Source organism: Enterobacter sp. 302C9 (assembly GCF_034106085.1).
Lineage (GTDB): Bacteria > Pseudomonadota > Gammaproteobacteria > Enterobacterales > Enterobacteriaceae > Enterobacter > Enterobacter asburiae_B.
On sequence record NZ_JAWNBW010000007.1, the window covers coordinates 168,376 to 213,722 of the forward strand.

Sequence of the window (45,347 nt, forward strand, 5' to 3'; positions counted from 1 at the left end):
GCATCAGCTGATCCGGTCGGGTCAGGTTGTTGGACTGGCTGTCCAGCAGCGAGGCAACAATCATCAGCGCCAGGGAGGTGATAATCGGCCACGCCAGTTTGGTCGGCTTAATCGTGAGGCAGCTGGTGACAATCCCGCAGACGATCCCGGCGAAAATGGACCACGCCAGGTGGGTCATCTGCTCGTTCTGTAACCCGACGTACTGCAGCCAGCCGATGACCCCGGTGTTTTGCTCTGCCAGCACGATACGGATCAGCAGCATGATGAGCCCCAGACGGACGATGCTGCCGCTCGACAGCCAGCGGGTGTTCAGCAGCGGGTTGGCGCGGTTATGTTCAAAGACGATGGCGGCCACAATTAATACAAGCGACAGCGCCAGCGACCAGCCGATCCAGGGCGCCTCGAACCACCAGTCAAGGCGGCCCAACGAGAGCACGGCGCAGAGCAGGGCCATTCCGGGGGCCATTAAAAAGAAGGTGATGAAGTCTTTTTTCTCAAAAACCTTGCGCCTGTCGCCCGGGGGCAGTTTTAAGGCTATCACGCAGGCCAGGGAGATCAGCGCCAGCCCGAGCTCGAAGAAATAGAGCCCGCGCCACTCGTCCAGCTGCAGCAGTTCAGTGGAAAACAGGCGGGCCAGAGGAATGGCGAGCGACGACCCGGTAATCCCGATGGTGAGCGCCTTCAGGCGGTGCTTCGCAGGCCAGGCCTGGATCTGATAGTAAATCCCCAGCGAGCTGAGCGCGGCGGCCACCATCCCGTGCGCGGCGCGCACCATCAGCGCCGAGCTGAGATCGTTAACGAACAGGTGGAAAAAGGTCACCAGCACGTACAGCACCAGAAAACCTTCCGTGAAGGCGCGCAGACCGTACTGCTGGCGGAACTTGACCAGCAGCAGGTTGATAGAGATGTTGGTCATGACGTAGACCGCGGGAAGCCAGGCGATTTCGGTCGACCAGGCCCCGAAGGTCCCCTGCAGGTTTTGCAGGTTGGCGGTCACCACCGCATTTCCCAGCGCTCCCGTCAGGCACACCAGCAGGCCAACGACGCCGTAGGCAATGCGTTTTGGCGTACTGTGCTCGGGTGTGGAAGGCGAACCCAGCAGGGCGGGTTTCTCATGTGGCTGCCACTCGCGAGGAGCATAAGGGTCGCGTTCGGGCAGGCGCATAACGTCGTTTACCTTAGAAATAATTGAATAATTAGCGGGCTAGCGATTCTACGTCTGCCGCAAATGATAATTCAAGTGAATATGATTTACGCATGTTAATCAAATGTAGAAGGGAAGTTTAAGGAAAAAGAGCGGCCCGATGTCGCCATTGTGTTGAGAACCTGAAGTCGCTACCCTGAAGGGATAGAGAGAAGGAGTTCATCATGGAACAGCCCCATTTTCCCATCCTGCCGGATGCCACGCTGGCGGCCATCAATACTGTCGGTGAATGGCTGGCGCAGGACGACCTGAGCGACAGCCGCCAGCCCCCGGACGTCGATGCGGTGATCCTGGCAGGAAACGCGGTGATCCCGACCATTGAGGCGGCCTGCCGTATTGCCGCGCAGAGAGACATCCCGCTCCTGATTAGCGGCGGTATTGGTCATTCAACCGCGTTTCTATATGCCGCTATCGGCAGTCATCCGCGTTATCACACCTTGCCCGTCGAAGGGCGGGCGGAAGCGAGCATTCTTGCCGACATTGCGCGGGAGTTCTGGCAGATCCCCGAGACGCGCCTGTGGGTTGAAGATCGCTCCACCAACTGCGGTGAGAACGCGCGTTTTAGCTGGAACATGCTGAAACAGCATCAGCGAGCGACCGGGCGGGTGCTGGTGGTACAGGACCCGACGATGCAGCGCCGTACGATGGCAACGTTTGCCCGCGTGTGTCGGGATGAGCCCGTGTCACCGCAGTGGATAAGCCATCCCGGGTTTACGCCAACGCTGCACAATGGCAAAGAGGGAGTTGAGTTTAGTGCAGGCAATAGCGGACTGTGGCCCGTTGACCGCTACCTGTCACTGGTTCTGGGGGAGCTGCCGCGTTTGTATGATGACGTTAACGGCTATGGTCCGGCCGGGCGGGATTTTATCGCGCACGTTGAATTCCCGGATGCTGTGATTGCCGCATGGGAACAGTTACAGCAGGACCCGGTTCTCGCGGATGCGTTGTCCAGGCGCTCGATTTAAGGGTGTAATCAGAAGCGATAACAACCGCTTCAGAATAACCTTTGGCTTACAGCAATGTCCTGGTCCGGCTGTATATCGCCGGGAGCCCGGGTTGCCAGGGTGGCGGCGATTGAGCCACCCTGGCACGTTCACCGGTTATGTCGTTAAAGAGTAGCAAGGAACATAAAGTGAACGGAATGACCACCACACCCGTATGTTCCCCTCACCCTAACCCTCTCCCACAGGGAGAGGGGATGCTTCACTGCTCATATTAGCCCTGAATAAAGGCATAGAATCACAGCGCCGCAAACTTATCCAGCGTCCGCACCAGCTGCGTCACGAAACCGTACTCGTTGTCATACCAGGCTACCGCTTTCACCAGCTGCAGCTCTCCCGCTTCTGACACCTCCGTCTGCGTGGCGTCAAACACCGAACCATAATGCGAGCCAATCACATCGGACGACACAATCTCTTCGTCGGTATACCCGAACGATTTATTGCCCTGCGTCGCCTTTTTCAGCGCGGCGTTGATCTCCTCAACGGTCACTTTCTTGCCCAGAATCGCCACCAGCTCGGTGACTGAACCCGTCTTTACCGGCACGCGCTGCGCGTGGCCCTTCAGCTTGCCGCTGAGCGCAGGGATCACCAGACCGATGGCCTTTGCCGCACCGGTGGTGTGGGGAATGATATTCTCTGCCGCCGCCCGCGAGGCGCGAAGGTCTTTCCCGCGCGGGCCATCCACCAGCGCCTGCGTACCGGTATAGGCATGGATGGTGGTCATGGTGCCCACTTTTATTTCAAACGCATCGTTCAGGGCTTTTGCCAGCGGGGCGAGGCAGTTGGTGGTGCAGGATGCGACGGAAATAATGGTGTCACTGGCGTCAATGGTGTCGTCATTCACGCTGTAGACGATGGTTTTCATCTCGCCCGCAGGCGCAGAGATCAGCACTTTCTTCGCGCCGGCGTCCAGGTGCGCCCGTGATTTCTCTTCAGAGGTATAAAAGCCGGTGCACTCCACGACGATATCCACGCCTGCGGCTTTCCACGGAATGTGCTTCGCCTCTTTTTCGGCGTACACCGCAATGGTTTTACCGTCGACAATCAGCGCATCCTCGGTGAAATCGACGCTCCACGGGAAGCCACCGTAGTTGGAATCATGCCTGAGCAGGTAGGCCAGCACTTTCGGTGAGGTGAGGTCGTTGATGGCGACGACGGTATTGCTGTCCTGGGTTTCAAGAAGGCGGCGCAGTACAAGGCGCCCAATGCGTCCAAAGCCGTTAATGCCAATTTTACTCATGGTGTTCTCCTGTAAACGTGTCGATGCGACAGTTTGAACTCATCCAGGCTTAGACCATCACGGGCAGGGCGGCAATTGAAGATGCTTCATGCGGGAGGAAGTATTTGAAAAACCATACAGAAAAGTTAATGAATTTTTAAGGAAAGGAGATTATGTTGGCGCGGTAACTGTTTTTAATCGGGAAATCACATGCGCACTAAATATACAAGCCTGCAAATCGGCATCCACTGGCTGGTGTTTCTGTTAATCATCGTCGCCTACTGCGCCATGGAGTTCAAAGGTTTCTTCCCGCGCACCGCGCGTCCAGCGATCAATATGATCCACGTCTCGTGCGGTATCAGTATCCTGGTGCTGATGGTGACGCGTCTGCTGGTTCGCCTGAAATTCCGCGCGCCTCCGATTCAGCCGAAGCCAAAAGCGATGGTGACGGGGATGTCCCATCTGGGGCACCTGGTGGTGTATCTGCTGTTTATTGCGCTGCCGCTGATTGGCATTGTGATGATGTACAACCGGGGCAGCGACTGGTTTGCGTTCGGCCTGGCGATGCCGCATGCGGCGGAGTCCAATTTCGACCTGGTTGATATGTTGAAAGAGTGGCACGAGACGCTGGCGAACCTGGGCTACTTTGTGATTGGCCTGCACGCGGCGGCGGCGCTGATGCATCACTATTTCTGGAAAGATAATACTCTTCTGCGCATGATGCCGAAAAAGCGTCAGTAGTGCTGAAACATTGTCGCCACCTTTCTTGCCCGGCGGCGCTTCGCTTGCACGGGCCTACAAACGGCTCTGAATCGTAGGCCGGGTAAGCGCAGCGCCACCCGGCTTGTTTTTTTAACCCAGCAGCGCACGCTCTTCGGCAGTTAACGCCAGCGCCTGCGTTGATCCCGTCTCCGACGACTTCACCGCCGCTTCCAGCACGGCCATGACCGCCAGTGCCTCAACAGGGTGGACAGGATTGGTGATTTTCCCGAGCAGCGCATCACGTACGTTGACGTAATACTGGCGCTGATCGCCTTTCGGGGTTGGGATCGTCTGCGGTGCGCCGTCGGCCCCAAAGAACACCATGCTGTCGCCGTCTTCGCCCCAGGTTTCACTGCCGGGGATCACTCCTGCGAGCAGCTGCGCTTCCTGCTGGTCGATTCTGGCTTTCACCACGCTGCCCTTGTCCCCGTGGACGGTAAAGCGCGCCGTACCGCCAGCAACCAGCATGCTGGCGTGCAGAATGACCTTATGCTCCGGGTAGTTTAAGACCACGTGCGCCCAGTCGTTAATTTCTGCGCCGTCGCGCAGCGTCGCGATATTCCCCTGAACCGACTCCGGCAGGCCAAAGAGCTGAAGCGTCTGGTCAATCAGGTGAGGGCCCAGATCAAACCACAGACCGCTCCCGGGGACATTCTGCTCGCGCCAGCGCACGCGCACTTCCGGGCGGAAGCGGTCGATGTGCGATTCCAGGTGTTTAACCTTGCCGAGCGTGCCTTGTTCAATAATCTGCTTAATGCCGAGGAAATCGCTGTCCCAGCGGCGGTTGTGGAAGACGGAGAGCAGCAGCTGCTTTTCATCCGCCAGCGCAATCAGGTCGCGGGCTTCCTGCATGTCGAGGGTAAAAGGCTTGTCCACGACCACGTGTTTCCCCGCGTTCAGGGCCAGCGTCGCCAGCGGGGCGTGCGTGGCGTTGGGGGAGGCAATCACCACCAGATCGATATCAGGATGCTGAATGGCCTCTTCCGGTGTCGCTACCACCTGTACGTCCGGCAGATCGCGTTTAACCTTCTCTTCATCACGAGAAGAGACCACGGCCAGCTTAATCCCGTCCACCGACTGGATCAGCGGGGCATGGAAGGTTTTACCGACAAATCCATACCCGATCAGCGCAATGTTGATTGTTTGAACTTTACTCATGACCTTCTCCACGTTAATTGGCGCACACCGTAACCTGCAGTGCGCTATAGTCCCCAAGCTCAGGCCAGGGACGATCTAAAAAGAGTTGTTGAATGCTGGATAACCCGGAAACCAGATACGGCTCGCAGCGGTTAATTTTCAGATGGTCGGCGACAATCCAGTGCGCATGGCTTGCGTCCAGCATCGCGCGTTTCACCTCGGCATCCGCTTCTTTACCGGCGCTCAAACCGAGTTCGGCATGAATGGCGCACGCCCCAAGAATGGCGATATCTGCCCGATACCGGGACAGCAAGGACAGCGTGGCGCTGCCGGCAAACAGTCGCTGCTTGTGGTCCCATTTCCCGCCGAGCAGGATCAGCTCAACGTCTTCCCGGTCGCTAAAATGCTGGGCGATATCCAGCGAGGGGGTAATAACGGTGAGCGGCCCCTGAAGAAAGGTGGCGACGGCCATCACCGTGCTTCCGGCATCCAGAAACAGGGTGGAGCCCGGTGGAACCTGCTGTGCGACCTGTTTACCCAGGCGCTGTTTGGTCTCCGGCAGCAGCGTATTGCGGCCCTGACGGTTCATGGCGGAGAGGTTGAGCGCGATGGCGCCGCCGTGGTTCTTCTGCGCAAGGCCCTGGTTTTCCAGGTCGGTCAGATCCCGACGAATGGTATCCGCCGAAACCTGCAGCTTTTCAGCCAGGTCGGTGATGCTGGCCTGGCCTTGCTCGCTGAGGATATCCAGGACGTAGCGTTGACGAGCGGTTTTGTGCATGGGGTACATTCCTGCAAAATGTCGCAATAGTTTGCATAATACAGCATTTTGACGCAGAGAGAAGGGGAATGTCCTCAGGACGATGTGCGGCGGCGTGATAATTCAGATAGGTGATTATTAAAATTTTATTAAGCAGGTATAAGGAAGCCGTTTTGAATGTTAATCACAATGTTATTGTTATGTTTTATTTAACGATTTGGGTTATGTAACCAGCGCATCGCCATTGGGTGGTGTTAAATGCTGTTTAATGGAAATTATGCAGTGTTTAATTGCTTTAATTAGTTTTTTAAAAGTTTTTAATTTTAAATATATCCCTTTGGCTACGTAAACTGACACTTCTTTGAAAATCTTTGTGTCTGACTCGCGCTGAAATTAACGCAAAAATGTGCACGGAGGGAATTAAGAATTTTCCTTAGATAACAGAGAGTTTATATGTTTCATCTGAAAGGATACTTTTAGAGTTTTGTCCAGAAACCCCATATTTTTTCTTGCTTGTAACACCACATTAACATTGTGGCTGTAGTGGGCTATAACACATTTTGTTATGCTGCTAACCAGTTTAAGAAATAAGTAAATTCTTAATTGAAATAAGATGCGGGCAGATCTCATCTCCGATGGAAATGGGTATGGGGAGTATTACCTGAAATTCAGCAAGGTAGCTAAATAAGATATTTGTCTAATTATCTGTACCTCTTTTTGGGTATTTGCTTGAGTATCACTCAGAGTCAGGGAGATAACATGACGATATTACGAAAGCCTATGTTACGCCGATTTACAGCAGCACTGGCATTCATTTCATTAGCCATAAATATGGCTTTCGCCAATAGTAATCAGGTGGGTATTGCCCCGGTGGCAACCACAACCTTAAAAGAAAGTATTCTTTTTGCGATCGATCGCGATCCGTCAATTAGCCAGCAGGCCGCGCAATTAGGTATTGGCCAGGCACAAATAGATGAAGCGCGCAGCGGCTGGATGCCGCAAATATCGTTGAACGGAAGTACGGGGCACAGCCAGACCACCGATTCCAGCGGGTCGCTGAAGAATTCAGCCGCCTGGGGGCTGAGCCTGACGCAGCTGCTGTACGATTTTGGCAAGACCAATAACAGCATCAGCCAGTCCTCCGCCCAGCGCGATAGCTACCGCTATCAGCTGATGGGCACGCTTTCGGACGTGGCGGAAAAAACGGCGCTGAGCTACGTCGAGGTCAAACGCTATTCCGATCTGCTGCAGGCGGCAATAGATAACGTGCAGGCGCTCAAGAACGTCGAGCAGCTGGCAAAGCTTCGCGCAGACGCGGGCGTGAGTTCGACCTCCGATGAGCTTCAGACCCGCACGCGCATTGCCGGCATGCAGGCGACGGTCGCGCAGTATCGCGCCGCCTTAAACAGCGCGCGCGCCAGGCTTGCGGTATTAACCGGCATGCAGGCAGAGGCCTATTCGCCGGTGCCCGCGAATCTTGCCGTGGAGCCGGACTCGCTCAACCGCATCGATTATTCCCTGATACCGGCGGTGATGGCCGCGCAGAACATGGAACGCTCGGCTCAGTATGGCGTGGAAACGGCGAAGTCCCAGCACTGGCCTACGCTAAGCCTGAAGGGGGGGCGCACCCGTTATGAATCGGACAACCGTTCCTACTGGGACGACCAGATACAGCTCAATATCGACGCGCCGCTGTATCAGGGGGGCGCGGTTTCCGCGCGCGTTCGACAGGCGGAAGGCGCACGGGCCATGGCCTCCTCTCAGGTCGATCAGGCGCGTTTCGATGTCCTGCAAAAGGCCTCCGTCGCGCAGGCTGACTGGACCGGCGCGCGGGGACGAATGGAGGCGGGGAAGCAACAGCTGGAAAATGCGCTGCGGGCCCGCGATGTTTATAAAAATGAATACACCCTGAGCAAGCGGAGCATTAACGATCTGCTCAGCGTTGAGCAGGATGTCTGGCAGGCCACCTCAGCGAAAATAATCGCCGAGTATGACGGCTGGAGTTCGGCAATTAATTATGCTTCCGCGGTTGATAATTTAATGCCGCTTATTGGAATAGAGAAAAACGCTGCCGCAAAATTACCCGACTTGAGTTAATAAAAGACGCGCAGTGTTGCGCAAAGTAAGACTGAAAATAATGGGTGTTTTTTCCCAGGGATAGCTACATCCGTCTGGTGGACATATCCACAGGAATCCGTACACCTGCAAGGAGAAGAATATGAGTAACATGAAAGTTGTTGATGTCATCATTCGCAAAACGGCGGAGAAAACGAAATTAACCGGCGAAGGAAATCTGTCGGTCTCTATTTCATCGCCGAGCGTGATTGAAATCCAGGGCTCTGCTCAGGATGTGGCGCGTTATGTCCGCCAGGGTAAAGATCTCCTCATTTATATGAAAGATGGCAGCGTTATTCGCTGCAATAACTATTTTGTCGAAGATCCAGAAACGCATAATCAGTCAGAGCTGGTGTTCAACGACCGTCAGGAACTGACGCATATTTCTTTTGCCGATGCCGGGGAAGCGTCAGGCGTTGCGGTGACCGAGTTAACCGCGCAGGCCACACCGATTAGCAGCATTCAACCTTTCCTCGAGCAGGAAAGTGTTTTAAGCGACGCGCCGTGGGGCTGGATTGCGGGAGCGGCGTTAGGCGGCGGTGCCATCGGGGCACTGCTGGCAAACGGCGGTGACGGCGAAACTAAAACAAAAGTCATTGATAATACGAAAGAAGTTGAAAGCGCGACGCCGACCTTCTTGCTGTCGGATAAAGCGGGTGACAAGCAGGGCGTGCTGAGCGCAAACGAGATCACGGACGACAGCAACCCAACTTTTAGCGGCACCGGTCAGCCGGGCGCGACCATCCAGATCAAAGACAGCAGCGGCAGCACCATTGCCAGCGCCATGGTCGGTAAAGACGGCACCTGGACGGTAATATTACCGACCCAGACGGACGGGGAACACACCTGGTCCGTCGTGCAGATCGACGGCAGTAAAACCACCTCTGCGGGCAGTATCACCGTGACGGTCTCTACCGCCGACGCCGCCATTACGCTGGCCACCACGGCGGGCGATAACGTGCTGAACGCCAGCGAGCAATCCGCGGGCTTTACGCTTTCCGGTGCCAGCAAAAACCTGGCGCAGGGTACCGCACTCACCGTGACGCTGAACGGCAAAACCTACGCGACTGAAGTCGGGGCAGACGGCGGGTGGAGTGTTAACGTGCCTGCAGCGGACGCGCAGGCGCTGGGCGACGGTACCTGGACGGTTAGCGTGAGCGGTAAAGACGCGGCGGGTAACACCGTCAGCGGAAGCCAGACGATTGGGGTGGATACCACCGCGCCAACCCTTTCTGTCGATACCCTCGCGCAGGACAACATCATTAATGCGGCTGAGCACAATCAGCCGCTGACCCTGACCGGTAAAACGAATGCGGAAGCCGGTCAGATCGTCACGGTCACGCTGAACGGTAAAAACTATAACGCCACGGTGGGCAGTGACGGCACCTGGTCCGTCACGCTTGATGTGAACGACGTGCAGGCGCTGAGTGAGGGTAATCACACCCTGACGGTTAACGTTAGCGACAAAGCGGGCAACGGCTCGTCCGTGACGGCAGATTTCACGGTGGATACCGCCGCGCCGATCGTCACCATCCATACCGTGGCGGGCGACGATATCCTCAATATCAGCGAGCAGGGCCAGGCGCACATTATTTCCGGCCTGGCGAGCGGTGCCGCCGCGGGCGATGTGGTCACCGTGACGCTTGGCGGCCAGACATTCACCGGCGTGGTGCTGGCGGACGGCAGCTGGAGCGTGGGCGTTCCGGCGTCCGTGCTGGGCGCGCTGGGTGAAGGCAACCACACGCTTTCGGTTTCCGTCACTGACGCGGCAGGCAACACCGGCAGCGCCACGCACGGCATTACGCTGAGCGGACACCCGCCGGAATTTACGATTGACGCCATCAGCCAGGATAACGTCCTGAATGCCCAGGAGGCGATGCAGCCGCTGAGCCTGACCGGCACCAGCAACCTGCCGGACGGCTCCACCGTCACCGTGACGCTGAACAACGTCAGCTATCAGGCCACCGTCGAAAACGGTATCTGGGCTGTCCAGGTGCCGGTTTCCGACGTCCTGAATCTGGCGAACACGCTTTATACCGTCAGCGTCAGCGGGACCGACAGCGTGGGTAACAGCGGTTCTGCCGAGGCGAATCTGCTGGTGGATACCGTTCTTCCGCAGGTCATTATCAATACGTTTGCGGGCGACAACCTGGTCAATAACGCCGAAGCGGGCGTCGATCAAACCCTCAGCGGTCGCGTTACCGGCGCGGCGGCGGGCGATACCGTCTCCATCACCGCAGGCGGCAAGAGCTACACCGCAACGGTTGGCAGCGACCTGACCTGGAGCGTGAAAATCCCGTCAGCGGATCTTCAGGCGTTCGGCGACGGGGATTTGACCTTCACCGCGTCCGTCACCAACGGGCACGGCAATACCGGCACCGGCGAGCGTGATATCAATATCAACGCGGAGCTGCCGGGCCTGCGGGTGAACACCATTTCCGGCGATGACGTGATCAACGCCATCGAACAGCAGCAGGATCTGAGCGTCACCGGCTCCAGCACTCATCTGGCCGCGGGCACGCAGATTGTTGTCACCATCAACAATGTGGAGTACGTCACCGCAGTTAACGCCAGCGGCAGCTGGCAGATCGGCGTTCCGGCGGCGGACCTGCAGGCCTGGACGGCGGGCGGCATGACGGTGAGCGTCAGCGCGGTAGATGCCTGGGGCAATCCCGTTGCGGCTGAACACCCGATTGAACTCGATCTGAACGCCGTGGCGGTCACCATTGATACCGTCTCCGGCGATGACCTGCTGAATGCGGCAGAAAAAGGCGGTGATTTAACCCTTTCCGGCCAGACGCAGGGCGTGGAGGCGGGGCAGACCGTGGTGGTGAAATTCGCCGACCAGACCTTCACCGCGCAGGTGCAGCAGGATGGCTCCTGGAGCCTGACCGTACCCGCCAGCGCCATGGAAACCCTGATCGACGGGCGCGCGCAGGTGAGCGTCAGCGTCACTAACGTCAGCGGCAACAGCGCGGACGCCGCGCGCGTGGTCACGGTGTATACGCAGCCTCCGGCGATTACGCTCGATAACCTGACCGCCGACAACATCATCAATGCCGCTGAAGCGCAGCAGGATTTACTGTTAAGCGGCAGCAGCAGTGCGGAACCTGGCCAGACGGTCACCGTGACGCTGAACGGCAAAACGTATCAGACCACGGTTCAGGCGGACGGTACGTGGCAGCTGAGCGTGCCTGCGGCTGACGTGGGTGACCTTAACGACGGCATTGTGACCGTGACGGCCACCGTGAGCGACGTGGCGGGCAACGCCAGCAGCGCCGATCGCGTGGGTCTGGTGGACGCAACCGTACCGCAGGTGACCATCAACGACTTTGTCACCGACACCAACACCGTTAACCAGCTCGCCCATTCACAGGCGCAGATCCTGAGCGGCTCCGTCACCGGTGCGGCAGCGGGCGACCTGGTCACCATCACCATTAACAGCGTTGATTACACCACCGTGGTGGATGCGGCGGGGAACTGGAGCCTTGGCCTGCCGGCGTCCGTCGTGCAGGGGCTGACTGACGGCACCTGGACAATCGACGTCTCCGTGACCGACCGATCCGGCAACACCGGAAGCAGTTCGCTCGATGTGGTGGTGAATACCGTGACGCCTGTCATCGGTATCAACACGCTGGCGGCGGACGACGTGATCAACGCGACCGAGAAGGGCGAAGATCTGCTTCTCTCCGGCACCAGCAACCAGCCGGAAGGCACGACCATTACGGTGACCCTGAACGGCATTCAGTACACCGCCACCGCTGACGCCAGCGGTAACTGGAGCGTGACCGTACCGGCCTCCGCCGTAAGCGCGCTGGGAGAAGCCCATTACACCGTGACGGCGAGCGTTACGGATAGCGCAGGCAACAGCGCCTCAACCTCGCACGACGTGCTGGTGGACAGCTCCCTGCCGGTGGTAACGATCGACACGCTGGCGGGCGACAATATCGTTAACGCAGCGGAAGTGGCGGCAGGGCAAACCCTGACCGGTAAGGTGACGAACGCGGCTTCAGGTGACACTGTCACCATTATCCTTGGCGGCCAGACGTACACCGCTACCGTGCAGGACGATCTGACCTGGAGCCTGCCGTTAAGCGAGAGCCAGTTAACCGCGCTCGGTAACGGCGACCTCACCGTATCCGCCAGCGTGACCAACGCGCACGGCAATACCGGCTCTTCTTCTCGCGACTTCACCATCGACGCCCAGCTCCCGGGACTGCGTATTGATACCGTGGCGGGTGACGACGTAATTAACGTGATTGAACACGCTCAGAACCTGATTGTATCCGGTACCAGCACCGATCTGGCGGCGGGCAGCACCGTGACCGTGACCATCAACGGCAAAGATTATTCCGCAACGGTACTGGCGGACTGCACCTGGCAGGCGGCGGTACCGGCGGCCGATGTCTCCCAGTGGGCGGACGGTTCGCTGGATATCAAGGCAAGCGCGCAGGATGCTTCCGGCAACCCGGTGACTATCGGCACCGTTGTGGACGTCGATCTCGCGCCTGTCGCCATCACCATCAGCAGCGTGACCGACGATAACGTGCTCAACGCGGCGGAAAAAGGCCAGGATCTGCTGCTTTCCGGCACCACCTCCAGCGTGGAAGCGGGCCAGACCGTGACTATTACCTTTGCGGGTAAAACCTATACCACGACGGTGGATGCTAACGGCGACTGGACCTGGACCGTTCCGGCAGCCGATTTGAGCGGCCTGAAAGACGGTGGCGCCAGCGTGCAGGTAACCGTCACCAGCGTGAACGGCAACGCGGCGTCTTCGGCGCAGGAGTTCAGCGTCGATACCACCGCGCCGACGGTGACCATCAACACCATCAGCCATGACAATATGCTGAACGCGGCGGAGGCGGCGCAGGATCTGACCCTGAGCGGCACCTCTACTGCCGAAGCAGGCCAGACGGTCACCGTGACCTTCAACGGTAATCAGTACACCGCGCAGGTGCAGGCGGACGGCAGCTGGACGCTCGACGTTCCGGCTGCGGATATGGCAGGCATCGCCGACGGCAGCGCGGCGGTCACGGCGACCGTGTCCGATAAGGCAGGCAACCCGGCCAGCGCGGGCTCCTCGGTGCTGGTCGACACCACCGTACCGCAGATTTCGTTCAACATCGTCGCGGGCGACGACGTCGTGAATATTGCCGAGCACGGCCAGGCGCTGATTGTCTCCGGTAAGGTCACGGGCGCGCAGGCGGGTGACGTGATTACCGTGACCCTGAACGGCAAAGACTACACCGCCATGCTGGACGCGTCCGGCAGCTGGAGCGTGGGCGTTCCGGCGGCGGACGTGGGCGCGCTGGTTAACGGCGAACAGACGATCTCCGCGACACTCACCGATAAAGCCGGTAACAGCACCACCGCTACGCACGAGTTTGACGTTTCCCTGACCGCGCCGGTGGTTGCCATCAATACCCTGGCGGCTGACGACGTGATCAACGCGACCGAGAAAGGCCAGGATCTGCTGGTGTCCGGCACCAGCAACCAGCCGGACGGAACCACCATTACGGTGACCCTGAACGGTATCAGCTATACGGCCACCACCGACGCCAGCGGCAGCTGGAGCATCACCGTTCCGGCGGCAAACGTCTCCGCGCTGGGCGAAGCGAGCTACGTGGTGACGGCGAGCGTAACCGACGCGGCGGGCAACAGCGCGAGCACCGGCCACAGCGTGCTCGTCGACAGCGCGCTGCCGCAGGTCACCATCAACCCTGTCGCCACGGACGATGTCATTAACGCAGCGGAAGTGGCTGCCGGGCAGACCCTGAGCGGCAAAGTGAGCGGCGCGGCGAGCGGTGACACTGTCACGATTTCAATTGGCGGCAATACGTACACCGCGATGGTTCAGGACGATCTGAGCTGGTCGGTCAACGTGCCGTCCACGGTCTTAACCGCCATCGGTAACGGCGATCTGACCGTGTCAGCCAGCGTCACCAACGGCCACGGCAACACCGGAACCGGCGAGCGCGAAATCGTTATAGATGCTAACCTGCCTGGCCTGCGCGTGGATACCGTGGCGGGCGACGATGTCATCAACAGCATTGAGCACGCTCAAAACCTGATTATCACCGGCTCCAGCGAAGGCCTGGCAACGGGCGCGGCGTTAACGGTGACCGTCAACGGCAAAACCTACGCCGCAACCGTGCTTGCAGACGGCACCTGGACGGCGGCCATTCCGGCAGCTGACGTCAGCGCGCTGAATGCGGGCACGATTGCCGTGACCGTGGAAGGCCAGAGCGCGGCGGGCAATCCGGTTTCCATCAGCCACGACGTGAAGGTGGATCTGGCGGCAGTCGCCATCAGCATTAACCCGATTGCCTCGGACGACGTAATCAACGCGGCTGAGAAAGGCGCGGACCTGGTGCTGTCTGGCTCGACCTCCAACGTGGAAGAAAACCAGACCGTCACCATTACCTTCGGCGGCAAGTCGTACACCGCGACGGTCGATGCCGACGGCAACTGGACGGCGACCGTACCGTCCGCTGATTTGGGCAGCCTGAAAGACGGCGATGCCAGCGTGCAGGTGAGCGTCACCAACGTTAACGGCAACAGCGCGTCGGCAGGCCGCGAGTACAGCGTGGACGCCACCGCGCCGACGGTGTCTATCGAGATCGTCAGCGACAACAACATCATCAATGCGGCCGAAGCGCAGCAGGATCTGGTCGTTAACGGCGTAACCAACGCCGAAGCGGGCCAGACCGTCACCGTGACGCTGAACGGCGTGGACTACACCACCACCGTGCAGGCAAACGGCAGCTGGAGCGTGACCGTGCCGTCCGCGGATCTGAGCGGTATTACCGACGGCAACTACACCATCAGCGCCGCCGTGTCTGATAAGGCGGGCAACCCGGCCTCAGCGGATCGCGACGTGCTGGTCGATACCACCGTCCCGCAGCTGACCATCCACACCGTTTCCGACGACGACGTGATCAACAGCGCCGAGCATGCGCAGGCACTGATTGTCACGGGTTCTGTGACCGGTGCGGCGGCCGGTGATGTGGTCACCGTCACCCTCAACGGCAAATCGTACACCGCCACCCTGGATGCCTCAGGCAACTGGAGCGTGGGCGTGCCTGCGGCAGACGTAACCGCGCTGGCCGCCGGGGATCACACTATTACCGCGGCGCTGACCGATAAAGCGGGCAACAGCAACAGCGCCACGCACGGCGTAGAGGTGAACCTGACCGCGCCGGTGCTGACCATTGACACCGTTTCCGGTGACGATGCGATCAACAACGCCGAGAAAACTCAGGATCTGACGATCTCCGGTACGGCTTCCGGCCTGGCGGCAGGCGCGGTGGTGACCGTGATGCTGAACGGCAAAGCGTACAGCGCGCAGGTGGACGATAACGGAAAATGGACGACTACCGTTCCGGCGAACGAGGTCGGTCAGCTGGGCGAGGCGCTTTATACCGTCACCGCCTCAGCAACGGACAGCGTCGGCAACAATACCAGCGCGTCGCACACCGTGAACGTGGAATCCGTTCTGCCGGGCGTGATCGTCAACACCATTGCAGGTGACGACGTCATTAACGCGGCGGAGCTGGCAGCCGGGCAGACCATCAGCGGTAAGGTGGTGAATGCCGAAGCGGGCAACACCGTTACCGTGACGATTGGCGGCAACAGCTACACCGCAACGGTGCAGAGCGATCTCACCTGGTCCGTTAACGTGCCGGAATCCGTGCTGACCGCGCTGGGCAACGGTGATTTAACGGTGTCGGCCAGCGTCACGAACGGCGTGGGCAATAGCGGAACGGGCGAGCGCGAAATCGTGATAGACGCTAACCTGCCGGGCCTGCGCGTGGATACCGTGGCGGGTGACGACGTGATCAACAGCATCGAACACGGGCAGAATCTGATTATCACCGGCTCCAGCGACGGGCTGGCGGCTGGCGCGGCGCTGACCGTGACCGTCAACGGCAAAACCTATCCGGCGACCGTGCTGGCGGACGGCACCTGGAGCGCGGCGATCCCGGCGGCGGACGTGGGTGCGCTGGCCGAAGGCACGGTTACCGTGACCGTATCGGGCCAGAGCAGCGCCGGTAACCCGGTCTCCATCAGCCACGATGTGACGGTGGATCTGGCGAGCGTTGCCATTAGCATTGATGCCATCGCCACTGACGACGTGATTAACGCGGCCGAGAAGGGCGCGGATCTGGTGCTCTCCGGCACCACCTCGAACGTGGAAGCAAACCAGACCGTTACCATTACCTTTGGCGGCAAGAACTACACCGCCACGGTGGACGCCGACGGCAAATGGACAGCTACCGTGCCGTCTGCGGATCTGGCGGGCCTGAAAGACGGCGACGCCAGCGTGCAGGTGAGCGTCACCAACGTCAACGGCAACAGCGCCTCGGCGGGCCGCGAGTACAGCGTGGATGCGACCGCGCCGTCCGTGACCATTAATACCCTGGCGACCGACGATATTCTGAACGCCGCTGAAGCGCAGTCCGATCTGACCGTATCCGGCACCACCACCGCCGAAGCGGGCCAGACCGTGACCGTATCGCTGAACGGCAAAGACTACACCACAACCGTCAGCGCAGACGGCAGCTGGACGCTGAACGTCCCGGCGGCGGATCTGGCTGGATTAACCGACGGCAGCGTGACCGTCACCGCATCGGTCAGCGATAAAGCGGGTAACCCGGCGTCCGTGGATCACAACCTGACGGTAGATATCACCGCGCCTGCGGTGACCATCAATACCGTTGCGGGCGACGATGTTATTAACCTCGCAGAACACGGCCAGGCGCAAATCATCAGCGGCACCGCCACCGGCGCGGCAGCGGGCGATAAGGTGACCGTCACCATCGGCGGCCAGACCTACACCACCGTGCTGGACGCGGCGGGGAATTGGAGCGTGGGCGTACCGGCCAGCGTGATTTCCGGCCTCAGCGACGGCACCGTAACCGTAACGGCGTCAGTCACCGACGCGGCGGGCAACACCGGCACCGGCACGCATAACGTGACCGTCGATACCGGTCTGCCATCGGTGGCCTTCAACGCCATCAGCGATGACAACGTACTGAACGCCGTTGAAAAAGGTCAGGATCTGAGCGTCAGCGGCACCAGCGCCAACCTCGCGGAAGGCACCGTGGTGACCGTGACCCTCAACGGCAAAAACTATACGGCGACGACCGCGGCAGACGGCACCTGGAGCCTGACCGTTCCGGCAGCGGATCTGGCCGGTCTGGGTCAGGCCAACTATACCCTGAACGCGACCGCCACCAACGGCGTGGGCAACAGCGTGAGCAACACCGCGAACTTGCTGGTCGATACCGCGCTGCCGACCGTAACCATCAACACCGTGGCGGGCGACAACGTCATCAACGCGGCGGAAGTGGCGGCAGGCCAGACCCTGAGCGGTACCGTGGCGAATGCCGAAGCGGGCAACACGGTAACCGTGACTATCGGCGGCAACAGCTACACCGCAACGGTGCAGAACGACCTCACCTGGTCCGTGAACGTGCCGTCTGACGTGCTGACCGCGCTGGGCAACGGCAGCCTGAGCGTAACGGCGACCGTCACCAACGGCCACGGCAACACCGGCACCGGCGAGCGCGAAATCGCTATCGACGCTAACCTGCCGGGCCTGCGCGTCGACACCGTCGCGGGTGATGACGTGATCAACACCATCGAACACGCGCAGAACCTGATCGTCACCGGCTCCAGCGACGGGCTGGCGGCAGGCACGGCGCTGACCGTCACCGTCAACGGTAAAACCTATGCGGCGACCGTACTGGCGGACGGCACCTGGAGCGCGGCGATCCCGTCCACCGACGTGAGCGCGTGGCCGCAAGGCACCGTCAAAATCAGCGTGACCGGCGACAGCTCTGCGGGCAACCCGATTACCATCAGCCACGACGTGACGGTAGATCTGGCGACCGTTGCCATCAGCATCAACGCCATCGCCACCGACGACGTAATTAACGCGGCAGAGAAGGGCGCGGATCTGGTGCTGTCCGGTGCGACCACCAACGTGGACGCCGGGCAGACCGTGACCATCAGCCTGAACGGCAAAATCTATAGCGCGACAGTAGACGACAGCGGTAACTGGACCTACACCGTACCCTCTGCGGATCTGGCACACCTTAAGGACGGTGACGCCAGCGTGCAGGTGAGCGTCACCAACGTGAACGGCAACAGCGCTTCGGCAGGCCGCGAGTACAGCGTGGATGCGACCGCGCCGTCCGTGACCATTCATACCCTGGCGGCTGACGATATTCTGAATGCCGCAGAAGCGCAGTCCGATCTGACCGTATCCGGTACCACCAGCGCCGAAGCGGGCCAGACCGTGACCGTGACGCTGAATGGCAAAGACTACACCACAACCGCAGGCGCGGACGGCAGCTGGACGCTGAACGTTCCGGCGGCGGATCTGGCATCGCTCGGCGACGGCAGCGTCACCGTGACGGCGAGCGTCAGCGACAAGGCGGGCAACCCGGCGTCGGCGGATCGCAATCTGACGGTGGACGTGACCGTGCCTGCGGTGACCATCAACACCGTGGCGGGCGATGACGTCATTAACCTCGCAGAACACAGCCAGGCGCACATCATCAGCGGCACCGCCACCGGCGCGGCAGCGGGCGATAAGGTCACCGTCACGATTGGCGGCCAGACTTACACCACCGTGCTGGACGCGGCGGGGAACTGGAGCGTGGGCGTACCGGCCAGCGTGATTTCCGGCCTCAGCGACGGCACCGTGACCGTCACTGCGTCAGTCACCGACGCGGCGGGCAACACCGGCACCGGCAGCCATAACGTGACCGTCGATACCGGCCTGCCGTCCGTGGCGTTCAACGCCATCAGCGGCGACAACGTGCTGAACGCGGTGGAGAAAGGTCAGGACCTGAGCGTCAGCGGCACCAGCGCCAACCTCGCGGAAGGCACCGTGGTGACCGTAACCCTCAACGGCAAAAACTACGCGGCCACGACGGCGGCGGACGGCACCTGGAGCCTGACCGTTCCGGCAGCGGATCTGGCGGGTCTGGGCGAAGCGAATTACACCCTGAGCGCGACTGCAACCAACGGCGTGGGCAACAGCGTCAGTAATACGGCGACCCTGCTGGTGGACACCGCGCTGCCGACCGTCACCATCAATACCGTGGCGGGCGATAACGTCATCAACGCGGCGGAAGTGGCCGCGGGTCAGACCATCAGCGGTAAGGTAGCGAACGCGGAAGCGGGCAATACTGTCACCGTCACCATTGGCGGCAACAGCTACACCGCAACGGTGCAGAGCGATCTGACCTGGTCCGTGAACGTGCCGGAATCCGTCCTGACGGCGCTGGGCAACGGTGACCTGACGGTGTCAGCATCCGTCACCAACGGCCACGGCAATACCGGCGCGGGCGAGCGCGATATCACTATCGACGCCAGCCTGCCGGGTCTGCGCATTGATACCGTGGCGGGCGACGATGTGATCAACAGCATCGAGCACGGGCAGAACCTGATCGTTACCGGCTCCAGCGACGGGCTGGCGGCAGGCACCACGCTCACCGTGACCGTCAACGGCAAAACCTATGCGGCCTCCGTGCTGGCAGACGGCACATGGAGCGCGGCGATCCCGGCGGCGGACGTTAGCGCGCTGAATGCGGGCACGGTCACCGTGACCGTTGCAGGCCAGAGCGCGGCGGGCAACCCGGTGACCATCAGCCATGACGTGACCGTCGATCTGTCAGCGGTGGCTATCAGCATCGATGCGATTGCCACCGACGACGTGATTAACGCGGCGGAGAAAGGCGCGGATCTGGTGCTGTCCGGCAGCACCTCGAACGTGGAGGAAAACCAGACCGTTACCATCACCTTCGGCGGCAAGACGTACACCGCGAAAGTCGATGCCGACGGTAACTGGACGGCCACCGTGCCGTCTGCGGATCTCGCGGGCCTGAAGGACGGTGATGCCAGCGTGCAGGTGAGCGTCACCAACGCGCACGGCAACAGCGCCTCGGCGGGCCGCGAGTACAGCGTGGACGCCACCGCGCCAGCCGTGACCATCGATACGGTCGCAGGCGATAACGTGATTAACGCCAGCGAAGCGTCTGCGGGCGTGGCCATTTCCGGCACCACCACGGCGGAAGTCGGTCAGACGGTCACCGTGACGCTGGGCGGTAAGAGCTATACCACGCAGGTGCAGCAGGGCGGCATCTGGAGCGTGAACGTGCCTGGCTCCGACCTGTCCGCACTGGCGGATAACGGCTACTCCGTGCAGGTCAGCGTGAGCGACGCCGCGGGTAACCCGGGCAGCGCGGGCAAAGCGATTACGCTTGATACCACGCCGCCGACCGTCAGCTTTAACGCCGTCGCGGGCGATAACGTCATCAACAGCGTGGAGCACGGGCAGGCGCAGATCGTCAGCGGCACGGCAACCGGCGCGAGCGTCGGCGATAAGCTGGTCATCACCATCGGTTCGAACCAGTACACCACCACCGTTGACGCCAGCGGTAACTGGAGCGTGGGCGTGCCGGCCAGCGTGATTTCCGCGCTGACCGACGGCACCGTGACCCTCAGCGCGACGATTACCGACAGCGCGGGCAACAGCAGCACCCAGACCCACGACGTGGTCGTGAACACGGCCTCCGTGGCGCTGACCATCAATACCCTCAGCGGCGATGACGTCATCAACGCGGCTGAAGCCGGTTCGGCACTGGTGATTAACGGCTCCAGCGCCCAGTTCGCCAGCGGGACGCAGGTCACCGTGACGCTGAACGGCAAGAGCTATACGGCCACCATCCAGAGCGACGGTAGCTGGACGACCACCGTTCCGGCCGCCGACGTGGGTGCGCTGGCCGATGGCGCGAGCTACCAGGTGTCCGTCTCGGCACAGGACAGCGCGGGCAACAGCGCGTCGGCGACCCACGGCATCAGCGTAGATACCACTGCGCCGGTCGTGAGCATTGCGACGCTGTCGGGTGACGACATGCTGAACGCGCTTGAAGCGCAGCAGCCGCTGACCGTGCGCGGCTCTTCCAGCGCGGAGGCGGGTCAGACCGTCACCGTGACGCTGGGCGGCAAAACCTACACTGCCACCGTCGCGAATGACGGGACGTGGACGCTGGATGTTCCGGCAGCCGATCTGGCCGCGCTGAGCCAGGGCGCGCTGACGGTGACCGCCTCGGTCAACGATAAAGCGGGTAATAACGGCCAGACCACGCACACCTTAACGGTCGATACCGTCGCGCCAACCGTGACCATCAGCACCGTGGCCGATGACGATATCGTCAACAACGCGGAGCAGCTGGCGGGCCAGACCATCAGCGGCACCACCACGGCGGAACAGGGCCAGACGGTGACCGTCTCCTTCAACGGGCACAGCTATCAGGCGACCGTCGGGGCGGACGGTTCGTGGTCGGTCTTCGTGCCGGGCCGTGATTTCCTTGGCCTGAGCGACGGGGATTACACCATCACCGCTTCGGTAAGCGACAGGGCGGGCAACCCGGGCAGCGCGACGCACGACGTGACGCTGAACGGCGATGTCCCAACCATCACCATCAACACCTTTGCGCAGGACGATATCGTCAACGCCGCCGAGCACGGCACGCCGCTGGTCGTCAGCGGCACCACCGACGCCCCGGCGGGCCAGACGGTGACCATCACGCTGAACGGTAAAACCTACACGGCGACCGTCCAGAATGACGGCAGCTGGAGCTATACGGTGGGCAGCGCAGACGTGGCCGCGCTGGCGGACGGCGGTTCGTACGTCATTAACGCGCAGGTCAGCAACACCATCGGCAACAGCGGCAGCGATAACCACACCGTCACCGTGGATCTCACCGCGCCGTCGATGGGCATCAGCATTGATTCGCTGCAAAACGACACCGGCCTGAGCGCGAGTGATTTCATCACCAACGATAGCCAGGTGGTGGTCAACGGCTCGCTGACCGCGCAGCTCGGCAATAACGAGAAGGCGCAGATCAGCCTTGACGGCGGCACCACCTGGATTGACCTGACCGTGACCGGCACCACCTGGCGCTACACCGATGGCCGCACCCTGACGGACGGTACGTATCAGTATCAGGTGCGCGTTATCGATAACGCGGGCAACGTGGGGGCGACGGACAGCCAGGACGTGGTGATCGATCAGACGAAGCCTGCGGCGACGACCATTACGGTGGATTCCATCACCCAGGATACGGGTCTGTCCGGCAGCGACTTTATCACCAGCGACAGCCAGATCAGCCTGAAAGGGACGCTCGGCGCGGCGCTGGGCAGCGGCGACCACGCGCAGATCAGCCTCGACGGCGGCGTTACCTGGACAGACGTCAGCGTCAGCGGCCTGAGCTGGACCTATGTCGATGGCCGCACGCTGGCCGACGGGGATTACAACTACCAGCTGCGCGTGATTGACGACGCGGGCAATATCAGCGCCACCGCCAGCCAGGTGGTGACCATTGATACGGTTGCGCCGGACGCCAGCAAAACCATCGCCATCGACAGCATCAGCGACGATACCGGCCTGAGCGGCAGCGACTTTGTCACTAACGATACGTCCCTGACGCTGCACGGCTCGCTCGGCGCGACGCTGGCCGACGGCGAATATGCCCAGATCAGCATCGACGGCGGCGTCACCTGGCAGAACGTGATTGTCACCGGCAACAGCTGGTACTACGTCGATAGCCGCACGCTGGGTAACCAGACCTATGACTACTACGTTCGCGTGGTGGATGCGGCGGGCAACGTGGGGGCCAGCGCCCATCAGCAGGTGACCGTCGATACGGTCGCCCCGGATGCGGCGATTACGGTGACCGTGGATAACATCACCGTGGATACCGGCTTCGACAATAACGACTTCCTGACCAGTTCGACCTCGTACACGCTGCACGGAACGCTCGGCGCAGAGCTGGGCGCGGGTGAATTCGTGCAGGTGAGCATGGACGGCGGCACGACATGGGTGTACGCCACCGTCAGCGGTACGCAGTGGAGCTACAGCGACACCCGTACCCTGACCGACGGCAGCCATAACTACCAGGTGCGGGTCGTTGACCAGGCGGGGAACGTCGGGGCAACCACCTCGCAGGCGGTGACGGTGGATACGCAGGCGCCGCAGTACGGCATCACCATCGACAGCATCAGCGAAGATACCGGCCAGTCCGGGAGTGATTTCATCACCATGGACACCACGCTGACCATCAACGGTTCGCTGGGCAGCGCGCTGGCAAACGACGAGCGCGTACAGATCAGCCTGGACGGCGGGAACACCTGGTCAGATGCCACGGTCACCAACCAGCGCTGGAGCTACACCGATACCCGCGATCTGGCTGACGGGGACTACACCTACCAGGTGAGGATTATCGACCAGGCGGGCAACGTCGGCTCCACCGCCTCTCAGGTGGTGACGGTGGACACCACGCCGCCAGCCACCCTAGGCACGGTAGTGAGCTATACCGACGGCGAAGGCGAGCGTCAGGGGACCTTTGGCAGCGCGGTGGCAACGGACGATAACTCGCCGCTGATCAACGGTACGCTTAACCGCGCCCCGGACGACGGTGAAATTGTGCAGCTCTACCGTGACGGGGTCCTGCTCGGCCAGGTGACCATGAACGGTAGCGCAAGCTGGTCCTTCCAGGACAACGGCCTGAGCGACGGCAACCACACCTACATTGTGCGCGTCACCGACAGGGCAGGTAACTACACGGAATCGGACGGCTTTGTGCTGAACGTTGATACCAGCATCCCGACCACCACGGCGGCGATTACCGCGCAGACCACGTCGGACACCACGCCGATTGTCAGCGGTACCGTCTCCGCTGATCTGGTGAACGGTGAATACCTGGTGGTAACGGTGAACGGAAAAACCTACACCTCCCAGACCGGCGGTGCGGTGGTGGTCGATCCGGATCACAACACCTGGTATCTGCAGATCCCGGACGGCGATGCGCTGAGCGTGTCGAGCTACAGCGTGACGGCGCAGGTGAAGAGCAGCGCAGGTAATGGCAATACCACCGGTACGGCGACCGGCAGCCTGGTGATTGATACCACCTCGGTGAATACCGACTGGGCAACCACGGCGGGGAACAGCAACAACTCCACCATGACCCTCGGCATGAACAGCAGCGGTCTGTGGAATATCATTGCTAACGGCCAGTCATACTCCAGCAGCGATAGCTCGACCTATGCCGGAAATGCGCTGACCAACACCCGCGGCTATTACGTGGTGAGCCAGACCGCCGCCGACTTTGACCGTAACGGCACGCAGGATATCTTCGCGACGGAAAATACCTACGCCGGGTCAACGCAGGTGATGTGGACCTACGATGGCAGCACCTATAACGCCAGCCAGCTGGCGATGGGCACCACCATCTGGTACGGCGGCGTGATTGCCTACGACAAAACCGGCGATGGCTATCTGGATCTGGCGTACGGCGATGCCGGCATGGACTCACTGACCTACCTGGTGAACAACAACGGCGTTCTGTCGCCGGACGGCACCGGTGGCGAAGGCGGTTTCTACGGCCAGTTCGATTCCGGGCGTGAAATCTCCGGCGTCGACCTGAACAACGACGGCACGGTGGATATCGTTCAGCACACCAACCGCAGCGGCGCGTACTCGTTAACCGTGATCAACAACAACGGTAACGGCACGCTCTCTATCGGTCAGAACCTGACGAACGTGTTTGTGGCAAACGCCTCGAATACCACCACGGCGGCGTCCATGACGTGGGCGGACTTCAACGGCGATGGCTACATGGATCTGTACCTGGGCAGCAGCTACAACAACAACGGCGGGGTGATCTACTACAACGACGGTACCGGGAAGCTCTCTGCCACCAAGAGCGCGGTGGAAGCCTCTAACGCCACGGCGGGGTATCTGTCGGTGGCGGTGGACTGGAACGGTGACGGGCAGATGGACATCATCAAGCTCAGCACCTACGGCGGCTCGCAGACGGCAACGCTGTTTACCAACAACGGCTACGGTTCCACCTGGACCTCCAGCCAGCTGGCTTCCGGCCTGGCGAACGTTACCGGTGTGGCCGCAGTCGACTACAACTGGGACGGCGCGCAGGATCTGCTGGTCTCTCAGCAGAACGGCAAGGTGGTGCTGGTGCAAAACAGCAAAACCATTGCTGACGGCACCGCGATGCACCTGCACATTGTCGACAGCGAGGGCATCAATGCCTACTACGGCAACACGGTTAATCTGTACAACGCCGCGGGCGTGCTGGTGGCCTCGCAGATCATCAACGCCCAGTCCGGTATCGGGTCGAACGATACCTCTGCGCTGGTGAGCTTCTACGGTCTGGATCCGAATGAAACCTATTCGGCCGAAATCCTGAAGATCACCAACGGCGTGTCGGATAACGTCACCTGGAGCGGTCTGGAAGCGGGCAACGGCAAAGAGGGCTACGTCCTGACGGCCGAAGCCGCCACCGGCGGCCACAGCGGGACCATAACCGGGACCGGGTATAACGACACCTTTATCGCAGAGAACGGCACCTATACCTACAACGGCTCCGGCGGCTGGAATACCCATTCCGACTACGACACCTGGAGCAACACCGGCGGGATGGACGTGGTGGATTACCGCAATGCGACCTCCGGCGTGACCGTTGATTTGCGCCTCTCAACCGCGCAGGACACCGGGTTCGGAACGTCACGACTGCTCAACATTGAGGGGATCAACGGCTCGAACTTCGACGACGTCATTACCGGCAACAGCGGTGATAACCAGTTCGAAGGCCGCGGTGGGAACGACACCTTCAACATCGGCAGCGGCGGTCACGATACGTTGCTCTACAAGCTGATCAACGCCTCGGATGCAACGGGCGGTAACGGCCACGACGTGGTGAACGGCTTTACGGTCGGCACCTGGGAAGGGACCGCGGACACGGATCGCATTGACCTACGCGATCTGCTCTCCGGCAGCGGCTATACCGGCACGGGCTCGGCGAGCTACGTGAACGGCGTCGCCACGCTGGACAGCAGCGCGGGCAATATCAGCGATTACATCCGCGTGGTGCAGAACGGCAGCAATACCGAGATCCAGGTTGACCTGGACGGTACCGGCGGTCAGTTCTCGCCAACCACGCTGGTGACCCTGAACGGCGTGCAGACGGATCTGGCGACGCTGCTGGCGAACCATCAGCTGTTAATTGCGTAAAACAACGCCGCGGGGAGCGATCCCCGCGGCCTTTTGCGTTTCTTTACATGAATAGCCATAACCCTATATTTCACATGATTATTTTGCGGGCTCGTTTAGAAAGCGTTCGATTTTTAATCATTCCGTAAAGGTATCATTTCAGTGCGAAATTACCGCTCTGGACAGGACGTAGCATTATGAAGACACATCCACAGTACGAACCCTGGCTGCAGGGCATGCTCATCATCGCGAAACACTACCGGCTGGACTTTTCGGCGGAGCATGTTCGGGTCACGATTAACCATGAAAGCCAGTCTCCGCGCCAGCTGGTGCTGGAGGAGATGGCGCGCCAGCTTGGGCTGGGGATGCGTATGGTGGCGGCTGAATCGGTATCCCTCGATCCGTGGCGCCTGCCGCTGCTGGCGGAATTCACCGGCGGACAAATCGCGGTCATTAACCGCATGGACAGCGAAGGCAACGTCAGCCTGCAGTTTAGCGGCGACGGCGGCCTGGAGACCACGCTGACGCGTGACGAACTCGGGGCGCGGTTAAAGGGGCTGATGGTGTTGCGCCCGCTCGAATCCACGCCGGATGCCCGCGTGGACGACTACATCAAACCCTATGAGAAAAACTGGTTCTGGCAGCTGGCGCTGAAGGACTGGCGACGCTACAGCGACATTATGCTGGTGGCGCTGGTGGCCAACGTGCTGGCGCTCTCCGGCATGGTCTTCTCCATGCAGGTGTACGACAGGGTGGTACCGTCGCAGTCGGAAGCCACGCTGTGGGTCCTGTTTGGCGGCGTGATGATCGCCATCGTGTTCGAATTCATCATGCGCATGCTGCGCGTGCATATTTCTGACGTGGTGGGGAAGCGCGCCGACCTGCGTATCTCTGAACGCGTGTTTGCCCACGCGCTGCGGATTAAAAACGGCGCACGCTCCAAATCAACCGGATCGTTTATTGCGCAGATCCGCGAGCTGGAGTCGGTGCGCGAGCTCATTACCTCGACCACCATTGCGGCGATTTCCGACCTGCCGTTCTTCCTGCTGTTCGTCTTTATTCTGTGGATGATTGGCGGGCCGCTGGTGCTGGTGGTCCTGCTCGCCGTGCCGCTGCTGCTCATCCCCGGCCTGCTGGTGCAGCGCCCGCTGGGGAAACTCTCCAGCGAAGGGATGCGTGAATCCGCCATCCGTAACGCCACCCTGGTGGAAGCGGTGCAGGGCATTGAAGACATCAAGCTGATGCGCGCCGAGCAGCGTTTCCAGCACCAGTGGAATAATACCAACGACGTTGCCGCCAGCGTCGGCATGAAGCAGCGCTGGCTGACGGGTTTACTGCTGACCTGGACTCAGGAGGTGCAGTCCATCGTCTACGCGGTGGTACTGCTGGTGGGCTGTTACCTGGTCATCAGCGGCGACATGACTACCGGTGCGCTGGTGGGAACCTCGATTCTGGCGTCGCGCACCATCGCGCCGCTGTCGCAGATCTCAGGCGTGCTTTCGCGCTGGCAGTCGGCAAAGGTGGCCCGCAAGGGGCTGGACGACCTCATGCAGCGCCCGATTGACGATCCGCAGCACGGCAAGAAGGTGCACAAAGCCCACCTGCGCGGCGACTATGCGCTTGAGGACGTCGGGTTTTATTACGACGAGGAAGAAAAACTCACCGTGCTCAATATCGGCAAGCTGCAGATCCGCGCCGGAGAGCGCGTGGCGGTGCTCGGGCGCAACGGTTCCGGTAAAAGCACGCTGTTACAGCTGCTGGCGGGCATGCAGGAGCCGCAGCAGGGCAGCATCCTGCTCGACGATATTGCCCTCAATCATCTGGACCCGGCCGACCTGCGCCGCGACATGCAGCTGCTCAGCCAGCAGGCCCGGCTGTTCTTTGGCTCCGTGCGGGACAACATCCTGATGGGGAACCCGTTAGCCACCGACGATGAGATTCATCAGGCGCTGGTTAACAGCGGCGCGCTGGAGTTTGTGCGCAAGCAGAAAATGGGGCTGAACTACATCATCAACGAGGGCGGGGCTGGCCTGTCCGGCGGTCAGCGTCAGGCGCTGCTGCTGGCGCGAGCGCTGATTACCTCGCCGACTATTCTGCTGCTGGACGAGCCTACCGCCTGGCTGGACGAAATGAGCGAGAAGCAGTTTATTCAGCATCTTCACAAATGGCTGGGTAAACGCCGGACGCTGGTCGTGGCGACGCATCGCCTGCCGATCCTGGACCTGGTCGACCGCATCATCGTGCTGGAAAACGGCAAGGTGGTGATGGACGGCCCGCGCGATGCGATCCTGCACCAGCACGGCATGGCGCCGCAGAAAGCCGCGCAGCGCACCGTGACCATGAAGCCGGCGGCGGTTGCAGAGGAGGGCGCGGCATGAATGATTTCTCTCGTTTCAATAGCCGACTGAAGGAGCCGCGCCTGCCGCGCTCGTCGCTGGTGGCATGGTCCCTGTTCGCCCTGCTGGCGGTGTTTATCGCCTGGGCAAGCCTGTTCCATCTGGATGAAGTGACGACCGGCAGTGGCAAGGTCATACCGTCTTCGCATGAGCAGGTCATCCAGTCTCTGGAAGGCGGAATCATCCACAGCCTGATGGTGCGCGAAGGCGATATCGTGGAACGCGGGCAGCAGCTCGCGCAGCTTGACCGGACAAAAACCGAGTCGAGCGTGCTGGAGAGCGAGTCTCGCCTGAATGCGGCGCTGGCAACCGCTGCGCGCCTGAAGGCCGAGGTGAACGACACGGAGCTCGCGTTTCCGGAGGAGCTGGATGACGACGTTGAGCTGGTCAAACAGGAAACGGCGCTTTACCAGTCCCGTCGTGAAAGCCTCGAAAAAGGGCTGGCCGGGTTGCGTCAGGGCGCCGAGCTGGTGCAGCGCGAGCTGTCGTTAACTCGTCCTCTGGTGACCCAGGGAGCGGCCAGCAAGGTTGAGGTGTTACGTCTTGAGCGTCAAAAAAACGAGCTTGAGAACAAAATCACCGAGATGAAAAACCAGTATTACGTTCGCGCCCGTGAAGAGTTGGCAAAAGCCAATGCGGAGATTGAGGCCCAGCGTTCGGTGATGAAAGGGCGTGAGGACTCCCTGACCCGGCTGACCTTCAATGCCCCGGTTCGCGGGATCGTGAAGGATATTGACGTCACGACCGTGGGAGGCGTTATCCCGCCGAACGGCAAGCTGATGAGCCTTGTCCCGCTTGACGATCAGATGGTGGTCGAAGCGAAAATCTCGCCGCGCGATGTGGCGTTTATCCATCCCGGCCAGAAAGCGCTGGTGAAAATTACGGCCTATGACTACTCCATTTACGGCGGGCTGGAAGGGGAAGTGACCATGATTTCGCCGGACACCCTGCAGGATGAGGTGAAAAGGGATGTCTACTACTATCGCGTCTATATCCGTACCGACAGTAACCATCTGACCAATAAGCAGGGTCAGGAATTTCCGGTCTTTCCGGGCATGATTGCCACCGTTGATATTAAAACCGGCAGCAAAACCATTCTGGATTATCTGTTGAAACCGCTGAACAAGGCGAAAGAGGCGCTGCGGGAACGATAGGGAAATGGCGTTCGGAACTCCGAACGCCTGCTGGATTATACGGTTGACGTCACGTTGTGAGCGTGGCGTCGCTCTTTAGGCACAACGTTGATGTAATGCGTAACATACGCAAAATATAAACTGGCATAATTTTCGACAAGTTCGATAAATGCCGGGTATATCGACATCCGACCATCACCACGATCTTTAAGATAACCCGCCTCTTGTGCCGATTTGACAATTCGGTTGACGTGGATGCGCGAAACAAAAAATTCCTTTGCGAGCGTGCTGGCTGAATAGTCAATGACCGCACCGTGAGCGGATTTATTTTTCATGGCCTGCAGATAGATATAAAGCATAATCATACGGCCGCCATCTTTATCAATAAATAACCCCACCTCAGGTAACACCTTTCTGAACGTTAATCCCCGGAAAAGATATTCAGCCGCGCGGCGGAAAAAGTTGTTTCTCAAAATATCATTATCCAGCAGGTTAACATTAATATTAAATGCCGGATAAAGAATGCTGACGGGCAAAAAAGCGCCGGACATATAGCGCTTAAGTTCATTGAGTCCTTTTTCGGTTGGCGCGATTCTCGTTTTGCGTCGGTCATCCGTGCAGCGCCAGGTCCTGATGCGCCCGGTGGTTCTCAGTATCGTAATGATCGCAATCACGCTGTTGGGGCTGGCTATTTTATAGCGAGAGCATAACTCTTTAATCTCTGAAACTGACTCGGCCTGATTTCCAAAAATAAAACAACACATGGAGAGGATAATGTTAAACCGTGATTCCTGCAGCATTGTCTTGTAGAACAAAGGTTGTTTTTTGTAGATGGTGTCATTAATTGTGTAGTGCTCTAATATTGCCTCACCGAATCGCGGATTGTTCTTTATAACATCCCTTCGATGTAGCAAGGCCCTGGATGAGATGTGATTATCCATAGCATTTTTCTCGTATTTGAATGAGCCGATAGATGAAGTGTCCACTCTTCTTTTTCGGAATTTTCATTATACCCTGAGAATAAGATATTTGCCGTTGTTATTTGCAAAGAAAAGTATATTTAAACGACGGTGATTAACGCAAAGATGTTCCTGTGAGTTCAGCGGATAACTGTTTCTTACCCTGAGGCTGTACTGTAAAATTAATGTTTATAACAGGTGCGTTAAATTTTACGTATTCACAAATGGAAATGGCGCCTCAGTGCCCAGGAGCAGTTTATGACCCACACAATTTCTCTCAGAAATGAGGCGTGCGATGAACATAAATTTGTCATCTCCGCCTGCGGTTTTACGTTCCAGGGATATCGTCTGATCCTTAACCAGTACGGAATACAGGCTTCGCATATTCACTTTGACGGGGATGAGGTATCCCAACAGGATCTTGAAAATATCCTTATAAATCAGAGTGCTCATATTGTGGTGTTTCTCGGAAAAGGTATCGTCAGTCTCCTGGAGAGTCTGAAGAGACTGGCGTCCGTACTCAATGCACTTCCCGTTATTCGACGCGTCACCCTGTATGGCGACCTGCCGGATAGCTGGCTATATCGCACCCTGGGCACTCTTTTAAATAATAGTTATCAATTATCATTGATTCGACTGGCCCGCGTTTCAGATGTCATAACCTGTATTCATACACACCATCATGTTTTTAAAGATCGTTCGTACGTATTACGCGATCGCTACAAGGATAATTCTTCGCAAGAAACCGTAAAGTGGCTAACAAAAAGAGAAATTGACGTTTTATTAAATTTCTACCGCGGCATGTCCGTAAAAGAAATGTGCGACGAAATGGGGCTTTCTAATAAAACGGTTTATACCCACCGTAAGGAAGGCGTGCTGAAATTACGCTTAATTAAGCGGTGGCTAAACGATTCGCACAATTTCAGCGCGGAAAGACGTATCAAGCGGCGGAGCCAACATACGGATTTTACGGATAAAGAATCAGAAATTTTTAATGCATTATATAAAAAAGAGATCTTCCCCGCTTATCAGATCATTACCGATCGTGACAAAAAGGGCGTAGGCTTTGAGATACTGATCCGCTGGAATAAAAACGGTAAAATTGTCAAGCCGGCCAGTTTTCTCACGGATATTTCAAATCATGAGATATGGTTGAAAATAACGGCGTTAGTCATCCATGCCGCCGTGTCAGGGATTAATAAGTATAATGGAAAATACTATTTTTCTGTAAATATTCCGCCTCGTCTGGCTTCCGGAAATGCATTGCCTGATATGGCAAAGAAAGCTATCGACATGCTGCTCAAGCCGCAGTGGGCCGAAAAGCTGGTCTTTGAATTTGCTGAAGATATTGACGTGACGAAGGACAAAAGGATCCCTGAAACCATGCGGCATTTGCGTAATACGGGGTGTCGATTATTTCTGGATGACTGCTTCTCTAACCATCAAACCATGTTCCCGCTGCGGCAGGTGCATTTTGATGGACTCAAGCTGGATCGCGACATCGTTGAGCATTTTGTGGCAAACGACAATGACTATAACCTGATTAAAGCGATACAGATTTATAGTGACATGACCGGAACGGACTGTATTGCCGAGGGGGTTGATAGTGAAGAAAAGTTTGAAAAATTAGTCGCGCTGGGCGTCAAAAATTTTCAGGGGTATTATTTATCGCGCGCAGTGAAAGAGGAAGAGTTAGACCGCATGGTCAGAATGTTTAGCTAAGAAAAATAAAGCCCCGAAGGGCCTTTTATTATTTTCGACCGAGCAGCAGGCCGAGAACAATACCGACCGCACCCGCTGCGACGAGGCCGGTAAGGGGATTATTTCTGACAGCTTCAGTAACGTCGGAAACGGCATCGCTGGCCTGCGCGGCATATTTTTTGGCCGCACCTTTTACCTGATGCTTTGGTGAATCAACGAATTCACCAAACTGCTGCTGCGCGGAACCTGCAAGCTCGTCAAATTTATTTTTTGCTTTATCTTCAGCAAACTGGGTGTTTTTATCAGTACCGAAATCAGACATTTTTGCCTCCTTTTGTTGATTATTAAAGGATAGCCGCTCTTTGTGGATGTGGGAGACGTTAGGCTAAATTCGGTACATATCAGGGCTGTTTTCGGATATATCTCTATACCGGAAACCCGTTATTTCTCATTGTCATCCTGACCGTAATACAGTTTCCCGATGCGAATCAGCGGGCGGCCCTGAGACTTACGATGCAGGTTACTGTCCCTGAGCGAATAAACGCACCCGCAGTATTCCTGCTGGTAAAACTGCTCCCGCTTGCTGATCTCAATCATGCGAGAGGAGCCGCCCTGTTTACGCCAGTTATAGTCCCAGTAAACCATACCCGGATAGCGCGCGGCAGCACGCTGGCCGCAGTCATTTATCTGCTGCATGTTTTTCCAGCGGGAGATCCCCAGCGAGCTGCTGATGACGCTGAATCCATTTTCTGCCGCATAGAGCGCCGTACGCTCGAAACGCATATCGAAGCACATGGTGCAGCGGACGCCGCGCTCGGGTTCCCATTCCATGCCTTTCGCGCGCTCAAACCAGTTATCTGTATCGTAATCGGCATCAACAAACGGCACGCCGTGTTTTTCCGCAAAGCGAATATTCTCCTCCTTACGAATGAGGTATTCCTTTTGTGGATGGATATTGGGGTTGTAGAAGAAAATCGTGTAGTCAATCCCCGAAGCCTGGATAGCCTCCATCACTTCACCCGAGCAGGGGGCGCAGCAGGAGTGCAACAGCAGCCTGTCGGCACCGTCTGGCAGGGAAAGTTGTGGGCGGATAAAAGGGGCTGTCGTCATGGCGTTCTGCAATATGTTTATGAAATTTATGGAAGGGTAGCATAAATTCATCATCTGTTGAGGCGGGATCAAGGCAGGTCAGAGCGACCCCGCGGGGCGGGATCTTCTCGGGTACCACGTGTTGCTATTCGGCAAATTTCAGCAGCGCGTCGCCATCAAGACGATAGCGAACCCATTCGAACTGCGGCAGCGCGCCTATGCTCAGGTAAAAATCAATGGCGGGCTGGTTCCAGTCCAGCACGCTCCATTCAAGGCGGCCGCACTGCCGTTTTACCGCGAGCTGAGCGATATGTTTCAGCAGCGATCTTCCCGCGCCTTTACCGCGATACTCCGGGGATACGTACAGGTCTTCCATATAAATCCCGTTGCGTCCGAGCCAGGTCGAATAGCTGGTGAAGAACACGGCATAGCCGGCAGTCTTGCCTTCACACTCCGCGATCAACGCTTCGGTTTTTGTGCCTGTGCCAAAGAGCGTTTCGCGGATTTCCTCCGGCGTGGTAACCACTTCTTCCGGCGCTTTTTCATACACCGCCAGCTCGTAGATCATGGCGTATATTGCCGCCGCATCTTCGGGGCGGGCCTGACGAATGGTGATGCTCATTATTTTCCCTGTGTTTTAGCCTGTGTTCGATTGATGGCGTTAAGCATACGGAGTATTGTCCGAAGAATTAAGTGCAATGAAATCAACAAATGATGAATATTATGCATCCGGTACTGAGGCGTCTTGATTTAAACCTGCTGCCCGTTTTCGACGCGATTTACCGCCACCGTTCCGTTCGGCTGGCCGCTGACGAGCTGGCGATGAGCACATCGGCACTGAGCCATGCGCTGTCGCGTTTGCGCATCACCCTTAATGACCCGCTCTTTTTTCGCGAAGGGCATCGCATGTCCCCCAGCGTGTATGCCACTCAGCTTACGCCTTCGATTGCTTCCGCATTGTCGTTCCTCAATCATGAGCTGACCCCGCAGCCGGAGTTTGACCCGGCCAGCAGTACCGAAAGCTTACAAATTGGGATTACGGACTTTACCGCGCTGTGCATTTTCCCGGCGCTGATGCACAAACTGCAGCTTGCTGCCCCGGGTTTGCGTTTCGAATTGCGCTATCTGCCGCACAGCCCTGCGCTGACGGAACTGCTGGCGGGCGAAGTGGATCTCGCGCTGGGTTTCAGCGCTCAGGATGATATCCGGCACCCGGAGCTGGAAGAGATCGACTGGTTTGAAGATGAGTATGTGGTCATCGGCAACGCGCGCCGGACGCGTCTGACGCTGGAGGATTATCTCACGGCCCGCCATCTGGTGGTGACGCCATGGAATGAGAAGCAGGGCGTTCTGGACGTGCGGCTCGAACAACTGGGCTATACCCGACAAATCGCGATCAAAACGCCGTCGATGCTGAGCGCGCCGTTTATCGTTGCCGAAAGCGACCTGCTGATGGCGATCCCCCGTTTTGCCGCTGAGAAGCTGGCTGCGGCAGCGGACCTGAGGATTTTTCCTTTACCGTTTTCGATACGCACGTTTGAAGTGAAAATTTACTCGCATAAACGCAGCGGCCAGCGGGGGGCGACCCGCTGGCTTAAGGAGGAGCTGGAAACGCTGGCGCAGGCGCTTCATTCCGGGCTGTCCGGCTCCCAGGAAAGGATGTCGCCGGGTTGACACTACAGCGCCTCGCAAAATGAGTAGGGCGTAAAGTCCAAACGATAAAAAGAGATGCGACCGGGAAGGAAAGTACGATATCGTAACTCTATGATTAAACGCGTAGTTCGCAGGAACGCCGTCGCAACAGGACGATAAATGATTGATGACATTCGTTATCTGATAGTGTTTGCAAAGATTGCTGAGGCAGGATCCATTTCAGGTGGGGCAGAAGCGTTAGGGCTCACAACCGCAACGGCAAGCGCGCATTTATCAAAGCTGGAAAAAAATCTTGGCTGCGCGTTGCTGTACAGAAACACCCGCAAACTCTCTCTGACTCACGATGGCGCCAATTTGCTGGAAACGGCCAAATCGATGCTGGCGCTTTATGAGCAGGGGGTCATTGAATTTAAGCAGCGTTCGATATCAACGGCGAATAAGCTGACTATTTCTCTTCCTGCCGTTTTTCTGAAGAGTGCGTTTACCCGCCATCTCGCCGATTTTATAAAACGTCATCCGGGCATTTTACTGAATATCTCTTACAGCGATACGCGCAGAGATATTATTGCCGACGGTATTGATGTGGCATTTCGAATCGGCGAGCTTCCGGACAGCTCTCTTAAAGCGCGCCATCTTTTTGTGCTGCCACGTCAGGTAGTTGCGTCCCGGGAATTGCTCAGCTATTACCCGACGATTACGCATCCTGATGAACTGGCGAAACTGCCATGGATTGGACTCAATATGAGGCAGAATAACCGGGAATTCCGGCATAAAAATGGGGACGTGGCTGTCGTGACGTATACGCCCACGGTGTATGTAGATAATGTCGAAGCCGCTTATGCTCTTGCCAGACAACAAATTGGTCTTGCAGCACCTCCTCGCTATTTAAGCGAAGAGGATGTTAAGCGCGGAGAAATGCAGGAAATACTTCCTGACTGGTCATTGGAACCGCTGAAAGTCTATGCCGTATGGCCTTCTAATATGTCGACCAGCAGTATTGCCTACAAATTGATTAATGATATTTATAACGCAATTGAGTATCACACGTTATAACGGGTTTAAAACGTTAAAAAGAGTATGTAACACGCCGTAATAAATAACAACCCGCCCATCAACACGTTAAACGTACGGAGCTGCCGTGTGCTCCTGAGAAGAACCGATACCTTTTCTCCCATCAATGCCCAGGCAGAAAGCGACAGGTAACAGACAAAAAAATAGACCGTGATAAAAACGAGTGCTGTCACAGGGGTTGAGGGTTCAGAAAACATCGCAGCTCCTGAGGCGCACGCGGTCCAAGCTTTTGGGTTGATCCACTGCATGACAAAACCCTGAACAAAACCGGGTGAATCCGTTTTTGTTAATGACATATCGGACCGTGACGACGCTATCTTATAGCCCATATACATGATAAATAAAGAACCGGCAATATTAAGATACCGGAAAAACACTGGATATTTTTCGATTGCAGTGTAAAAACCGAAACATATAAAGATAAGTAATAACGTAAACCCTATCGTTGCACCGGAGACAAATGAGAAGGTCTTTCTAAAACCGTGAACGGCACCAGACGATATAATCACCATATTAACGGGGCCAGGAGAAAATGAAAGCGTCAGTGAAAATATTAACATTGTAAAAAGTAACAGCATTTTATCTCCGTGGGTTGGTTTATCTGCATTAGAGGTACTGCGACTATTAAGTCACAACTTTACTCGTCATGTGTCTGAATACTACCTGGGAACGTATGCCAGAATAAGTGGCCTTTATCTAAAGGTGTGTTTGATTTTTTGCACCAATCGCGCAGGCGCGGATGGCCCATTAGTGACAGGGTTTCAGTTCTATCTTTGATCTGAAAATTTAATCAGTGGCCAGCGGGGGCGACCCGCTGACTCAAGGAGGAACGGCAAACGCTGGCGCAGTTTGCAAGGGAGTCCTGTGCCGGGCAAGCTCAGCGCTACCCGGAAAGGTGGAAACAAGTGATAGTCAATTTAACGGCAGGTATATATCCGTTTGCAGCGCATGTTCCGGCACTTCGTGAATAAAGTTGAGGTAGTGGAAAAATACCGGGGCGTCGCGCAGCGTTTCGCCGCTGGCCGGTAGCCAGTCGCGAAACATCGCCCACACCGTGGCGGAAATGGTATCCAGAGACCCCGTGTGACGGCCAACAGCGTAACGTCCGCCGTCGATTTCGCCACTGCAAACCCCGAATTCATTTTCTGGTATCGCTTCAGAGATACTGCCGCAGATATCGAAACGAAAGGTGTCTGCGGGTGTGGTTGCCGGGTCATCCCAGGCAATGCCAAACGTGCTGCTTTCGTGTACTGGCGATAAGCCCGTAGTTTTACGCCAGGCAATAAATTTCGCCGCGCTGTCATTAACCCGATCCGGGCTACCACGGTGCTGCAGCATTGCCACTTGGGTCTGTGGGAAATCAACAATTTTAATTTCCATCGTTTTTTGCTCCTGGAAGGTCATTTTCGGTACGCGCTGGTGCCAGTTCAGCCAGTCCGGCTGCTGCCGAAACTGACGCGGGCTTTTTCCAAACGCGTTTCTGAAGGCGCGACTGAACGATTCAGGGCTCTGGAACCCGGCATCGAGCGCAATATCAATCACCTTATCCTGAGGATTAAACGCCAGTCGCCAGGACGCATGACGCAGGCGCAACCACTGAATATAGCGATACAAAGGCTGGCCGCTAAACGCCAGGAACTGCCGGTGAAAATGATAAGGCGAACAGCAGGCTAACGCGCTGAGCTTCCCCAGCGTAAGCGGTTCATCGAGATGTTGGGCGATATAGTCGCATACCGTCGTGAAGCGCTCGCGGTAAGCCGTTTTGATTGCATCGTTCATTGCATCCTCCTGATGACCCACTTTGCCTCACCGAACGGCCAAAATCCTGACCGATCTTGCTGATTATGGAGAGGGTAGACTGGCGGCATATCGTTGTGCGGCAGCAATCGCCCTGTCGTCAAAAATATAATGTTCAAAATGATGGCTCGCATCGGTGACGCGATATATTTTCCACTTACCGTCTTCATTGCGCAGATACACGTTTAACTGCTGTTTCTGCTCATGACCCACACCCAGCTCGACGTTAACAACTTTTCCGGACACAGAGTTTATTGCGTTGCTTACGCTGAGGTCAGGGATCCACTCCGCGGCATAGTCTTGCGTATAGGTAAAGTAGTCGGAACCGATAATTTCCTGCTCATAGAGATAGAAAATTTTCTGCAGTCGGAAGAGCGTGTCTCGCGCGATATACTCACGCATTTTTGGGGAATCGAGATTATCTTCTTTGCTGTCTGTGACAAAAGCCGTGAGGTAAAATGTATAAAAGTCATGAGTGCGTTTTTCCGGCGTATCCATCTGTGTTGCACATCCTGTCAGTAACAGGCACATCAAAAGAACGTTACGCATCAGCTTTTCCTGTAAATTTTGTAAGCAGGGCGTGCGGAGCGATATCCCGGACCACCCCACATATCTCTTTGTCTGAAATCAGAGTACCAGGTTGTACCGTCATAAATCGCCATGTGACCTGCCGGATTTCCTCCCTCATAGGGCTGAATAACAACCACATCGCCTTCCTGTAATGTTTCACCTTGCCCTAAAACTCTGAAACCTGCTCGTTCAAGGTTACTGCCATAGTCTTTTGCATTGGGTGCATTTCCAATATCCACGCCACCTGCTCGTATTGCCTTGCGAGTAAATTCACCACAGCGTTTTTGCGATGAAATGCCGGCACTCTGGCGTACATGCAGGGCCGCAGCGTGTTTGTTCCATGCCATGTGTTAACTCCTGTTGTATATGAAATCGTCACTAAACAACGGGATCTTCAATTCGGTTAGGCAAATAATGTTATTAAAAAATTATATATTTCATATGGTTATATATTTTTAGGTTTCATTCTCTTGCTTGATGATATGCGGTAGATACGCTGATTTTGCAACGGAAATAGAAGGTTTACATCGCCAGGTAAGTAAAATACTATACCCCCCTATAGTATCAGGAGGGCGTATGCCGCATTCACCCGAAGATAAAAAACGTATTCTTACTCGCGTCCGCCGCATTCGGGGTCAGGTTGATGCCCTTGAACGCGCGCTGGAGTCGGGCGACCCCTGTCTGGCCATTTTGCAGCAAATCGCCGCCGTGCGCGGGGCTGCCAATGGCCTGATGGGCGAAATGGTTGAAATTCACCTCAAAGATGAGCTGGTGACGGGGGAAACCACGCCGGATCAGCGAGCCGTACGCATGGCGGAAGTCGGCCATTTGCTGCGCTCTTATCTAAAATAAACCCACACACCTGACAAAAAGGGAAGACATGATGAAATCTCGCGCTGCAGTTGCATTTGGTCCCGGCCAGCCGCTGAAAATCGTTGAAATCGACGTGGCACCGCCGAAGAAAGGCGAAGTGCTGATCAAAATCACCCATACCGGCGTGTGCCATACCGATGCGTTTACGCTCTCCGGTGACGATCCGGAAGGCGTCTTCCCGGCGGTGCTGGGTCATGAAGGCGGCGGGATTGTGGTGGAAGTGGGCGAGGGCGTGACCAGCCTGAAGCCTGGCGATCACGTTATCCCGCTGTACACCGCGGAGTGCGGCGAGTGTAAGTTCTGTAAATCCGGTAAAACCAACCTCTGCCAGGCGGTTCGCGCCACTCAGGGGAAAGGGCTGATGCCGGACGGTACCACCCGTTTCTCCTATAACGGCGAGCCTGTTTACCACTACATGGGCACCAGCACCTTCAGCGAGTACACCGTTTGCGCGGAAATTTCCCTGGCGAAGGTGAACCCGCAGGCGCCGCTGGATAAAGTCTGCCTGCTGGGCTGCGGCGTGACCACCGGCATTGGCGCGGTGCATAACACGGCAAAAGTCAAAGAGGGCGACACCGTGGCGGTGTTCGGTCTCGGCGGCATTGGTCTGGCGGTGATTCAGGGCGCGGTACAGGCGAAGGCCGGGCGTATCATCGCGGTCGACACCAACCCGGAGAAATTCAGGCTGGCGGGTGAAATGGGCGCGACCGATTTCGTGAACCCGAAAGATCACGAAAAACCGATTCAGGATGTCATCGTTGAGCTGACCGACGGCGGCGTTGACTTCAGCTTCGAATGTATCGGCAACGTGAACGTGATGCGTTCCGCGCTGGAATGCTGCCACAAAGGCTGGGGCGAGAGCATCATCATTGGCGTGGCCGGCGCGGGCCAGGAGATTAAAACCCGTCCGTTCCAGCTGGTCACCGGTCGCGTATGGCGCGGTTCCGCGTTTGGCGGCGTGAAGGGCCGTACCCAGCTTCCGGGTATGGTTGAAGATGCTATGGTCGGCAAGATTCAGCTCGACCCGTTCATTACCCACCGTTTGCCGCTGGAGCAGATCAACGACGCGTTCGATCTGATGCACGAAGGAAAATCCATCCGTACCGTCATTCATTTCGGCGACAAGTAACTCTTCTGCCAGCGGTTTTTCGCCGCTGGCGTTTCTTTAATAATCTTCTCTAAAGTGTGACCAGTGCGGCGTTTTTAGCCGTAATCTAAATCCCCACCGTGCCGATGACTATTTAACACGCATGTTTTTACGCATCTTACCTATAAGAGAGTCGACGGTCATGGACAACACTACTTCGATGCAGGCGCAGCGCAAGCTGAGCTTCTTGCATCACATCAGGCTGGTTCCGCTGTTTTCCTCCATTCTCGGTGGCATTATTCTTCTGTTCGCCTTGAGTTCGGGTCTGGCGGGGTATTTCCTGCTGCAGGCCGATAACGATCAGCAGGATGTCACGTCCGAAATTCAGGTGCGTATGGGGCTGTCGAACAGCTCAAACCATCTGCGTACCGCGCGTATCAATCTGATCCACGCCGGTGCGGCAAGCCGCATCGCGGAGATGGATGCGATGAAGCAGAACATCAGCGAGGCGGAAACGCGCATTAAGCAGTCCCAGGAGAGCTTTACCGCCTATATGAATCGTGCCGTGCGTACCGCTGAGGGGGCAGCGCTGGATGAGGATCTCAAGGCGCGGTACGACGCCTATATCGCGGGCATGCAGCCGATGGTGAAATTCGCCAAAAACGGCATGTTCGAAGCGATTATTAACCACGAAAACGAAACGGCGCGTCCGCTGGATGACGCTTACAACGCCGTGCTGCTGAAGGCGATCAAGATCCGTACCGAGCGTGCCAATGCGCTGACGGCGCAGGCGCACAGCCGCACGCAGCTGGGCCTGATGTTTATGGTGGGCGCGTTTGCGCTGGCGCTGGTGCTGACGGCGTTGACCTTTGTCGTTCTGCGCCGTACGGTAATCAATCCTTTGCAGCGTGCAGCGAAACGTATCGAGAATATCGCCAAAGGCGACCTGACGATGCCGGACGACGTGGCCGGGCGCAGCGAAATTGGCCGCCTGACGCGCGATCTGCAAACCATGCAGCATTCGCTTGAAAACACGGTGGGCACCGTACGTCAGGGGGCGGAGGAGATCTACCGCGGCACGAGCGAGATTTCCGCCGGTAACACCGATCTCTCTTCGCGCACCGAGCAGCAGGCCGCCGCCATTGAGCAAACCGCCGCAAGCATGGAACAGCTGACCGCGACGGTGAAACAGAACGCCGATAACGCCCATCATGCCAGCAAGCTGGCGGAAGATGCCTCCGGGAAAGCCAGCCGCGGCGGCCAGATGGTCTCCGGCGTGGTCAAAACCATGGGCAATATCTCCACCAGTTCGAAAAAAATCTCCGAGATCACCGCCGTCATCAACAGCATTGCGTTCCAGACCAATATCCTGGCGCTTAACGCGGCGGTAGAAGCGGCACGGGCGGGCGAGCAGGGACGCGGGTTTGCCGTGGTGGCAAGCGAAGTCCGAACCCTTGCAAGCCGCAGTGCGAATGCCGCAAAAGAGATCGAAAGCCTGATTAACGAATCGGTGTCGCTGATCGACCAGGGCTCCGGTGAGGTTGTGGCTGCCGGTAACACCATGAATGAAATCGTCGAAGCGGTTAAACGCGTGACCGACATCATGCTGGAGATTGCCGCCGCGTCCGATGAGCAGAGCCGCGGTATCGTGCAGGTGAGCCAGGCGATTTCTGAGATGGATAAAGTGACCCAGCAGAACGCCTCGCTGGTGGAAGAAGCCTCTGCGGCCGCCGCGTCTCTGGAAGAACAGGGCGCGCGTTTGACCGAGGCGGTCGGCGCGTTTCGTCTGAGCAGTACAAAGCCAGGCCGCGCGGTGATGTCTGCGCCAGTATCGAAGAACGCGCCGTTGCGTCCGGCGGCGACGGTTTACGGGGATAACTGGGAGACGTTCTGAGTCGCCACCGGGCAAAAAAAAGGGACCTTTCGGTCCCTTTTTCACATCTTATTGCTTATCGGGTAACGCGTACGCGATAACGTAATCCCCGCGATCCGGCGACTGTCGGGCGCCCCCGGCGTTGATGATGATGTACTGCTTACCGGTTTTCGGCGACACGTAGGTCATCGGGCCGGACTGGCTGCCGACCGGCAGACGGTCTTTCCAGATCTCTTTCCCGGTGGCGGTATCAAACGCGCGCAGGTAGAAATCCTGCGTGCCGGCGAAGAACAGCAGGCCGGACTGGGTAGAGAGTGACGCGCCCAGCGTCGGCATGCCGATTGGGATTGGCATGTGCATACGAATGCCCAGCGGCCCGGTATCTTCCACCGTGCCAACAGGCACCTGCCACACCAGCTTGCCGGTTTTCAGGTCAACGGCCGACATGGTGCCAAACGGCGGCTTCTGGCACGGAATGCCCAGCGGCGACAGGAAGCGTTCGCGCATCGCGCCGAACGGCGTGCCGTCCATCGGTACGATGCCCATCTCGATGCCGCTGGCGTTTTTCGCCACGTTAGCGCGCGGCACCATGTAGTTTGCCAGGCCCAGGCGCATATCGTTGACGAACATCAGGCTGTTGTTCGGGTCAACGGAGACGCTACCCCAGTTCATCCCGCCGAGTGAGCCAGGGAACTGCAGGGAACGGTCGAGACCCGGCGGGGTGAAGACGCCCTGATGACGCATCTCTTTAAACTGAATGCGGCACAGCAGCAGGTCAACAGGCGTCGCCCCCCACATGTCGGATTCGGTCAGCGTCTGGTTGCCAATCATCGGCATGCCCACGGAATACGGCTGGGTCGGAGAGTAGCGTTCACCCTCAACGTTACCCGCCGGAACGGGACGTTCTTCTACCTTCGCCACCGGCTTGCCGGTTTCGCGGTTAAGCATGAAGATCATGCCCTGCTTGCTGGTCTGCACCAGCACGGGCGTGGTGCCGCCCTTACCGTCGGGCAGATCGTACAGCAGCGGCTGGGAAGGCAGGTCAAAGTCCCACAGGTCGTGATGGGTCGTCTGGAAATGCCAGCGCACCTGACCGGTGGTCGCGTCGACGGCGACGATGGAGGAACTGTACTTATCGTCCAGCGCGGTACGTTCGCCCGCCCAGAAGTCCGGGGTGGCGTTGCCGGTTGGCAGGTAGATCAGGTTCAGCTTAGCGTCGTAAGACATTGCTGACCAGACGTTCGGCGTGCCACGCGTGTAGGTCTGGCCTTCCGGCGGCAGGCCGGTCAGGTTCGGATTACCCGGATCCCACGCCCACGCCAGCTTACCGGTGTGCACGTCGTAGGCGCGCACCACGCCCGGCGGTTCGCCGGTGGAGTAGTTATCCGCGACGCGACCGCCGACGACAACGACATTCCCGGCGACCAGCGGCGTGGAGGTCTGCTGATAATAGCCGGGCTTAATTTCGCCCATGCCGACGCTCAGATCCACGGTGCCATGGTCGCCAAAGTCTTCGCAGACCTTGCCGGTATCCGCGTTGATGGCAATCAGGCGGGCGTCGGTAGTCGGCAGGAACAGGCGGCGAGGGCATGCCGCAGGCTGTGTCTCTGCCTGTGACGTTGTCACGCTGGAATGGTCTTCAAAATAGCCCAGACCGCGGCAGCGCTGCCAGTTAGGCGCCGTGGCTTTGGAATCGTAACGCCATTTTTCTTTGCCGGAATCCACATCCAGCGCCAGCACTTTACTGTACGGGGTACAGACGTACAGCGTGTCGCCAATCTGCAATGGCGTGTTCTGATCTTCCGCGCCGGAGCCGTTGCTCTGCGGAATATCGCCGGTGTGCGCAACCCACGCGACTTTCAGATCGCGGACGTTTTGCTTGTTAATCTGGTCCAGCGCGGCGAAACGGTCGCCGTGGGTGGTATTACCCCAGTGCGCCCAGTTCTTTTGCTGCTCGCCGGGGGCGACGGGTTTCACCGGAACGGGCTCGTTCGCTGCCACGAGGGTCTGCGGCTTAAACATCCAGCCCAGGCTGACCAGCATCGCCACCGCGAGCACGGCCGCGACGCCAAAAGCGGGCGCCTTGTTCGCAACGCTGTGGTTTGCCGCGCGCAGGAAAGGCCAGACGATGGCGCAGAGGAAGGCCAGTACGGCAAAGGTAAACAGGCGAGAGAAGAGCGGCCAGAAATCCCAGCCCGCATCGCCTACCGCCCAGAACAGCGAGGCAATAAAGGCGATGCCGTAAAGCACGATCCCGCTGCTGCGATTGAGGAAAATCAGGATCGAGGCAATCACCATCACCATGCCCATTATCAGGAAGTATCCACTTCCGCCTACGGTGACGAGCTTAAAGCCCAGCCCGCCGACTGCCAGACCGATGAGCAACATCAGTCCGGCAAGGAGCCACTGCAGGATACGCGGTATCCCACGTGGCGCGCTGCCAAATGCCATTTCTGTCTCCTTAAGATCCCCCCGTCGCTGGGTGTGTACCAGTTGGGTAATAAATGCGGAGGGAAGAATGATTAATACGGGTGAATTCGGGGTTGTAAAATTATTTACGAACCATTTGGTGAATTCGTCGCTATGATAAAACTGTTAAATTGTTTTACGCAATTGTTAATGAATGATTTCGCATTAATTGATTAGCGCGCAAGACGGCCCCTCTCCCTTGAGGGAGAGGGCTGGGGTGAGGGGGAACATACGGCTGTGGTGGTCATTCCGTTCACTTTATGTTTCTTGCTACTCTGTAACGACATGGCCTGTGAACGTGCCAGGGCGGCTCAAACGCCCCCCCCCAGGCCACACCCGCACCCCGCCGTAAAAAAACCCCTACCGGGGGCCGCACCCTATTAATTAATTCAA

General features: G+C 57.9%; 25 protein-coding genes (1 of these 25 running past the window's edge). 12 read left to right on the forward strand and 13 right to left on the reverse strand.

Annotation, left to right across the window (positions count from 1 at the left end; genetic code table 11):
* Positions 1-1,165: the 5' portion of an MFS transporter gene (locus UR289_RS15165; protein WP_039262556.1), read on the reverse strand. 488 nt of this gene lie to the left of the window's left edge; only the first 1,165 of its 1,653 coding nucleotides appear in the window; it begins with the start codon at positions 1,163-1,165; its stop codon lies beyond the left edge, outside the window.
* Between the two features lie 203 nt (positions 1,166-1,368).
* Between UR289_RS15165 and UR289_RS15170 the strand changes: the two genes are divergently transcribed.
* Complete coding sequence (locus UR289_RS15170) at positions 1,369-2,169, forward strand: YdcF family protein (protein WP_320710760.1); 801 nt, start codon at positions 1,369-1,371, stop codon at positions 2,167-2,169.
* 274 nt (positions 2,170-2,443) lie between these two features.
* Here the strand turns inward: UR289_RS15170 and gap are convergent, their stop codons facing one another.
* A complete protein-coding gene (gene gap / locus UR289_RS15175; protein ID WP_029740556.1) occupies positions 2,444-3,445 on the reverse strand; it encodes a type I glyceraldehyde-3-phosphate dehydrogenase in 1,002 nt (333 codons plus the stop codon).
* Between the two features lie 189 nt (positions 3,446-3,634).
* Here gap and cybB point away from each other — a divergent pair, with 189 nt between their 5' ends.
* Entirely contained in the window at positions 3,635-4,165 is a 531-nt protein-coding gene (cybB, locus tag UR289_RS15180; protein ID WP_069302796.1) for a cytochrome b561, read from the forward strand.
* 111 nt (positions 4,166-4,276) lie between these two features.
* Here cybB and UR289_RS15185 read toward each other — a convergent pair whose 3' ends face one another.
* Positions 4,277-5,344 carry an oxidoreductase gene (locus tag UR289_RS15185; protein ID WP_087822536.1) on the reverse strand — a complete coding sequence of 356 codons (1,068 nt, stop codon included), beginning with the start codon at positions 5,342-5,344 and terminating at the stop codon, positions 4,277-4,279.
* 13 nt (positions 5,345-5,357) lie between these two features.
* On the reverse strand, positions 5,358-6,101 hold the full coding sequence (locus UR289_RS15190; RefSeq protein ID WP_087822537.1) for a DeoR/GlpR family DNA-binding transcription regulator: 744 nt from the start codon (positions 6,099-6,101) through the stop codon (positions 5,358-5,360).
* A 738-nt stretch (positions 6,102-6,839) separates the two neighbouring features.
* Between UR289_RS15190 and UR289_RS15195 the strand changes: the two genes are divergently transcribed.
* From UR289_RS15195 to UR289_RS15210, 4 genes are all read left to right on the forward strand, one after another.
* The gene (locus tag UR289_RS15195) at positions 6,840-8,177 is read left to right on the forward strand and encodes a TolC family outer membrane protein (protein ID WP_039262548.1); all 1,338 of its coding nucleotides are present in this window, start codon (positions 6,840-6,842) and stop codon (positions 8,175-8,177) included.
* 121 nt (positions 8,178-8,298) lie between these two features.
* Positions 8,299-26,304: an Ig-like domain-containing protein gene (locus UR289_RS15200; RefSeq protein ID WP_320710764.1), complete on the forward strand. Its 18,006-nt coding sequence runs from the start codon at positions 8,299-8,301 to the stop codon at positions 26,302-26,304.
* A 176-nt stretch (positions 26,305-26,480) separates the two neighbouring features.
* A complete protein-coding gene (locus UR289_RS15205) occupies positions 26,481-28,661 on the forward strand; it encodes a type I secretion system permease/ATPase (protein ID WP_320710766.1) in 2,181 nt (726 codons plus the stop codon).
* The gene (locus UR289_RS15210; RefSeq protein ID WP_029740549.1) at positions 28,658-29,833 is read left to right on the forward strand and encodes an HlyD family type I secretion periplasmic adaptor subunit; all 1,176 of its coding nucleotides are present in this window, start codon (positions 28,658-28,660) and stop codon (positions 29,831-29,833) included. The genes UR289_RS15205 and UR289_RS15210 overlap by 4 nt, the downstream gene beginning before the upstream one ends.
* Before the next feature lie 35 nt (positions 29,834-29,868).
* Here UR289_RS15210 and UR289_RS15215 read toward each other — a convergent pair whose 3' ends face one another.
* The gene (locus UR289_RS15215) at positions 29,869-30,753 is read right to left on the reverse strand and encodes a MarR family transcriptional regulator (RefSeq protein WP_320710768.1); all 885 of its coding nucleotides are present in this window, start codon (positions 30,751-30,753) and stop codon (positions 29,869-29,871) included.
* Positions 30,754-31,029: 276 nt separating this feature from the next.
* On the opposite strand from UR289_RS15215, the gene UR289_RS15220 reads away from it, so the two are divergent.
* The gene (locus UR289_RS15220) at positions 31,030-32,493 is read left to right on the forward strand and encodes an EAL domain-containing protein (RefSeq protein ID WP_320710770.1); all 1,464 of its coding nucleotides are present in this window, start codon (positions 31,030-31,032) and stop codon (positions 32,491-32,493) included.
* A gap of 28 nt (positions 32,494-32,521) precedes the next feature.
* Here UR289_RS15220 and UR289_RS15225 read toward each other — a convergent pair whose 3' ends face one another.
* The 3 genes from UR289_RS15225 to UR289_RS15235 form a co-directional block, all read right to left on the reverse strand.
* Complete coding sequence (locus UR289_RS15225) at positions 32,522-32,794, reverse strand: DUF883 family protein (protein ID WP_023311651.1); 273 nt, start codon at positions 32,792-32,794, stop codon at positions 32,522-32,524.
* Positions 32,795-32,913: 119 nt separating this feature from the next.
* Positions 32,914-33,582, reverse strand: coding sequence for an epoxyqueuosine reductase QueH (locus UR289_RS15230; protein ID WP_023311652.1), 669 nt, complete (start codon positions 33,580-33,582; stop codon positions 32,914-32,916).
* A gap of 124 nt (positions 33,583-33,706) precedes the next feature.
* Positions 33,707-34,183, reverse strand: coding sequence for a GNAT family N-acetyltransferase (locus UR289_RS15235; protein WP_320710773.1), 477 nt, complete (start codon positions 34,181-34,183; stop codon positions 33,707-33,709).
* A gap of 89 nt (positions 34,184-34,272) precedes the next feature.
* Here UR289_RS15235 and UR289_RS15240 point away from each other — a divergent pair, with 89 nt between their 5' ends.
* Together UR289_RS15240 and UR289_RS15245 are read left to right on the forward strand one after the other, a co-directional pair.
* Positions 34,273-35,235, forward strand: coding sequence for a LysR family transcriptional regulator (locus UR289_RS15240; RefSeq protein WP_320710775.1), 963 nt, complete (start codon positions 34,273-34,275; stop codon positions 35,233-35,235).
* A gap of 138 nt (positions 35,236-35,373) precedes the next feature.
* Complete coding sequence (locus tag UR289_RS15245; protein ID WP_126795276.1) at positions 35,374-36,267, forward strand: LysR family transcriptional regulator; 894 nt, start codon at positions 35,374-35,376, stop codon at positions 36,265-36,267.
* Positions 36,268-36,272: 5 nt separating this feature from the next.
* Here UR289_RS15245 and UR289_RS15250 read toward each other — a convergent pair whose 3' ends face one another.
* The 4 genes from UR289_RS15250 to UR289_RS15265 all read right to left on the reverse strand — a co-directional run bounded on the left by UR289_RS15250 (position 36,273) and on the right by UR289_RS15265 (position 38,999).
* Positions 36,273-36,863: a LysE family translocator gene (locus UR289_RS15250; RefSeq protein WP_320710778.1), complete on the reverse strand. Its 591-nt coding sequence runs from the start codon at positions 36,861-36,863 to the stop codon at positions 36,273-36,275.
* A gap of 334 nt (positions 36,864-37,197) precedes the next feature.
* A complete protein-coding gene (locus UR289_RS15255; protein ID WP_320710781.1) occupies positions 37,198-38,064 on the reverse strand; it encodes an AraC family transcriptional regulator in 867 nt (288 codons plus the stop codon).
* A gap of 63 nt (positions 38,065-38,127) precedes the next feature.
* The gene (locus tag UR289_RS15260; RefSeq protein WP_320710783.1) at positions 38,128-38,631 is read right to left on the reverse strand and encodes a YbjP/YqhG family protein; all 504 of its coding nucleotides are present in this window, start codon (positions 38,629-38,631) and stop codon (positions 38,128-38,130) included.
* The gene (locus UR289_RS15265; protein WP_320710784.1) at positions 38,631-38,999 is read right to left on the reverse strand and encodes a hypothetical protein; all 369 of its coding nucleotides are present in this window, start codon (positions 38,997-38,999) and stop codon (positions 38,631-38,633) included. Before UR289_RS15265 ends, UR289_RS15260 begins: the two co-directional genes overlap by 1 nt.
* 229 nt (positions 39,000-39,228) lie before the next feature.
* On the opposite strand from UR289_RS15265, the gene UR289_RS15270 reads away from it, so the two are divergent.
* From UR289_RS15270 to UR289_RS15280, 3 genes are all read left to right on the forward strand, one after another.
* Positions 39,229-39,504 (forward strand): metal/formaldehyde-sensitive transcriptional repressor, encoded by a 276-nt coding sequence (locus tag UR289_RS15270; RefSeq protein ID WP_003857256.1) that lies wholly within the window; start codon positions 39,229-39,231, stop codon positions 39,502-39,504.
* A gap of 31 nt (positions 39,505-39,535) precedes the next feature.
* Entirely contained in the window at positions 39,536-40,654 is a 1,119-nt protein-coding gene (locus UR289_RS15275; RefSeq protein WP_058840629.1) for an S-(hydroxymethyl)glutathione dehydrogenase/class III alcohol dehydrogenase, read from the forward strand.
* A 160-nt stretch (positions 40,655-40,814) separates the two neighbouring features.
* Positions 40,815-42,506, forward strand: coding sequence for a methyl-accepting chemotaxis protein (locus tag UR289_RS15280; RefSeq protein WP_320710785.1), 1,692 nt, complete (start codon positions 40,815-40,817; stop codon positions 42,504-42,506).
* Between the two features lie 48 nt (positions 42,507-42,554).
* On the opposite strand, the gene UR289_RS15285 is transcribed toward UR289_RS15280, so the two are convergent.
* Positions 42,555-44,936, reverse strand: coding sequence for a glucose/quinate/shikimate family membrane-bound PQQ-dependent dehydrogenase (locus UR289_RS15285; RefSeq protein ID WP_320710787.1), 2,382 nt, complete (start codon positions 44,934-44,936; stop codon positions 42,555-42,557).
* Positions 44,937-45,347 lie beyond the last annotated feature (411 nt).

Excerpts from the sequence above, each read along its gene's own strand:
- UR289_RS15275 (WP_058840629.1), top strand. The coding sequence starts at position 39,536 with ATGAAATCTCGCGCTGCAGTTGCATTTGGTCCCGGCCAGCCGCTGAAA.
- UR289_RS15195 (WP_039262548.1), top strand. The coding sequence starts at position 6,840 with ATGACGATATTACGAAAGCCTATGTTACGCCGATTTACAGCAGCACTG.
- UR289_RS15250 (WP_320710778.1), bottom strand. The coding sequence starts at position 36,863 with ATGCTGTTACTTTTTACAATGTTAATATTTTCACTGACGCTTTCATTT.
- UR289_RS15205 (WP_320710766.1), top strand. The coding sequence starts at position 26,481 with ATGAAGACACATCCACAGTACGAACCCTGGCTGCAGGGCATGCTCATC.
- UR289_RS15230 (WP_023311652.1), bottom strand. The coding sequence starts at position 33,582 with ATGACGACAGCCCCTTTTATCCGCCCACAACTTTCCCTGCCAGACGGT.
- UR289_RS15270 (WP_003857256.1), top strand. The coding sequence starts at position 39,229 with ATGCCGCATTCACCCGAAGATAAAAAACGTATTCTTACTCGCGTCCGC.
- gap (WP_029740556.1), bottom strand. The coding sequence starts at position 3,445 with ATGAGTAAAATTGGCATTAACGGCTTTGGACGCATTGGGCGCCTTGTA.
- UR289_RS15190 (WP_087822537.1), bottom strand. The coding sequence starts at position 6,101 with ATGCACAAAACCGCTCGTCAACGCTACGTCCTGGATATCCTCAGCGAG.
- UR289_RS15245 (WP_126795276.1), top strand. The coding sequence starts at position 35,374 with ATGATTGATGACATTCGTTATCTGATAGTGTTTGCAAAGATTGCTGAG.
- UR289_RS15185 (WP_087822536.1), bottom strand. The coding sequence starts at position 5,344 with ATGAGTAAAGTTCAAACAATCAACATTGCGCTGATCGGGTATGGATTT.
- UR289_RS15240 (WP_320710775.1), top strand. The coding sequence starts at position 34,273 with ATGATGAATATTATGCATCCGGTACTGAGGCGTCTTGATTTAAACCTG.
- UR289_RS15260 (WP_320710783.1), bottom strand. The coding sequence starts at position 38,631 with ATGCGTAACGTTCTTTTGATGTGCCTGTTACTGACAGGATGTGCAACA.
- UR289_RS15200 (WP_320710764.1), top strand. The coding sequence starts at position 8,299 with ATGAGTAACATGAAAGTTGTTGATGTCATCATTCGCAAAACGGCGGAG.
- UR289_RS15280 (WP_320710785.1), top strand. The coding sequence starts at position 40,815 with ATGGACAACACTACTTCGATGCAGGCGCAGCGCAAGCTGAGCTTCTTG.
- UR289_RS15210 (WP_029740549.1), top strand. The coding sequence starts at position 28,658 with ATGAATGATTTCTCTCGTTTCAATAGCCGACTGAAGGAGCCGCGCCTG.
- UR289_RS15220 (WP_320710770.1), top strand. The coding sequence starts at position 31,030 with ATGACCCACACAATTTCTCTCAGAAATGAGGCGTGCGATGAACATAAA.
- UR289_RS15170 (WP_320710760.1), top strand. The coding sequence starts at position 1,369 with ATGGAACAGCCCCATTTTCCCATCCTGCCGGATGCCACGCTGGCGGCC.
- UR289_RS15225 (WP_023311651.1), bottom strand. The coding sequence starts at position 32,794 with ATGTCTGATTTCGGTACTGATAAAAACACCCAGTTTGCTGAAGATAAA.
- UR289_RS15235 (WP_320710773.1), bottom strand. The coding sequence starts at position 34,183 with ATGAGCATCACCATTCGTCAGGCCCGCCCCGAAGATGCGGCGGCAATA.
- UR289_RS15215 (WP_320710768.1), bottom strand. The coding sequence starts at position 30,753 with ATGGATAATCACATCTCATCCAGGGCCTTGCTACATCGAAGGGATGTT.
- cybB (WP_069302796.1), top strand. The coding sequence starts at position 3,635 with ATGCGCACTAAATATACAAGCCTGCAAATCGGCATCCACTGGCTGGTG.
- UR289_RS15285 (WP_320710787.1), bottom strand. The coding sequence starts at position 44,936 with ATGGCATTTGGCAGCGCGCCACGTGGGATACCGCGTATCCTGCAGTGG.
- UR289_RS15265 (WP_320710784.1), bottom strand. The coding sequence starts at position 38,999 with ATGGCATGGAACAAACACGCTGCGGCCCTGCATGTACGCCAGAGTGCC.
- UR289_RS15255 (WP_320710781.1), bottom strand. The coding sequence starts at position 38,064 with ATGAACGATGCAATCAAAACGGCTTACCGCGAGCGCTTCACGACGGTA.